Annotated in this window: 56 protein-coding genes and 1 riboswitch (2 of these 57 running past the window's edge); of the genes, 25 read left to right on the top strand and 31 right to left on the bottom strand. The window is 75.1% G+C overall.

The genetic code is table 11. The features are described from left to right. Positions 1–868: the 5' portion of a tyrosine-type recombinase/integrase gene (locus tag PKE99_RS11445; RefSeq protein WP_156066952.1), read on the bottom strand. It extends 200 nt beyond the left edge of the window; only the first 868 of its 1,068 coding nucleotides appear in the window; its start codon is at positions 866–868; its stop codon lies beyond the left edge, outside the window. 227 nt (positions 869–1,095) lie between these two features. Here PKE99_RS11445 and PKE99_RS11440 point away from each other — a divergent pair, with 227 nt between their 5' ends. After that, entirely contained in the window at positions 1,096–1,488 is a 393-nt protein-coding gene (locus PKE99_RS11440) for a hypothetical protein (RefSeq protein ID WP_156066949.1), read from the top strand. Positions 1,489–1,514: 26 nt separating this feature from the next. Here the strand turns inward: PKE99_RS11440 and PKE99_RS11435 are convergent, their stop codons facing one another. The 6 genes from PKE99_RS11435 to PKE99_RS11410 form a co-directional block, all read right to left on the bottom strand. After that, a complete protein-coding gene (locus PKE99_RS11435; RefSeq protein WP_037039001.1) occupies positions 1,515–1,802 on the bottom strand; it encodes a GlsB/YeaQ/YmgE family stress response membrane protein in 288 nt (95 codons plus the stop codon). A gap of 146 nt (positions 1,803–1,948) precedes the next feature. Further along, a complete protein-coding gene (locus tag PKE99_RS11430) occupies positions 1,949–2,911 on the bottom strand; it encodes a PDR/VanB family oxidoreductase (RefSeq protein WP_037038999.1) in 963 nt (320 codons plus the stop codon). Between the two features lie 19 nt (positions 2,912–2,930). Next, on the bottom strand, positions 2,931–3,170 hold the full coding sequence (locus tag PKE99_RS11425) for a hypothetical protein (RefSeq protein ID WP_037038998.1): 240 nt from the start codon (positions 3,168–3,170) through the stop codon (positions 2,931–2,933). Next, complete coding sequence (locus PKE99_RS11420) at positions 3,167–4,231, bottom strand: Rieske 2Fe-2S domain-containing protein (RefSeq protein WP_037038996.1); 1,065 nt, start codon at positions 4,229–4,231, stop codon at positions 3,167–3,169. The genes PKE99_RS11425 and PKE99_RS11420 overlap by 4 nt, the downstream gene beginning before the upstream one ends. Continuing rightward, positions 4,228–5,604, bottom strand: coding sequence for an MFS transporter (locus PKE99_RS11415; protein WP_037038995.1), 1,377 nt, complete (start codon positions 5,602–5,604; stop codon positions 4,228–4,230). The genes PKE99_RS11420 and PKE99_RS11415 overlap by 4 nt, the downstream gene beginning before the upstream one ends. Positions 5,605–5,825: 221 nt before the next feature. Continuing rightward, positions 5,826–6,602: an IclR family transcriptional regulator gene (locus tag PKE99_RS11410; protein WP_081923633.1), complete on the bottom strand. Its 777-nt coding sequence runs from the start codon at positions 6,600–6,602 to the stop codon at positions 5,826–5,828. Between the two features lie 127 nt (positions 6,603–6,729). On the opposite strand from PKE99_RS11410, the gene PKE99_RS11405 reads away from it, so the two are divergent. Together PKE99_RS11405 and PKE99_RS11400 are read left to right on the top strand one after the other, a co-directional pair. After that, a complete protein-coding gene (locus tag PKE99_RS11405) occupies positions 6,730–7,911 on the top strand; it encodes a geranylgeranyl reductase family protein (RefSeq protein ID WP_197040389.1) in 1,182 nt (393 codons plus the stop codon). Positions 7,912–8,048: 137 nt separating this feature from the next. After that, on the top strand, positions 8,049–8,345 hold the full coding sequence (locus PKE99_RS11400; RefSeq protein ID WP_156066946.1) for a hypothetical protein: 297 nt from the start codon (positions 8,049–8,051) through the stop codon (positions 8,343–8,345). A 45-nt stretch (positions 8,346–8,390) separates the two neighbouring features. Here PKE99_RS11400 and PKE99_RS11395 read toward each other — a convergent pair whose 3' ends face one another. Next, the gene (locus PKE99_RS11395) at positions 8,391–9,422 is read right to left on the bottom strand and encodes an NAD(P)H-dependent flavin oxidoreductase (RefSeq protein WP_271214874.1); all 1,032 of its coding nucleotides are present in this window, start codon (positions 9,420–9,422) and stop codon (positions 8,391–8,393) included. Between the two features lie 793 nt (positions 9,423–10,215). Between PKE99_RS11395 and PKE99_RS11390 the strand changes: the two genes are divergently transcribed. Continuing rightward, the gene (locus PKE99_RS11390; protein ID WP_271214873.1) at positions 10,216–11,208 is read left to right on the top strand and encodes a coiled-coil domain-containing protein; all 993 of its coding nucleotides are present in this window, start codon (positions 10,216–10,218) and stop codon (positions 11,206–11,208) included. Between the two features lie 3 nt (positions 11,209–11,211). On the opposite strand, the gene PKE99_RS11385 is transcribed toward PKE99_RS11390, so the two are convergent. The 3 genes from PKE99_RS11385 to recQ all read right to left on the bottom strand — a co-directional run bounded on the left by PKE99_RS11385 (position 11,212) and on the right by recQ (position 15,842). Beyond that, positions 11,212–12,804, bottom strand: coding sequence for an AMP-binding protein (locus tag PKE99_RS11385; RefSeq protein ID WP_081923632.1), 1,593 nt, complete (start codon positions 12,802–12,804; stop codon positions 11,212–11,214). Positions 12,805–12,842: 38 nt separating this feature from the next. Continuing rightward, a complete protein-coding gene (locus PKE99_RS11380; RefSeq protein WP_051736542.1) occupies positions 12,843–13,805 on the bottom strand; it encodes an NAD(P)H-dependent flavin oxidoreductase in 963 nt (320 codons plus the stop codon). A gap of 93 nt (positions 13,806–13,898) precedes the next feature. Beyond that, the gene (gene recQ / locus PKE99_RS11375) at positions 13,899–15,842 is read right to left on the bottom strand and encodes a DNA helicase RecQ (protein ID WP_197040388.1); all 1,944 of its coding nucleotides are present in this window, start codon (positions 15,840–15,842) and stop codon (positions 13,899–13,901) included. A 96-nt stretch (positions 15,843–15,938) separates the two neighbouring features. On the opposite strand from recQ, the gene PKE99_RS11370 reads away from it, so the two are divergent. Next, positions 15,939–17,132 carry an acyl-CoA dehydrogenase family protein gene (locus PKE99_RS11370; protein WP_037038988.1) on the top strand — a complete coding sequence of 398 codons (1,194 nt, stop codon included), beginning with the start codon at positions 15,939–15,941 and terminating at the stop codon, positions 17,130–17,132. A 114-nt stretch (positions 17,133–17,246) separates the two neighbouring features. Here PKE99_RS11370 and PKE99_RS11365 read toward each other — a convergent pair whose 3' ends face one another. Further along, positions 17,247–19,076 carry an ABC transporter ATP-binding protein gene (locus PKE99_RS11365; protein ID WP_037038985.1) on the bottom strand — a complete coding sequence of 610 codons (1,830 nt, stop codon included), beginning with the start codon at positions 19,074–19,076 and terminating at the stop codon, positions 17,247–17,249. Next, positions 19,073–20,896 carry an ABC transporter ATP-binding protein gene (locus tag PKE99_RS11360; RefSeq protein WP_037038983.1) on the bottom strand — a complete coding sequence of 608 codons (1,824 nt, stop codon included), beginning with the start codon at positions 20,894–20,896 and terminating at the stop codon, positions 19,073–19,075. The genes PKE99_RS11365 and PKE99_RS11360 overlap by 4 nt, the downstream gene beginning before the upstream one ends. Before the next feature lie 216 nt (positions 20,897–21,112). Here PKE99_RS11360 and fgd point away from each other — a divergent pair, with 216 nt between their 5' ends. The 3 genes from fgd to PKE99_RS11345 all read left to right on the top strand — a co-directional run bounded on the left by fgd (position 21,113) and on the right by PKE99_RS11345 (position 23,631). Further along, positions 21,113–22,117 (top strand): glucose-6-phosphate dehydrogenase (coenzyme-F420), encoded by a 1,005-nt coding sequence (gene fgd / locus PKE99_RS11355; RefSeq protein ID WP_037038981.1) that lies wholly within the window; start codon positions 21,113–21,115, stop codon positions 22,115–22,117. A gap of 109 nt (positions 22,118–22,226) precedes the next feature. After that, positions 22,227–23,027 (top strand): enoyl-CoA hydratase/isomerase family protein, encoded by an 801-nt coding sequence (locus PKE99_RS11350; protein ID WP_037038979.1) that lies wholly within the window; start codon positions 22,227–22,229, stop codon positions 23,025–23,027. 109 nt (positions 23,028–23,136) lie between these two features. Next, a complete protein-coding gene (locus PKE99_RS11345) occupies positions 23,137–23,631 on the top strand; it encodes an ATP-binding protein (RefSeq protein ID WP_051736541.1) in 495 nt (164 codons plus the stop codon). Positions 23,632–23,701: 70 nt separating this feature from the next. Here the strand turns inward: PKE99_RS11345 and PKE99_RS11340 are convergent, their stop codons facing one another. From PKE99_RS11340 to PKE99_RS11320, 5 genes are all read right to left on the bottom strand, one after another. Beyond that, positions 23,702–24,517 (bottom strand): AfsR/SARP family transcriptional regulator, encoded by an 816-nt coding sequence (locus PKE99_RS11340; RefSeq protein ID WP_051736540.1) that lies wholly within the window; start codon positions 24,515–24,517, stop codon positions 23,702–23,704. Positions 24,518–24,807: 290 nt separating this feature from the next. Continuing rightward, positions 24,808–25,755: an ATP-binding protein gene (locus PKE99_RS11335; protein WP_051736539.1), complete on the bottom strand. Its 948-nt coding sequence runs from the start codon at positions 25,753–25,755 to the stop codon at positions 24,808–24,810. Then, positions 25,752–26,825 (bottom strand): MEDS domain-containing protein, encoded by a 1,074-nt coding sequence (locus PKE99_RS11330; RefSeq protein ID WP_063739602.1) that lies wholly within the window; start codon positions 26,823–26,825, stop codon positions 25,752–25,754. Before PKE99_RS11330 ends, PKE99_RS11335 begins: the two co-directional genes overlap by 4 nt. Positions 26,826–26,956: 131 nt before the next feature. After that, on the bottom strand, positions 26,957–28,570 hold the full coding sequence (locus PKE99_RS11325) for an acetolactate synthase large subunit (protein ID WP_051736538.1): 1,614 nt from the start codon (positions 28,568–28,570) through the stop codon (positions 26,957–26,959). 9 nt (positions 28,571–28,579) lie between these two features. Further along, positions 28,580–29,089 carry an OsmC family protein gene (locus PKE99_RS11320; protein ID WP_037038976.1) on the bottom strand — a complete coding sequence of 170 codons (510 nt, stop codon included), beginning with the start codon at positions 29,087–29,089 and terminating at the stop codon, positions 28,580–28,582. A 53-nt stretch (positions 29,090–29,142) separates the two neighbouring features. Here PKE99_RS11320 and clsA point away from each other — a divergent pair, with 53 nt between their 5' ends. The 5 genes from clsA (at position 29,143) to PKE99_RS11295 (ending at position 32,175) form a co-directional block, all read left to right on the top strand. Continuing rightward, the gene (clsA, locus tag PKE99_RS11315) at positions 29,143–29,748 is read left to right on the top strand and encodes a cardiolipin synthase ClsA (RefSeq protein WP_156066940.1); all 606 of its coding nucleotides are present in this window, start codon (positions 29,143–29,145) and stop codon (positions 29,746–29,748) included. Between the two features lie 10 nt (positions 29,749–29,758). Next, positions 29,759–30,166 (top strand): glycine cleavage system protein GcvH, encoded by a 408-nt coding sequence (gene gcvH, locus PKE99_RS11310; RefSeq protein WP_037038973.1) that lies wholly within the window; start codon positions 29,759–29,761, stop codon positions 30,164–30,166. A 139-nt stretch (positions 30,167–30,305) separates the two neighbouring features. Continuing rightward, positions 30,306–30,755 carry a glycogen accumulation regulator GarA gene (garA, locus tag PKE99_RS11305; RefSeq protein WP_037038971.1) on the top strand — a complete coding sequence of 150 codons (450 nt, stop codon included), beginning with the start codon at positions 30,306–30,308 and terminating at the stop codon, positions 30,753–30,755. A gap of 121 nt (positions 30,756–30,876) precedes the next feature. Beyond that, a complete protein-coding gene (locus PKE99_RS11300; RefSeq protein ID WP_037038968.1) occupies positions 30,877–31,353 on the top strand; it encodes a bifunctional nuclease family protein in 477 nt (158 codons plus the stop codon). Between the two features lie 240 nt (positions 31,354–31,593). Further along, on the top strand, positions 31,594–32,175 hold the full coding sequence (locus tag PKE99_RS11295) for a MerR family transcriptional regulator (protein ID WP_037038967.1): 582 nt from the start codon (positions 31,594–31,596) through the stop codon (positions 32,173–32,175). Between the two features lie 122 nt (positions 32,176–32,297). Here PKE99_RS11295 and PKE99_RS11290 read toward each other — a convergent pair whose 3' ends face one another. Continuing rightward, entirely contained in the window at positions 32,298–32,600 is a 303-nt protein-coding gene (locus PKE99_RS11290) for a YiaA/YiaB family inner membrane protein (protein ID WP_037038966.1), read from the bottom strand. Between the two features lie 79 nt (positions 32,601–32,679). After that, a riboswitch (glycine riboswitch) is annotated at positions 32,680–32,777 on the top strand. 174 nt (positions 32,778–32,951) lie between these two features. Between PKE99_RS11290 and gcvP the strand changes: the two genes are divergently transcribed. Further along, positions 32,952–35,861 carry an aminomethyl-transferring glycine dehydrogenase gene (gene gcvP / locus PKE99_RS11285; RefSeq protein WP_037038964.1) on the top strand — a complete coding sequence of 970 codons (2,910 nt, stop codon included), beginning with the start codon at positions 32,952–32,954 and terminating at the stop codon, positions 35,859–35,861. 43 nt (positions 35,862–35,904) lie between these two features. Here the strand turns inward: gcvP and PKE99_RS11280 are convergent, their stop codons facing one another. The 4 genes from PKE99_RS11280 to PKE99_RS11265 form a co-directional block, all read right to left on the bottom strand. Continuing rightward, positions 35,905–36,720 carry a 3-methyladenine DNA glycosylase gene (locus PKE99_RS11280; RefSeq protein WP_231498006.1) on the bottom strand — a complete coding sequence of 272 codons (816 nt, stop codon included), beginning with the start codon at positions 36,718–36,720 and terminating at the stop codon, positions 35,905–35,907. 152 nt (positions 36,721–36,872) lie between these two features. After that, complete coding sequence (locus PKE99_RS11275) at positions 36,873–37,919, bottom strand: hemolysin family protein (protein ID WP_037038962.1); 1,047 nt, start codon at positions 37,917–37,919, stop codon at positions 36,873–36,875. Next, complete coding sequence (locus PKE99_RS11270) at positions 37,912–39,240, bottom strand: hemolysin family protein (protein WP_037038961.1); 1,329 nt, start codon at positions 39,238–39,240, stop codon at positions 37,912–37,914. The genes PKE99_RS11275 and PKE99_RS11270 overlap by 8 nt, the downstream gene beginning before the upstream one ends. A gap of 250 nt (positions 39,241–39,490) precedes the next feature. Next, the gene (locus tag PKE99_RS11265; protein WP_037038960.1) at positions 39,491–40,618 is read right to left on the bottom strand and encodes a DNA glycosylase AlkZ-like family protein; all 1,128 of its coding nucleotides are present in this window, start codon (positions 40,616–40,618) and stop codon (positions 39,491–39,493) included. Between the two features lie 206 nt (positions 40,619–40,824). Between PKE99_RS11265 and coaA the strand changes: the two genes are divergently transcribed. Next, the gene (gene coaA, locus PKE99_RS11260) at positions 40,825–41,793 is read left to right on the top strand and encodes a type I pantothenate kinase (protein ID WP_037038959.1); all 969 of its coding nucleotides are present in this window, start codon (positions 40,825–40,827) and stop codon (positions 41,791–41,793) included. A gap of 58 nt (positions 41,794–41,851) precedes the next feature. After that, on the top strand, positions 41,852–42,340 hold the full coding sequence (locus tag PKE99_RS11255) for a MarR family winged helix-turn-helix transcriptional regulator (RefSeq protein WP_081923627.1): 489 nt from the start codon (positions 41,852–41,854) through the stop codon (positions 42,338–42,340). Between the two features lie 12 nt (positions 42,341–42,352). Here PKE99_RS11255 and PKE99_RS11250 read toward each other — a convergent pair whose 3' ends face one another. After that, positions 42,353–43,150, bottom strand: a complete 798-nt coding sequence (locus PKE99_RS11250) for a DUF427 domain-containing protein (RefSeq protein WP_037038957.1) — start codon at positions 43,148–43,150, stop codon at positions 42,353–42,355. A 151-nt stretch (positions 43,151–43,301) separates the two neighbouring features. Here PKE99_RS11250 and PKE99_RS11245 point away from each other — a divergent pair, with 151 nt between their 5' ends. The 5 genes from PKE99_RS11245 to pepE all read left to right on the top strand — a co-directional run bounded on the left by PKE99_RS11245 (position 43,302) and on the right by pepE (position 48,629). After that, on the top strand, positions 43,302–43,793 hold the full coding sequence (locus tag PKE99_RS11245; protein WP_051736536.1) for a MarR family winged helix-turn-helix transcriptional regulator: 492 nt from the start codon (positions 43,302–43,304) through the stop codon (positions 43,791–43,793). 203 nt (positions 43,794–43,996) lie between these two features. Then, positions 43,997–45,958, top strand: a complete 1,962-nt coding sequence (locus tag PKE99_RS11240) for a serine/threonine-protein kinase (RefSeq protein ID WP_271214872.1) — start codon at positions 43,997–43,999, stop codon at positions 45,956–45,958. Further along, entirely contained in the window at positions 45,955–47,130 is a 1,176-nt protein-coding gene (locus tag PKE99_RS11235) for a heparan-alpha-glucosaminide N-acetyltransferase domain-containing protein (RefSeq protein ID WP_063739612.1), read from the top strand. Before PKE99_RS11240 ends, PKE99_RS11235 begins: the two co-directional genes overlap by 4 nt. A gap of 156 nt (positions 47,131–47,286) precedes the next feature. Beyond that, the gene (locus PKE99_RS11230; RefSeq protein ID WP_037038955.1) at positions 47,287–47,910 is read left to right on the top strand and encodes a DUF4232 domain-containing protein; all 624 of its coding nucleotides are present in this window, start codon (positions 47,287–47,289) and stop codon (positions 47,908–47,910) included. 44 nt (positions 47,911–47,954) lie between these two features. Further along, positions 47,955–48,629, top strand: coding sequence for a dipeptidase PepE (gene pepE, locus PKE99_RS11225; RefSeq protein WP_037038952.1), 675 nt, complete (start codon positions 47,955–47,957; stop codon positions 48,627–48,629). Here pepE and PKE99_RS11220 read toward each other — a convergent pair. Continuing rightward, on the bottom strand, positions 48,619–48,834 hold the full coding sequence (locus PKE99_RS11220; RefSeq protein ID WP_037038950.1) for a hypothetical protein: 216 nt from the start codon (positions 48,832–48,834) through the stop codon (positions 48,619–48,621). The two genes, pepE and PKE99_RS11220, sit on opposite strands and share 11 nt — an antisense overlap. A gap of 144 nt (positions 48,835–48,978) precedes the next feature. After that, complete coding sequence (locus PKE99_RS11215) at positions 48,979–49,578, bottom strand: malonic semialdehyde reductase (RefSeq protein ID WP_156066986.1); 600 nt, start codon at positions 49,576–49,578, stop codon at positions 48,979–48,981. A gap of 147 nt (positions 49,579–49,725) precedes the next feature. Between PKE99_RS11215 and PKE99_RS11210 the strand changes: the two genes are divergently transcribed. The 4 genes from PKE99_RS11210 to PKE99_RS11195 are packed head-to-tail and all read left to right on the top strand — an operon-like array spanning position 49,726 to position 51,592. Next, positions 49,726–49,932 carry an antitoxin VbhA family protein gene (locus PKE99_RS11210; protein ID WP_156066933.1) on the top strand — a complete coding sequence of 69 codons (207 nt, stop codon included), beginning with the start codon at positions 49,726–49,728 and terminating at the stop codon, positions 49,930–49,932. Then, on the top strand, positions 49,929–50,507 hold the full coding sequence (locus tag PKE99_RS11205; RefSeq protein ID WP_037038945.1) for a Fic/DOC family protein: 579 nt from the start codon (positions 49,929–49,931) through the stop codon (positions 50,505–50,507). The genes PKE99_RS11210 and PKE99_RS11205 overlap by 4 nt, the downstream gene beginning before the upstream one ends. Positions 50,508–50,546: 39 nt before the next feature. Continuing rightward, positions 50,547–51,149: a PASTA domain-containing protein gene (locus tag PKE99_RS11200; protein ID WP_051736533.1), complete on the top strand. Its 603-nt coding sequence runs from the start codon at positions 50,547–50,549 to the stop codon at positions 51,147–51,149. Positions 51,150–51,190: 41 nt separating this feature from the next. Further along, positions 51,191–51,592, top strand: a complete 402-nt coding sequence (locus tag PKE99_RS11195; RefSeq protein ID WP_051736532.1) for an HNH endonuclease — start codon at positions 51,191–51,193, stop codon at positions 51,590–51,592. On the opposite strand, the gene PKE99_RS11190 is transcribed toward PKE99_RS11195, so the two are convergent. The 5 genes from PKE99_RS11190 to PKE99_RS11170 all read right to left on the bottom strand — a co-directional run. Beyond that, on the bottom strand, positions 51,589–52,443 hold the full coding sequence (locus PKE99_RS11190) for an endonuclease/exonuclease/phosphatase family protein (RefSeq protein WP_197040387.1): 855 nt from the start codon (positions 52,441–52,443) through the stop codon (positions 51,589–51,591). The two genes, PKE99_RS11195 and PKE99_RS11190, sit on opposite strands and share 4 nt — an antisense overlap. Before the next feature lie 77 nt (positions 52,444–52,520). After that, complete coding sequence (locus tag PKE99_RS11185; RefSeq protein WP_037038942.1) at positions 52,521–53,159, bottom strand: cadmium resistance transporter; 639 nt, start codon at positions 53,157–53,159, stop codon at positions 52,521–52,523. Between the two features lie 31 nt (positions 53,160–53,190). Further along, positions 53,191–54,219 (bottom strand): sensor domain-containing diguanylate cyclase, encoded by a 1,029-nt coding sequence (locus tag PKE99_RS11180; protein ID WP_081923625.1) that lies wholly within the window; start codon positions 54,217–54,219, stop codon positions 53,191–53,193. A gap of 115 nt (positions 54,220–54,334) precedes the next feature. Further along, on the bottom strand, positions 54,335–54,742 hold the full coding sequence (locus tag PKE99_RS11175) for a VOC family protein (RefSeq protein ID WP_037038939.1): 408 nt from the start codon (positions 54,740–54,742) through the stop codon (positions 54,335–54,337). Positions 54,743–54,771: 29 nt separating this feature from the next. Continuing rightward, on the bottom strand, positions 54,772–54,925 hold the end of the coding sequence (locus PKE99_RS11170; RefSeq protein WP_037038938.1) for an aldo/keto reductase family oxidoreductase. Its footprint extends 734 nt past the window's final position; the window shows 154 of its 888 coding nt (coding positions 735–888); its start codon lies beyond the right edge, outside the window — the gene reads right to left on this strand; the stop codon is at positions 54,772–54,774.

Below are 54,925 nucleotides of genomic sequence, written 5' to 3'. Positions count from 1 at the left end.
CGCGTTCCCCGGCCCGCGCGATCACCGCGGTGACGGCGTCGGGGGACAGCGGTTCGTCGCGGACGGTGTCGTGCCGGTCGATGCGCCGGAAGGCGGGGCCGCCCGTGTGCCCGCTCGCCCGCAGCCACGCCAGCCAGGCCGAGCGGGGACAGAGCAGGGGGTGCCGGCGCCGGGGCAGCGCGCTGCGGCCGGTCGTCTTGCCGACCCGGACGTCGAGGACCACGCCGTTCTGCTCGACGAGCACGTCCGAGGTCAGCAGGTGGGCCTGGTCGCTGGCCCGGGTCGCGCCGTAGAAGCCGATGGTCAGCATGGCGCGGTCGCGCAGGCCGCGGCGGGTGTCGGGGCACGCCTGCGACATCGCGAGCACGGCCCGCAGGTCCACGGCGTGGGCCTGGCCGCGGCCGCGCCGCTCGCCGCCGGCGGCGAGACGGCGCCGGTAGATGGTGAGGGCCTCGCGGGCGGCGGCCGGGCCGCGGGGGTCGACATCGGCCCCGAACCTCCTCAGCCCGTGCAGCGCCCCGGCGAGCTTGCGCCGGATGGTGGCGGGCGCGGCCGGCGCGCCGGGCTCCCGCCCGACCCGGGGCGCACCCTGCTCGAGCCAGAGCACGAACCCGACCAGGGCGCCGCGGCCCCCGGAGAGCAGCGGGATGCCGGCCCACCGGGTGTAGTCCTCCCAGGCGGCCCAGTCCCGCGCGTAGGCCTCACGGGTGCTGGCCACCCGCTCCGCGTCGAGGTAGTGGTCGGCCGCCGCGTCGAGCGCGTCGACCCGCAGCGTCGCGTCGGAGGCGGGGTCCCCGGGCAGCGGCCGGCGCCGCAGCGCGGACGTCGCCCGGGGGGTGAGCGCGGTCTCCCGGCCGGTCACCGGCATGTCGGACGGGTCGTGAGGGCTCGGTCGTGCACGGCACGAGCCTAGGAGCCGCGCGCTCGACGGCGTCGGCGGCGCGCCCGGCCGGGTCCGCCCGTCGGCTCGGCCCGGGCGAGGAGTAGGGGCCACCCCCGCGTACCGGCGGGACCACCCTCTGTGCCCGGTGGCCGCACGGCACGACCCTGATGGGCACACGACCGAGCCGGGGAGGCGGGGCCGTCATGAACCCGATGACGAGGTTCGACAGCCAGATCGACGACATCGCGGAGGACGCCCTCGCCGTGCTCGAGCGGCACCGTCTCGACGGGGCCGCCGACTGCGCGGAACTCCTCGTGCGGCTGGAGCAGGCGAAGGCCGAGGCCCACCGGAAGATCGCCGCGCAGGTGGAGGCGATCTACCGGGCGGGCTGCGACGACGCCGTGCAGGCCGAGCGCCGGATGGAGGCGCGGGTGCGCACGGCCGTCCTGGTGATCGTCGTGGCGGTCGTGGCCGCCCTGTCGGTCCTGGCGCTCGTGCTGCGGCTCGACGCCCAGCAGTTCACCCTCTACCTCGCCCCCGTGACCGGCATGGCCGGCACGGTCCTCGGCTACTGGTTCGGCGCGGCCGGGCGACGCACCCGCTGAGCACGGGCCCGTTGCGCGGGGCCCGCTCAGCGGCGCAGCATGCCGCGGTGCCGCCGGCCGTAGGCCCCCGCGGCGAGGACGACGCCGACCGCCGCGACCGCCACCTGGATGACCAGCAGGAGCCACGGGAACCCGCCGCCGGAGTTCCGGTAGCCGAACAGACCGGCGAGGTACGACCCGACGAAGGCCGCGACGATGCCGATCACGATCGTCAGCCAGATCGGGATGCGCTGCTTCCCGGGCACGACGAGCCGGCCCAGGGCTCCGATGAGCAGGCCGACGAGCAGGGCCGAGATGATCCCGGTGATGGTCATGGCGTTCTCCTCCGCGTGAGGCCGTGACCTCGGTGTACCCCGATCGCAACATCGTTACGGAATCTCTCAGCGGATCCACAGGTGCGAAGGGACGCGGCGGGTCGCCCCTCGTTCGACGGGGCCTCGACGCCGGGGGCGGGTGGTTCTCAGAGGTCGAGCACCAGGCGGGCCGAGCAGGAGCGGGACACGCAGATCATCATCGCGTCGTTCGCCGCCTGCTCCTCGGCGGTGAGCACCGAGTCGCGGTGGTCCGCGACGCCCTCGAGCAGCCCCGTCTCGCAGGTGCCGCAGGTGCCCTCGCGGCACGACGAGAGGATCCCGACGCCGGCCTCCTCCACGACCTCGAGGATCGACCGGTCCGCCGGCACGGTCAGCGTCGTGCCGGTCTGCGCGAGTTCGATTTCGAACGCCTCCCGCGGCCCGTCGTCCGCGCCGGCCTTGGGGGCGAACCGCTCCAGGTGCAGGGTCCCGGCCGGCCAGGCCGCGCACCGCTCCTCGACGGCGGCCAGCAGGGGCTCCGGCCCGCAGCAGTAGACCGCGGTGCCCTCGGCCGGCTCGCCGAGCAGGGCGGCCAGGTCGAGCAGCCCCGTCTCGTCCTGCGGACGGACGTCCACCCGGTCGGGGTGGCGCTCCTCGAGCCGGTCGCGGAAGGCCATCGACGCGCGGGTGCGGCCGCCGTAGACCAGCCGCCAGTCCGCGCCCGCCACCTCGGCCGCCGCGATCATCGGCAGGATCGGCGTGATGCCGATGCCGCCGGCGAGGAACAGGTACCGCGGGGCCGCGACCAGCGCGAAGTGGTTGCGCGGCCCGCGGACCCGCACGGTGTCGCCCTCGGCCAGCACGTCGTGGACGTGGGCCGAGCCGCCCCGGCCCGCGGGCTCGCGCAGGACCGCGACCTGCAGCACCGAGCGCTCCGCCGGGTCGCCGCAGAGCGAGTACTGCCGGGTCAGCCCGTCGGTGAGCACCAGGTCGACGTGCGCCCCGGGCTCCCAGGCGGGCAGGTCCGCACCGGCGGGGTCGCGCAGGGTCAGCTGTACGACGCCGTCGGCCAGGATCTCCTTCTTGTCGAGGACCAGGTCGAGCTCGGGCTCTGGGGTATCGGCCTGCATTCGGGTCTCCTCGGGGTGCTCAGGCCGGCGCGGGCTCGCGGGCCGGTGCGGGCTCGGGCGACGGTGCGGGGACGGCGGCGGGCCCGTGGCCGTCCGGGTGGGCCAGCAGCCACTCCCACAGCTCCACCGGGTCCTCGAAGATCCGCTCGCTGCCGCAGTGGCAGACGGCGCGGAGCCGGTCGGTGCCCAGGACCCAGTGGATGCGGTAGACGCGGTCGCCGCCCAGGACGGGCGGGGCCTCCGGGATGCCGGCGCTCATCGGGCGGGGGCCGCCGGGGCGTTGCGCGGGGCCTGCCCGACCATCCGGGCCAGCATCCGGCGCGCGGCCAGGCCACCGGTGTCGATGTTGATCGAGAGCTCCTGGTAGCCCTCCGGCTCGCCCTGGATCACCTGCTCGAGCACGTCGAGGGCCTCGACGTCCTGCAGCACGACGGTCCGGTTGTTCTCGGCGAGGAAGGCCGAGACCTCCTCGTCGTCGAGCGCGAAGTCGCGGGCCACCATCCAGAAGTCGTGCGTGGAGTGCTCGGTCTCCGGGGTGATCGCGTAGACGACCTCGACGTGGAAGGCGTCGGGGTCGGTGCCGTCGGGGTTCGGGACGGAGCCGACGGGCGCGATCCGGCTGTGCAGCTTGTACAGGCACGGCGGGGTGTACTCGATGTCCTGCCAGCGGGCGATCCGCCCCTGCAGGCCGGTCGACTTCGAGTAGAAGGGCGGGCACTCCGCGTCGTCCATGTGCCGGGAGACGTAGACGATGCCGGCCTCGTCGTCGACCTCGGTCGAGATCGGGGTCGAGGCGACCTCGGGGGTGCCGATGTACCCGCCGTGCAGGTAGGTCTCGTGCGACAGGTCGAGCAGGTTGTCGACCAGCAGCGAGAAGCGGGCCTGCAGCGGCTCCATCCCGCGGACCGTGGTGAAGTCCGGCGAGGCCAGGTAGGGGACGCGCGGGATGCGGGTCGGGTCGGCCAGCGCGGGGTCACCGATCCAGATCCAGATCAGCGAGTCGAGCTCGACGACCGGGTACGGGGTGAGCCGGGCGGTGCGCGGCACGCGGGTCTGGCCGGGCACGGCGACGCACTTGCCGTCCGAGCCGTAGGTGAAGCCGTGGTAGCCGCAGACGACCTTGTCGTCGACGAGCCGGGACGGGGCCCGGGACAGCGGGAAGCGGCGGTGCACGCAGCGGTCGGAGTTCGCGACGACCTCGCCGGACTCGGTGCGCCAGAACAGGATCGGCTCGTCGCAGATGGTCCGGGCGAACAGCTCGTGGCGGATCTCGGAGCCGTACGCGGCGACGTACCACTGGTCGCGGGGGATGGTGCTCATGAGGTGGCTCCCTCGGGTCGGACGGTGGTGCCGGCGGCGCGCGGTGCGGTGCCCGGGGTGGTGTCCGGGGTGGTGCTGCGCAGCCGGAGGAGGAAGAGCAGGGCGGCGGTGGCCACGAAGACCACGCCGAAGGCGATGTAGAGCTGCTCGGGCGTCCAGCCGCCGTCGAGCAGCGTGCCGGCGAGCGTCGGGGCGAGGATCGCCCCGGCGCGGCCGATGGCCAGGCCGGTGCCCACGCCGGTGGTGCGCACGGCCGGGTCGTAGACCGTCGGGGTGAGGGCGTAGAGCCCGGCGACGCAGCCGTTGACGAACACGCCGATCACGGCGGCGATCGCGAAGGCCGCGGCGAGCGAGGACGACGCGCCGATGAAGATCGCCAGCAGCCCGCCGGTGGCCACCAGGTACGTGGCCAGGACGGTGCGCAGGGCGAACTTCGCGGCCAGCAGCCCGAGCAGCGCGGCGCCGAAGATCCCGCCGACGTTGAGCAGGGTGCCGCCGGCGATCCCGGCCGTGGGGGAGAGGCCGGCCTCGACCAGCAGGGTCGGCGTCCAGCTCGTCACGAAGTAGAAGCCCGCCATGATGCAGAAGAAGACGACCCAGAGCACCAGCGTGGTGCGGCGCAGCCGCGGCGTGAGCAGCTCCTTGTAGCCGGCGCCGACGCCCTTGGGCGCGGCCGTCTGCTCGGGCAGGGCGGCCAGCGCCTCGTGGCGCATCCGGGCGAGCAGCGCGTTCACCCGCTCCAGGGCCCCCGCCGGGCGGCGGGCCAGCAGGAAGTCCAGGGACTCGGGCAGGCGCCACCAGACCAGCGGGATCGACGCGGCGGTCGCGAGGCCGCCGACGAGGAACACCGCCCGCCAGCCGAACTGGCCGATCAGCACGGCGGCCAGCAGCCCGCCGAGCGTGGCGCCCAGGGCGTAGCCGGTCGAGTTCAGGCTCACCGCGAGTCCGCGCCAGCGCTTCGAGGCGTACTCGGCGGCGATCACGTTGCTGGTGGCGAGGATGCCGCCGATCCCCAGGCCGGTCACCGCGCGGAGCACGCCGAGCTGGGCGGGGGACTGGCTGGCGGCCGACAGCAGCATCGCGACGGCCGCGACGGCGAGGCATCCGAGCACGATCGGCCGCCGGCCGAACCGGTCCGCCCACGGCGCCACGACCATCGAGCCGACGGCCATGCCGATCAGGCCCGCGGACAGCAGCAGGCCGAGCTGGGCGCCGTTGAGTCCCCAGTCGGCGGAGACGGACTTGCCGGTGAAGGCCATGACCAGCACGTCGAAGCCGTCGAGCATGTTCAGCAGCACGCACACGACGACGGCGCCCCACTGGAAGCGGGACATCGGTCGGTCGTCGATCAGCTCCCGGACCGTGGCGCTCATCGGCGCCGGCCCTCGGGAACGCGAAGGGTGGGAGGACGCATGGCAGCACTCCGTTGTCGACTGCGTCGGGGCCCGCACCGGTCCGTGACGACGGCCGTGGTGGGAGCGGGCGCCGCCCGGGTCGGGTCCCGGTGCGGTGTCCGAGAGCATGCGTTCCGTGCCCGGCGCGGCCGAACAGGCCTTCCGGAAAATGGAAGGGTTTGTGCCGGGCTGGCTCGTGCTCAGCCGGCGCGGTAGCCCTCGGCGAGGGCGCGGGTGATCGCCCGTGCGCTGGTGCGCACCAGCGGCGTGAGGGTGTGCGGCGACGCCGTGCCGTGCCGGACGACGAGCGAGACGGCCGCGACGACCTGGCCGCGCTCGTCCTGGATCGGCGCGCCGACGGAGAGCGCGTCCATCGTGACCTGGCGGTCGCTGATCGAGAAGCCGTTCACGCGGACGTCGGCGAGCATGCGGCGCAGCTCGTCGGCATCGGTGACCGTGCGCTCGGTGAAGCGCTCGATCCGGCCGCCGAGGACGTCCTCCTGCACCTCGGTGGGGGCGTGGGCGAGCAGCACGAGCCCGACGCCGGTGGCGGTCAGCGCGAACCGCCCTCCGACACGGGTGAGGACCGGGACCGCCCCGGAGCCGCCGATCCGCTCGACGAACACGACCTCGGTGCCCTCGCGGACGGCGAGCTGGACGTTCTCCCGTGTGATCTGGGAGAGGTCCTCGAGGAACGGCAGCGCGCGTTCCCGCAGGCCCTGGCCCCGCGGGGCGAGCGCGCCGAGCTCCCAGAGGCGCAGCCCGATCCGGTAGGAGCCGGTGTCGTCGCGCTCGAGGGCGCCCCACTCGACGAGTTCGCCGAGGAGCCGGTGGGCGGTCGAGAGCGGCATCCCGGCGTGCCGCGCGAGCTGGCTCAGGGTCATCGCGGGGCGGGCGGGGCCGAAGGCGCCGAGCAGGGCGAGCCCGCGGGTCAGCACCGGGCCCGTCGGACCCGTCGGTCGGCCTCGACCCGCCATGTCCGCTCCCGCTCGTCCGTCCGCCGTACCCGCGTGGGCGCTAGTGTCCGTACTCGTCTTCGGTCATGGCGTCCCGGGGTATCACCCGGCGACGTCGGTGCTCCGGCCGGCGGCGGGGAGGGTCGCGATGACCGGGATGTACGACGTCGCCGTGGTCGGGGCGGGACCGGCCGGGAGTGCGGCCGCCCTGAGGGTGCTCCAGCTCCGGCCCGACGCCCGGGTGCTGCTGCTCGACGCCGCCCGGTTCCCCCGGGACAAGACCTGCGGCGACGGGATCGCGGCGGGGGTCTTCGACCTCCTCGCCGCCCTGGGCCTGCCCGAGTCGGCCACCCTCGGCGGGGCCGTGCCGCGGCTGTGCGTCCGCTCGCCGCGCGGGGCCGTGGTCGACCGGGACTGCGCCCGTCCCAACCGGGTCGTGCCCCGCGCCGTGCTGGACGACGCGCTCGTGACGGCCTGTGTCACGCGCGGGGCCCGGTTGCGGCGCCAGCGCGTCCGTCGCGTCGAGGCTCACGCCGACCACGTGGTGCTCGACGGCGACACGGCCGCGCGCACGGTGATCGGTACCGACGGCGCCAACTCCGTCGTCCGCCGTGGCCTCGGCATCCCGCCCCGGCCGCGAGGGATGGCCGTGGCGGTGCGCGGCTACAGCCCGCAGGCCCCCGCGACCCCGGGAGCGCTGCACATCGCCTTCGCCGAGGGCCGCCGACCCGCGTACGCCTGGTCCTTCCCGCTCGCCGACGGCGGCGCCAACGTCGGGTACGGGGTCTTCGACGGCACCGCGCCGACCAGCCGCGACGAGCTCCTCGCCGGGCTCGACGCGCAGCTGCCGGGCCAGGAGCCCGACCCGTCGACCGTCCGGGGCCACCGCCTGCCCCTGTCCACCGGCGGCCGCGTCCAGCCGGACGGGCGGGTGCTCCTCGCGGGCGACGCCGCCTCGCTGGTCAACCCGCTCACCGGCGAGGGCATCTTCGACGCCGTGGCCTCGGGGGTGCTCGCCGGCCAGGCCGCGCTCTGCGGGGCGGCGGCGGGCGCGGTCCACCGGGCGAGCCTGCGCCGCTGCTTCGGCCGCCACCACCGGCACACCGCGGCCCTGGCCCGCCTGATGAGGAGCCCCCGGTTCGTGCACGCCGCGGTGCTCGCCGCGGCGCGGGACCGGGCGGTGTTCGACGACGTCGTCGAGGTCGGGCTGGGGCGGGGCGCCGCGCACGCCCGCACCCTGGCCACGATCGGTGCGCTGTTCGTGCGGCCGGGGACCGGTCGTCGCGCGGGCCTGCCCGCAGGGCCCCTCCTCGCCCCGGCGGCACCCTGACGCTGGGCCGGGGCGGACGAGCCGTTCCCGTGGGCGAGGCCCGGCCGGGCGGGCCCTTCGTCCCTAACCACCGGCACCCCGGCCGACCGACCCTGGAGGCGGTTCACGGCCCGACGGCGGCGGAGGTCGATCCCGACATGACCCGCGACGAGATCGATGACGACCTGACCCGCGACGACATCCGCGAGTGGCTGGTCGAGCTGCTCCTCGACAGGGTCCGCGAGAGCCGCTACCCCAGCTACACCCTGCTCGACCTCATCGAGCGGTGGATCCCGCGCCGCATGATCCCGGAGTACCTGGAGGTGCTCCGGGAGAAGGTCGAGCACGACCGCTACCCGAGCATCCCGCTGCTGCGCAGGATCCGGCGCGTCGCCGAGCGCCTGCCGCACGGTCACCACCACCATGATCACGAGGACCGGGAGTCGGCCGGCTGAGCCGCCCTCGGGTCGGGGTCGCCGCGGATCGCGGCCGCCGTACTACTAGGCGAGAAGTGCGCGGGCGGTCTCCCACATCTCCTGCACGATCGTCCCGGCCGGGGCCTGCCGCGCCAGCGCCGCACCCTGGCCGGCCCACTGGTTGACCCGGTCCACGCCCGTCGCGCCCCCGCGCCGCCACTGACCCACGAGCCGGCGCTGGTGGGGGTAGGGCGCGGGCGCGGGTGCCTCCGGCCGGGCCCAGCCGGTGACGAACTCCGTCGGCACGGCCCGGCCGAGCCGCCCGGAGTAGGCGCGGGTGGGCACGGTCCGCTCCGGTGGCAGCTCCGCCAGGGCCGACGCCCAGGTCTCGTCGATGCCGGCCTCGGGCGACCGCAGGAGCGCCGTGCCCACCTGGACGGCGCTGGCGCCCAGCGCCAGCGCCGCGGCCACGCCCCGGCCGTCGGCGATCCCGCCGGCGGCGACGACGGGCACTCGCAGCCGGTCGGCGAGGTGGGGGAGCAGGGCGAAGAGCCCGACGTTCGTGTGCTCGGCCGCGGCCGGATCGAACGTCCCGCGGTGGCCGCCCGCCTCCATGCCCTGCGCGACGATCGCGTCGGCGCCGGCCTCCTGGGCGGCGAGCGCGTCCTCCAGGGTGGTCGCGCAGGCGAACCAGGCGATGCCGCGGGCGTGCATCCGCTCGACGTAGTCGGGCTCGAAGAGTCCCATGATCGAGGAGATCACGGTCGGCGCGGCGTCGAGCATGGCCTCGCACTGCTCGGCGAACACCGGGCCCGCCGGACCCGGTTCGCCCGGCGCGCCGAAGCCCGCGAGGTAGTCCTCGGCGGCGCGCAGGCGGTCGGGGGCGTCGACCGGCGGGTCGGGGATCCAGATGTTGAGCTGGAGGGCTCCGGCCGAGCCCGCGCGGAATCGCTCCACCCACGCCGTGATCTGCTCGGGCGGGTCGAGGACGACCCCGTCGGCGCCCATCCCGCCCGCCTCGGCCACCGCGATCGCCAGCTCCGGCGGGCAGGCCCCGGCCATCGGCGCCTCGAGGATCGGCAGCCGCAGGCCGAACCGTTCGCAGAACTCCGTCACGCGTCGCTGCATGCCCGTCATCCGACCACACGCCGCGGTTCACGCGGAGGTGATCCCCAAGGCCGAGCGAGGGGGAGGTGCGCGCTTACCCGAACCTGGGCACACCGCAGCCGAACCTGTACACGGCGTTCGGCGGCGGGGCGAGGCTGGGAACAGCGAGGGTGCGGGTCCTCAACCCACTTTCGGAACCCGCAGCGGCGCGGCCGCTCCCAGGACCGCAACGGCGCGGTCAATCCACGAGGATCGGGCGGTCGCGCCGCCACCACGCCCGGCCGGCAGTCGAGCCGTCGGGGGTCCGCACACTCGGAAGGGGCGCGGCACACCTGCGCCCGTGCGGTCGCACACCGGAGGGGTCGACGGCACACCCCAGTTGACCGGGTGTGCCACGCGCGGCCGGTGTGCCGTGACAGGAATGCTCCGCGGCGCGATCGCGTGAGCTGCGCCCTCGAGCCGGCCGATGTGGAGCGGGCTCCGCCGGCCCCGGCGACGGGTGGCCGGCACGGTCGGACGTGCGCGCCTTGAGTCGCTCGTTCCTGTCGCGCGGCACCTTCCACTTTTCTGGCACCTCCTCGCCCCCGGGCGGCCTTCTGACCCAGGAGAAGAGGTGTTCTCCCGGGTCCAGTACTCTTCGAACTACAGAGATGTAAGTCTGAGTATCGAATACGAGTTGCGTAATTCTGGGAGATGCACGGTGGAAGATGCGGCGACGGCGATGCGACCTGCGGAAACCGACTCGGGAGCGGTGGCGGAACCCCGCCGGTGCGCCTTCCGGCGCTGCCGGGAGCCGCTGCCCGTGCTTGTGGGCAGGGGCAACCGGCCGCGCTACTGCCAGGACGGGCGGAGCTGGGGGACGAAGGGGCTGAGCTGCAAGGACGCCGAGGCGGCGTTCGTGGCCGTCGAGTCGCTGCGGGAGGAGGGGGACACCGCGGGCGCGGTCACCGCCGTCGACGACCTCGGGGCTCGGCTCGCCGCGGCGGCCGGCCCGCTGGCCGCGGTGCTCGACGGCGTGGCCGTGCTGCGTACCCAGCTCGACGACGAGGTGCGCGAGGCACTGGCCGCGCGGGACGCGGCCCTGGCGCGGTCGGCGGAGGACCACGGTGCGCGGCTGGCGGCGGAGGAGCGCGCGGTGCGGGCCGAGTCGATGGCGGCCGAGGCCGGCGCCCGGGCCGCGGAGGCGGTCGAGCTGCGGACGGAGGCCGAGCGGGCGCGCACGCGGGCGAAGCAGGCCGCGGCCGCCGCGGAGCGCGAGCAGCTGCGGGCCGAGGGCCGGTCCGTCGCGCTCGAGGACCGGGCCGTGCGCGCCGAGGACCTCGCCGAGGCCGCCGCCGCACAGACCGCACAGCTGCGCGACGAGCTCGCCGCGCTGCGCGCCACCCTGACCGCCCGGGACACCGAGCTCGACACCGAACGACGCCGGGCCCGCGAGGCCGCCGAGGCCCACCGGACGGAGCTGGCCGCCCGCCGGACGGAGCTCGACGCGGAGCGGCAGCGGGCACGCGAGGCGGCCGTCACCCATCGCGACGAGCTGGACACCGCGCTGGCCGGCCTCCGGGAGGAGCACGCCTCCCGGCTGGACGCCGTCCGGGCCGCCGCCGCCGAGGAACGGGACCGGACGGCCGCCCGGCACCGCACGGAGCAGGACCGGCTGCGGGAGGAGCACGCGGCCGCGATCGACCGGCGCGCCGCCGAGCACGCGCGGGAGGCGGCCGACCTGCACCGGCGGCTCGGGGCGGCCGAGCACGAGCTGGAGCGGCTGCGTGCGGCGGCCGACCCGGGGGAGGGGTGAGGGCTACCGCTCGAGCCCGCCGGTCCGCAGGCCCGCCCGCAGCGCCTTCTTGTCGATCTTGCCGACGGCCGTGGTCGGCAGGGCGTCGACCAGGTGGACCGACTTCGGCGTCTGCACCGCGCCCTTGAGCGCCCGCACGTGCGCGGTGAGCTCCTCCGCGGTCGCCGTCGCGCCGGGCCGCAGCACGACCGCGGCGGTCACCGCCTCGCCCCACTTCTCGTCGGGGAGCCCGAACACCGCGGCCATCGCGACGGCGTCGTGGCTGGTCAGCGCGTCCTCCACCTCACGGGGGAAGACGTTGAAGCCACCACTGATGATCATGTCCTTGGTGCGGTCGACGATCGTGAGGTAGCCGCGGTCGTCGCGCCGGGCGACGTCGCCGGTGTGCAGCCAGCCGTACGCGAAGGCCTGCGCGGTCAGGTCCGGCTTGCGCCAGTACTCCTCCATGGTTCCGGGACCGCGGACGCAGATCTCGCCGGGTTCGCCGGGCTCGACCGGGTTGCCCTCCGGGTCGAGGAGGGCGACGTCGACGGTGCTGATCGGGACGCCGCACGAGCCCTCGAGCGTCGGGTCGGCGTGCTCGGCCCGGCGCAGCACGCTGATCGGGTAGCACTCGGTCTGGCCGTAGAGCTGGGAGAACACCGGGCCGATCCGCTCCAGCCCCTCCGCCAGCCGGGTCGGCGACATGGGGGAGGCACCGTAGAGCAGCAGCTCCAGCGAGCTCAGGTCGGTGCGGTCGAGGGCGGGATGGTCGAGCAGCGCGTAGATCATCGTCGGCACGGCGAGGGTCATCGTGATCCGCTCCCGCTCGACGGTCGCCAGGAAGCGGCCGGGATCGAAGCCGTCCTGCAGGTGCACGGTCCCGCCGCGCTGCAGGACCGGCACGACCTTGGTGCCCGCGACGTGCGTGATCGGCGCGACGGCGAGGTAGCGGGCGTCGAACGGGATCTCGAAGTCGGTGAGCGTGCCGATCGACATGATGTGGCTGACGGCGGGGTGCCGGCGCATCACGCCCTTCGGCCGGCCGGTGGTGCCGCCGGTGTAGTTGACCAGCGCGATGTCGTCGACGTGGGCGACGTCGTGGGCGGTCGCCGCACCCACCGCTGCGGTCTCCGCGAGCAGGTCGGGTCCGAACTCCGACGGGCCGAGGCCGAGCACCGGGACGTCGCCGGAGCGGGCGGCGAGCTCGGCCCCGCGGCCGGCGTGCCGCTGGGCGTCGACGAGGCAGGCGGCGGCGTCGAGGTCGGCGAGCTGGTAGAGCTGGTCCTCCACCGAACCGAGCGGGTGCAGCCATGACGTCGCCATGCCCGACGCCTGCACCGCGATCCCCGCGCACCAGGCCTCCGGACTGTTGCCGGCGAGCAGCCCGATCCGGTCGCCCCGCCGGAGGCCGCGGTCGGCCAGTACCCGTTGGATCCGCCCGACGAGCTCCGTCACGGCGGCGTAGGTGAGCGTTCCGGTGTCGGTGGCGAAGGCGGTGCGGTCCGGGTACCGGCGCAGCGCGCGGAGCACCAGCGTCCCGACGGTCGTCTCCGCCCAGAGCGGTGCCGGCGCGGAGCCGGTGTGTGCGGCGGTGCTGCGGGTGTCCGTGGTCATGCGTGCTCCCTCGGTGCGGCGACGGACGTCGGGCCGGTTCAGGACGGGGTGACGGCGCGGTCCGGATCGGCGGCGGCCTCGTACTCGCGCGCCAGGCGGTCGACGAGCTCGGCGGCCGTCGGGATCTCGCGGACCCCGGAGACGGAGTGGCCGGCGCTCCAGACCTCGGTCCACCGGCGCGGGCCGAGGCCGCCGTGGCCGTAGAGCGCGTCGGCGTCGGCCGGGGTGACGGTCTCGTCGAGGGCGGCCGGGTCGAGGCCGGCGGCGCGGATGGCGGGGGCGAGCATGCTGCTGGGCAGGCCGGTGAACGCCCTGGTCAGGACGACGTCGTCGAGCGTGCTGTCGACGCACATCCGCTTGTACTCCGGGGCCGCCATGCTCTCCCGCGTGGCGAGGAAGGCGGTGCCCAGGTAGCCGAGGTCGGCGCCGAGCGTGCGGGCGGCGGCGAGTGCGGTGCCGTCGCCGATCCCGCCGGCGAGCACCACCGGCCCGCCGAAGAAGCTGCGTACGGCGCGCACGAACGCGAACGGGTTCATCCAGCCGGTCTGCCCGCCCGCACCCGCGGTGAGCAGGACCAGCCCGTCCGCCCCGGCCGCGACGGCCCGCTCGGCGTGCCGCAGCGTCGCGACGTCGGCCAGGACGAGAGTGCCCGCGTCGTGCAGCGGTCCGAGGACCGGCGCCGGCGACCCGACGCTGGCGATCACCAGCTCCACCCGGTGCCGCACGAGGACCGCGAGGTCGTCGGTGAGCCGCGGCGAGCGCATGATCAGGTTCGGCGCACAGGGCGCGGCGGCGGGGCCCGTCCGGGCACCGATGTCGGCGAGCCAGCGGTCGAGCTCCTCCGCGCTGCGTGCGTTGGCGGTGGGGAACCCACCCACGACGCCCGCCTCGCACGCCGCCACCACCAGGTCCGGGCCGGAGACCCGCAGCATCGGCGCGGCGATCACCGGCAGGCGCAGCCGCTCCGTGATCCGCAGGGGCAGGCCGGTCCGTTCCGGCACATGTCCTCCCGGGCCTCGACGACGGGTCCGCCCGCGATTATCGACGTTCGGCGCGCCCGACCGATGGGCCGACGGGGTGACAGGCGGCTCGGCTCAGGCGCCCCAGGGGTCCTCGTCGGGGTGGTCGGGTTCCGGGGGTTCCTCGACCGGCCAGTCCTCGTCCGCCGCCGGCGGGGGTGCCTCCGCCGCGGTGCCGGCGGCGGCCCCGCCGTTCCCTGCGACGGCCGCCAGCACCCCCGCTCCGTACTTCGCGAGCTTGTTCTCCCCGACCCCGCTGACCGTGCCGAGGGCGGCGGGGGAGCTCGGGGCGAGCGTGGCGATCGCGCGCAGCGTGGCGTCGTGGAAGATCACGTAGGCGGGGACGCCCTGCTCCTTGGCGGTCGCGGCCCGCCAGGCCCGGAGCCGCTCGAACACCGGGGCCGCGTCGGCCGGCAGGTCCGCCGCGGGGGCCGTGGAGCGGGAGGAGCGGCGGGTCCGCGTGTGCTCGGGGTCCTTGCGCAGCATCACCTGGCGCTCGCCCTTGAGCACGGCGGAGCTGCCGTCCGTGAGCTGCAGCGTGTTGTAGGCCCCGCCGACCTCGAGGAGCCCACGCGCCAGCAGCTGCCGGACGACGCCGCGCCACTCCTGCTCGGACAGCTCGGTGCCGATGCCGAAGGTGGAGAGCTGGTCGTGCCGGGACTGCTCGACCTTCGCCGTGCGCTTGCCGACGAGGATGTCGACGACCTGCCCGGCGCCGAAGCTCTGGTTCCGCTCGCGCCTGAGCCGCCACACCGTGGACAGCAGCTTCTGGGCCGGGACGGTGCCGTCCCAGGACTCGGCCGGGGCGAGGCAGGTGTCGCAGTTGCCGCACGGCTCGGTCTTCTCGGAGAAGTACGCGAGCAGCTGCACCCGCCGGCACTCGACGGTCTCGCACAGCGCGAGCATCGCGTCGAGGTGCTGGCCGAGCCTCCGCTTGTGCGCCTGGTCGCCCTCCGAGTCGTCGATCATCTTGCGCTGCTGCACGACGTCGGCCAGCCCGTAGGCCAGCCACGCCGTCGACGGCAGCCCGTCCCGGCCCGCGCGGCCGGTCTCCTGGTAGTAGCCCTCGACGGACTTGGGCAGGTCGAGGTGGGCGACGAACCGGACGTCGGGCTTGTCGATGCCCATCCCGAACGCGATGGTCGCGCACATGACCAGGCCCTCCTCGCGGAGGAAGCGGGCCTGGTGCTCGCGGCGGACCCCGGCGTCGAGCCCCGCGTGGTAGGGGAGGGCCGGCACGCCCTGGCCCTGGAGGAACTCCGCGGTCTGCTCCACGGACTTGCGCGACAGGCAGTAGACGATGCCGGAGTCGCCGGGGTGCTCGGTGCGGATGAGGTCGAGCAGCTGCCGGCGCGGCTCGGCCTTCGGCGCGATCCGGTACTGGATGTTGGGCCGGTCGAAGCTCGCGACGACCTGCTTGGCCCCGGTGAGGTCGAGCCGCTCGGCGATCTCCGCGCGGGTGTGCTCGGTGGCCGTCGCCGTGAGCGCGATGCGCGGCACGGCCGGCCAGCGCCGGTGCAGCTCGGAGAGCATGAGGTAGTCCGGCCGGAAGTCGTGGCCCCACTGCGCCACGCAGTGCGCCTCGTCGATCGCGAACAGTGCGATCCCGCCGCGGGCCTCGAGCCGGTCCAGCAGATCGACGGTCGATCCGACGCGCAGCCGTTCGGGCGCGAGGTAGAGCAGGTCCAGCTCGCCCCCGAGCAGCGCCCGCTCCGTGTCGCGGCGCTCCTCCGGCCCCTGCGTGGAGTTGAGGAACCCGGCCTTCACCCCGAGCGTGCGCAGGGCGTCGACCTGGTCCTGCATGAGCGCGATGAGCGGCGAGATCACCACGCCGGTGCCGGGCCGAACCAGCGCCGGCACCTGGTAGCAGAGCGACTTGCCGCCACCGGTGGGCATGAGGACCAGCGCGTCCCCACCCGCGCACACGTGCTCCACGACCTCCTGCTGCGGCCCCCGGAACGCCTCGTAGCCGAAGACCCGGTGGAGCACCTCGAGCGCGGGGGCGGGGGGAGCGGTCACGGCGCGATCGTAAAGGCCGGCACCGACGGTCCGGGACCGGCACGTGAACCCTCCTGACGACGAGCGGAGGCCCGTGCGTCGTGCAAGAGTCGCCCCATGAGCGACCTGCGCGACGCCGACCTCCTCACCGGCGACTTCTTCGGTTACGGCTCCCTGCTCACCGACGAGGAGCAGAAGATCGTCGGACGCGTCCGGGAGTTCTGCAGGACCGAGATCGCCCCGATCGCGCAGGAGGCGTGGAGCCGCGCCGAGTTCCCGCACGAGATCGTGCCGAAGTTCGCGGAGCTCGACATCGCCGCGCTGCCCTACGACGGGCTCGCGGGCCCGGCCGCGCGCCGGCTGCTGATCGGGTTCGTCTCGCTGGAGCTCGCCCACACCGACGCCTCGCTGAACAGCTTCTTCGGCATCCACAACGGGCTCGCGATGGGCAGCATCGACCTCTGCGGCTCCGACGAACAGCGCGAGCGCTGGCTGCCGGCCATGGCGCGCATGGAGCAGATCGGTGCCTTCGGCCTCACCGAGCCGCACGGCGGGTCCGACGTCGCGCAGGGCCTGGAGACCACCGCCCGCCGCGAGGGCGACACGTGGGTCCTGAACGGGGAGAAGCGCTGGATCGGCAACGCCACCTTCGCCGATCTCGTGGTGATCTGGGCCCGCGACGAGGCCGACGACGCGGTGAAGGGCTTCGTCGTGCACGAGGACAACCCGGGCATGACGGCCACGAAGATCGAGAACAAGATCGCGCTGCGCACCGTGCAGAACGCCGACATCGTGCTCACCGACTGCCGCGTCCTCGAGGAGGACCGGCTGCAGCGGGCGAACTCCTTCAAGGACACCAACGGCGTGCTCCGCCGGACGCGTGGCGGCGTGGCGTGGGGCGCCACCGGCACGATGATCGGCGCCTACGAGGCCGCGCTCGCCTACAGCAAGGAGCGCGAGCAGTTCGGTCGGCCGATCGGCGGGTTCCAGCTGGTCCAGGACCTGCTGGTGCGCATGCTGGGCAACATCACCGCCTCCCTCGGCATGTGCGTCCGGCTGGCCGAGATGCAGGACGCCGGCGAGGCGCGCGACGAGCACGCCGCCCTGGCCAAGGAGTACACGACCACCGCGATGCGCGAGACCGTGGCGCTGGCGCGGCAGGTCGTCGGCGGCAACGGCGTGGTGCTCGACTACGGCGTGGCGAAGTTCTTCGCCGACGCCGAGGCCCTCTACTCCTTCGAGGGCACCCGCGAGATCAACACCCTCGTCGTCGGCCGGGCGATCACCGGCCACTCCGCCTTCGTCCGCTGACCCCCGATTGCACTATGGAACCATAATGCGATTTTCGAGCGATACTGAGCGCGTTATGGAACCATAATGCAAATTCTCGCCGCGAAAGTGTGTATTATGGTTCCATAATGCGCGTCAGCGCAGGGAGTCCTGCCAGGCGGCGTGGAGGTCGGCGAAGTCGCCGCCGGAGGCCAGGAGCTCGGCGGGGGTGCCGTCCTGCACGATCCGGCCGCCGCCCATCACCAGCACCCGGTCGGCGATCGCGACCGTGGACAGGCGGTGGGCGATGATCAGCGCCGTCCGGTCCGCCAGCACCGTCTCCAGCGCGGCCTGCACCGCCCGCTCCGAGGGGATGTCCAGGCTCGACGTCGCCTCGTCGAGCAGCACCACCTCGGGATCGGCCAGCACGACCCGGGCCAGCGATACCAGCTGCCGCTGCCCGGCCGAGAGCCGCCCGCCGCGCTTGCGGACGTCCGTGTCGAGCCCCTCCGGCAGCGCGTGCACGAAGTCCGCCCCGACGGCGTCGACGGCCGCGGCGATCTCCGCGGGCGACGCTCCGGGCCGGCCCATGGCGACGTTGTCCGCCAACGAACCCGAGAACAGGAACGGCTCCTGCGTGACCATGACCAGCGCACGGCGCAGGTCCGCGTCGGCGAGCTCGCGCAGGTCCACGCCGTCGAGCAGCACCGAACCGGTGGCCGGGTCGTGGAACCGGGCGGCCAGCTTGGCGAGCGTGGTCTTGCCCGCCCCCGTCTCGCCGACCAGCGCGATCGTCTGCCCGGCCGGTACGGTCAGCGAGAACTCGGGCAGCACGAGCCGCTCGGGCGCCCGCGGGTAGGCGAAGGTGACCCGGTCGAAGGTCAGCTCGCCGCGCACCGACGCCGGCAGCGCACGCGGGTGCGCCGGCTCGGGCACCCCGATCGGCGTCTCCAGCACCGAGGCCAGCTTCTCCAGCGCCGCGGCGGCCGACTGGTAGGCGTTCATGAACTGGGCGAGCTGGTCGAGCGGGTCGTAGAAGCGCCGCAGGTAGAGCAGGAACGCGGTGAGCGCGCCCAGCTCGAGTGCCCCGGAGGTGACCCGCAGCGCGCCGAGCAGCAGCACCAGCGCGAGCGTCAGGTTGCCGACGGCCCGCACGCAGGCCACGAACCAGGACAGCGTGAGCAGGGCGTCGGCGTTGGCGTCGCGGTACCGGTCGTTGAGCTGCTCCATGATCGACTCGTTGCGCGCCTCGCGGCGGTAGGCCTGCACCGCGCGGATGCCGTTCATGGACTCGACGAACTGGACGATCACCCGCGCCACCCAGGTGCGGGTGAGCCGGTAGCTCGCCCGGGAGCGCCGCTGGAACCAGCGGGTGAGCAGGGCCAGCGGCACGAACCCGGCCAGCACGACGCCGGCGAGCACCGGATCGATCAGCAGGAGCAGGACGGTGATCCCGGCCAGCGAGAGCAGGGCGCCCAGCAGGCCGTCGAGCCCCTGCTGCAGGAGGTCGTCGATCGACTCCAGGTCGCTCGTCAGGCGGCTGATCAGCCGGCCCGAGGTGTACGACTCGTGCCACTCCAGGGCGAGCCGCTGGGCGTGCCGGAACACCCGCCGCCGCAGCTCCAGCAGCACGTCCTGGCCGAGCCGGCCGGACAACAGCAGGAACGCCGCCCGCAGGCCCGCCGACGCCAGCCCGCACGCCGCGTACCCGGCGACGGCCCACGCCAGCGGCGCCGGACGTCCGTCGAGCGCCGCGGGGACGCCGGTGTCCACGGCCAGCGCGACGAGCAGCGGCCCGGTCAGCATCACGGCGTTCTCGACGACCAGGATCAGCAGCGCGAGCGCGACGGCCCCGCGGCGGGGTCGCAGGAGGTCGGCGACGAGCAGGCGGGCGCTGCGGGCCAGCCGCAGCCCGGCCGCCCGGGTGACCTCCTCGCTGTCGTCCCCGACCCCGCGCCAGCCGAGATCGGTGGTGCCGGCGCTCATGCCGCCCCCACCCGGTCGGCGTCGGGGCTGCTGAGCAGGTCCCGGTAGGCCGCGTTCGTGGCCAGCAGCGCGCGGTGCGTGCCGACGGCGGCGACCCCGCCGCCCTGAAGCAGCGCGACCCGGTCGGCCAGCTGCACCGTCGACGGCCGGTGGGCCACCACCAGCGCCGTCACCCCGCCGAGCACGCTGCGCAGGGCCGCCTCCACCTCGGCCTCGGTGTGGACGTCGAGGGCCGAGAGGGGGTCGTCGAGCACGAGGACGGGCGGGCGGCCGAGCACGGCGCGGGCCAGCGCGAGCCGCTGCCGCTGCCCGCCGGACAGGGACAGGCCCTGCTCGCCGATCCGCGTGGCCAGGCCCCACGGCAGCGCCTCGACGAACCCGGCCGCACCGGCGACCCGCAGGGCCTCCCACACCTCCGCGTCGGTCGCGTCGGGCAGGCCGAGGGCCACGTTCTCCCGCACGCTCGCGGAGATCAGCACCGGGTCCTCGAAGGCCGTGGCGACGGCGGTGCGCAGGTCGGCGAGCCGCAGCCGCCGGACGTCGACGCCGTCGAGCAGCACCGCGCCGCCCGTGACGTCGGCGAGCCGGCCGACCAGCGAGGTCAGCACGGTCTTGCCCGAGCCGGTGGCGCCGACCAGGGCCATCGTCTCGCCCGGCTCGACGACGAGATCCACCCCGCGCAGCACGTCGGCGTCGGCGCCGTCGTGGCGGAACCGGACCCCGCGGAACTCGACGCGGCCGCGCACGGCGCCGAGGGCGACGGGGTCCGGCGGGTCGACGATCGCCGGCGCGACGTCGCGGACCTCCCAGTACCGTCGGGTCGCGGCGGCGGCGTTCCCGGCCTCGGTGAGCAGCCACCCGAGCGAGGCGATCGGCCAGTACAGGTAGGTCATGATCGTCACGGCCGCGACCAGGGTGCCGACGGTGAGCGCGCCCGTCGCCACGCCCCACGCACTGATCGCGAGGATGACCGTGATCGCGGCCTCGGGCAGCAGCACGAGCACGCACCACAGCGCCGCCTGCAGCCGCACCTTGCGCAGCTCGGTGCGGCGCAGGCCGCGCGCGCCGGTGACGAACCGGTCGGTGATCTGCCGGCCACGGCCCAGCGCGCGCAGCACCCGGACGCCGAGTGCGGACTCCTCGACGACGGTCGCGAGGTCGCCGTCCTGGTCCTGGGCCAGGCGCGCGACCACCGAGTAGCGGCGCTCGAGCCGCAGTGTCAGCACGACCAGCGGCACCGCGACGACGACCACCGCGACCCCGAGCAGCCAGGACAGGGCGCCGAGGATCGCGACGCCGACCAGCGCGGTGATCGTGTTGACGACGAGGAACACGCCGGCGAAGGCGAGGAAGCGGCGGATCGTGGAGAGGTCCTGCACCGCGCGGGACAGCAGCTGGCCGGAGGGCAAGCGGTCGTGGAAGGAGATCGGCAGCCGCTGCAGGTGCGCGTAGAGGTCCGCACGCATGTCGGCCTCGATGCGGGTGGTCGGGCGCGCGACGATCCGGCGGCGCACCAGCAGCAGGAGGGCCTCGACGAGGCCGAGCGCCAGGACGCCGCCGATCAGCCACGGAAGCGGGGAGAGGTCGCCGCGGGCGATCGGCCCGTCGACGATCCGGCGGGTGACCAGGGGGATCACCAGGGCGGCGAGGGTGGCGGCGAGCGCCGCGGCGCCGGAGCCGAGCAGCGCGCCGCGGTGCGGACGGACGTAGGGGGCGAGGCGGCGCAGCGCGGCCAGGGTCGCCGCGGGCCGGATCACGGCCCCGGACGGCTCGGTCGTGGGAGGGTCCTGCGCCTGCACGGTGTCGGGAGAGGCAGGCATGGTTTCGACCACGCTACGAAGTCGCCGGCGCCGGCGCATCCGAGTTGCGGCGGGTTCGCCGTGGGCTGAGCCGCGCGTGCCTGTGTCGATCACCACCCGACGGTGCGACCTGAACCGCGGTGGAGGTCAAGGGCGGGCCGGGCGGCGCGGGTGTCGACGGCGGTCCGGTGTAGTAGACCTGTGCGCAGGAGGGGTTTCCCCAGCGGAAGGACCAGCGTGGACCTGAAGATCGGTTACAAGGCCTCGGCGGAGCAGTTCGGGCCCCGTGACCTGGTGGAGTACGCGGTGCGGGCCGAGGCGGTGGGCCTGGACAGCGTGTGGGTGTCGGACCACTTCCTGCCGTGGCGGCACGAGGGCGGGCACGCGCCGTCGGCCCTGACGTGGATGGCGGCGGTGGGGGAGCGCACCCGCCGGGTGCAGATCGGCACGAGCGTGACCACGCCGACGTTCCGCTACAACCCCGCGGTGATGGCGCAGACCTTCGCCACCATGGCGCTGCTCTACGACAACCGGATCATCCTCGGCGCGGGCACCGGCGAGGCGCTCAACGAGATCGCGGTGTCGGGCATGGAGTGGCCGGAGTTCAAGGAGCGCTTCGCCCGGCTGCGCGAGGCGGTGCGGCTGATGCGCGCGCTGTGGACCGACACGAACGTCGACTTCGAGGGCGACTACTACACGCTCGTCAACGCGTCGATCTACGACCGGCCGGAGAAGCCGGTGCCGGTCTACATCGCCGCCGGCGGGCCGGTGGTGGCGCGCTACGCGGGCCGCTCCGGCGAGGGCTTCATCTGCACCTCGGGCAAGGGCATGGACCTCTACACCGAGAAGCTGATCCCGGCGGTCAAGGAGGGCGCGGAGAAGGAGTCGCGGTCCTTCGAGGACATCGACCGGACGATCGAGATCAAGCTCTCCTACGACCGGGACGCCGACGCGGCGCTCGAGAACACCCGCTTCTGGGCGCCGCTGTCGCTGACCGCCGAGCAGAAGCACACGGTGGACTCGGCGGAGGAGATGGAGCGGCTGGCCGACGAGCTGCCGATCGAGCAGGTCGCCAAGCGCTGGATCGTGGCGAGCGACCCGGACGAGGCCGTCGCGCAGATCAAGCCGTACCTCGACGCCGGGCTCAACCACCTCGTCGTCCACGGCCCCGGCCACGACCAGGAGCGGTTCCTCACCCAGTTCGCCGAGGACGTCGTGCCGAAGCTGCGTGCCCTGGCCTGACCGGCCGCGGTGTCGGGTGCCTCACCCGAGGCGATCGTTCCGTCCGGTCAGCGCTGACCGTTAGTCTGCCGGGGTCGACGGGGACGCGCCCCGGGTGAGGAGCGGTGGGATGAGCGGTGCGAGCGGGAGCCCGGTGGTGGCGCAGGACGGGCGCGTGCTGCGCTGCCGGGTGACGGCGGGCAAGGCCGGCGCGCTCGACGGCCCGGCGATGGCCGAGGTCGCCGAGGCGCTGCGCGGGCTCGGCACCCTCGAGGAGGCGGCCGAGCGGGGGATCGGCGCGGTCCGGCTCGCGCACGACGGCGGCAACTTCTGCGCGGGCGGGGACGTCCGCTCCTTCGCGGCCGCGGAGGACCGCGGCGCGTTCGTGCGCGAGGTCGCCGACCTGTTCCACGAGATGCTCGAGGCCTACGTCCGGTGCGCCGTCCCGACGGTGGCCGGCGTGCAGGGCTGGGCCGCGGGCGCGGGGATGAGCCTGGTGCTGGCCACGGACGTGGTCGTCGTCGGGACCTCCACGCGGATCCGGCCCGCCTACCCCGCGATCGGCTTCTCGCCCGACGGCGGGATGAGCTGGACGCTGCCGCGGATCGTCGGCCTCGGACGGGCCCGGCACATCCTGCTGTCCGACCAGGTGCTCACCGCCGAGGACATGCTGTCGCTGGGCATCGCGTCGGTGCTGGCCGACGACACCGAGCTGGCCGCCGAGGCCGAGGCGACGGCGTACCGGCTGGCCCAGGGCCCCACGGCGGCGCTCGGCCGGATCAAGCGGCTCCTCGCCGGGACGTTCGACCACGACCTGCGGACCCACCTCGACGCCGAGGCGGCGTCGATCTCCGCCAGCGCCGCCGGGCCGGAGGGGGCCGAGGGGCTCACCGCGTTCGGCGAGAAGCGGGCGCCCCGCTTCCACGGCTGACCGGCGCGGGTCACGCACCGAGCCTGTTTGCCGCGCGCGCGCCCGGGGGATACCAGGCGAGGCGACCGAATCCGGTGCGCCACCGTCGATCCCCGGGGGCACTCCGCTCGTGAACGTGCACGGCCCGCAGCGCGGCGTCCCGGCCGCACCGACCGCTGCACCGACCGCGCAGGGCGCGGCCGACCGGCGGCCGGTGCGAGCGGTTCCGGAGGAGCTGCGCATCGTCCGCACGGCCGTCGCCGACGAGCTCTCCGGCATCCGGACCGCCGTGTCCCGGTGGGGCCGGCGCGCGGGCCTGTCCGCCGACGTGCTCGTCGACCTGCTCCTCGCGGTGGGGGAGGCCGCGGCCAACGCCGTCGACCACGCCTACCGCGGCGGCCCGCCCGGTCCGGTGGAGGTCGACGTGCAGCTGCGCCGGCGCCGCTCCGGGAGCGTCGTCGCCGCGCGGATCTCCGACCAGGGGCGCTGGCGGCCGGCCACGGCGGGCGCGGTCCGCGACCGCGGCCGCGGACTGCCGATGATCCGGGCGCTGGCGGCGCACCTCGACGTCGTCGCGACGGGCCGGGGCACCGAGGTCTGCCTCGAGCTGGCCCTCCCGGACTGACCGGGCCCGGAAACGCCGGAACCCCGGCCGCGGGGCGACCGGGGTTCCGGGAGAAGCGGGACGAGCGGGCTCAGCGGCCGGGCACCGACCCGCCGGAGACCAGGCGACGCGGAGCACCGGGCGTGGCCGGGCGCGCGGCGCGCAGGCCCGGCAGGACCACGGCGGAGCGCTGCACCGGGCGACGGAACCCGCCCATCGAGGGCCGCATCGGCCACGCGCCGGCGAACGGGAACAGGCCCTCCAGGCCCGCGCTCTCCGGTCCGACGCTGGTGCGCAGCAGCTCCTGGAACGCGTCGTACTGGGCGACCGCCTCGACGACGTCGCCCTTCGCCAGCAGGGCCTCGATCAGGGCCCGGCGCGCGCTCTCCCGGCTGGGGGCGGCGGCCACGGCGATCTCCGCGATCTCCGCGGCGTCGGCGAAGAGGCCGGCCGCGGTCAGCTTGAGGGAGACCTCCTCCAGCGCGGCGAGCCGGAGCTGGCGGAAGCGTTCGCGCTCGACGGCGATCCACGGGGAGGTCCACGCGGGCAGGATGTCCTCGGACAGCAGGTCGACCGCGGGACGCTCGGTGAGGCGGCCGCCGCCGTTGAAGGCGCGGACCAGGAGCATCGCGTCGGACAGGTCGACCTCGACCTCGTCCGCCAGGGCGACCGGGTCGGCCTCGACGGCCGGGTCGCCCACGAGCAGGCCCGGTACGTCGATGCCGGTCAGCGCCTCCGCGAGCAGGCGGTGGGCGGCCTCGGCCGGCACGCCCGGCCAGAGGTCGGCGGCGAGGCCGGCGCGCGGCTGCGGCCGGCGGTGCACGGCCAGGTACGCGACGACGCGGCGGGAGTCCACACTCAACGGCACGGTGGTGCCGTCCGAGGTGAGACCGAACGATCCGAGCACCGTGATGCGGTGGCCCGGACACTCAGTGAGGGATCGGCGGTGACCGTCAGACATGGTTATCCCGACTTGTGGTGGTACTCGACTGATGACCCGTGGGCACGCCTCGTGGGTGGGCTCCGTGCCGCCGAACAGTGTTCTCCCGACGACCCGGATTGCCAAGAGGCTGTTTCGTCACAGTTACGATCTGCACGTACCTAATTGACAAACCGCAGGTACAGCCGTAGTGGTGACGTCCGGGGCGATCTTAACGCAGCCCTCGGGACACGGCCGGGGGACCCCCGGCGGGCCGATCACGGGGTCGCGTGCAGCCGGACGTGTGTTCCCCTGCGGTCCTGCCACACGTGCAACAGGTCGCACAGCTGCCGCGCGATCCACACCCCGCGCCCGCGCGGCTCCGCGGGGTGCGGCGCGGTCAGGCCGGGCAGCGGTTCGTCGAGGTCGCCGGTGTCGTGCACCTCGCAGACCAGGCCGCCCGCCGTGGCCCACAACTGGATCTCCGCCTGCGGTGCCCCGTGCTCGACGGCGTTGGTGGCGATCTCGTTCACGGCCAGCACCAGGTCCTCGGACCGGACCGGGTCGAAGCCGAGGGCGGGGGCGAGCCGCGCGACCATGCGGCGGACCTCGTGCAGCTGCCAGGAGTTGTACCGGTAGGTGAGGTCCGGCGGGCCCAGGACCAGCGGCGCGGCGCGCTCCCGCCCGCGCAGCACCTCCAACGGACAGCGGTGCTCGGGGTTGTGCCGCAGCCCGCCGTCGTCGAGCACGTACGGGTGGTTGGCCCGGGCGCCCTCGAGCACCTCGAGGTGCAGCGGCCAGGCCGGGTAGAGGCAGACGAGGTCCACCGGCAGGTCGGCCAGCGAGACGTTGAGCGCGGCGTCGAGCTCGGTCCAGTACCCGCCGTCGACGCCGTCGTGCGCCGGGTCGTGCCCGCACAGCACGGTGACGCCGGGGTCGCTCTGCACGAGCGAGCGCAGCTCCCGCGCCCAGGTCGCGGCCGTGGTCTGCCCCGAGCCGCCGGACGCGCCGAAGGGCGCCGTCAACGCGACGACGCCGGCGTGCCCGACCGCGTCGAACACCGCCTTCTCGACGGTGGGCGGTACGGCCACGGCGAGCTGCTCGCCGCGACGGACGGTGGCCCGGGCGAACGCGACGGCCCGCGTGAGCTGGTCCTCCGGTCCGTCGTGGAACTCCACGGCGTGCCGCAGCCGGGTGTGCGCGGGGACGCGGGACTCGACCTTCATCCCGCCGCCCCCTCGGTGGCGCGCTCGCGCCGGGGGTCCTCGTCGACGGCGTCGGACGCGTCGGTCTCGTCGGTGTCGTCGGGCGCGTCCTGCTCCGGCCGTGACCCGTTCCCCGCCCCCTCGAGCGGCGCCCCGGCGAGCCGCCGCTCGCGCGGACCGTGCGGCCCGTCCGCCGGCTCGGGCAGCCGGGCCGGGGGCCGGCGGGCCTCGCGGACCAGCAGCTGGGTGGCGAACGGCGCCCCGCACCGGTCGAGCACCCGCTGGACGCCGGGGCGGACGTCGCCGAGCACCAGCCGGTGGCTGCTCGGGAACTCCTCGGCCGCGTGCACCAGGGCGACCGCGCCGGCGACGTCGATGAACCGCAACGAGGCCAGGTTGAGCTCGATGTCCGTGGGCGCGTCGGCCGAGCGCAGCGCCCGGTCCAGCGTGTCGGTGATCAGCTTGTGGATCACCGGGCGGTTGCTGTGGTCGGCCTCGCCGGCGAGCCGCACGGCGGTGACGCCGGTCTGGGTGATCCGCAGCAGGCCGTCGTCGTAGGCGGCGGGGGCGGTGAGCTCCTCGCGGTGCGCCACGCGCATCCGCTCGATCTGTTCCTGCGTGTAGTGCCCGTGGTCGTAGAGGCACAGCGCGGCGAGCCGCCGCTCGCGGACGACGTCGTCCAGCGCCGCGTCGTAGGCCGTCATCGGGATGCCCGCGGGGGCGTCGGCGCCGTAGCTCATCTGCCCGGTCATGCGGAAGCCGGACCAGCCCTGGGCGACGGAGCCGTCGACATAGGAGTGCAGCAGGGCGCGCACGTCGGCGACGGGGGAGCGGAAGGCGCCGCGGGTGACGTCGGCGGGCACGACCTGCAGCTGGCCGCTCCGGAGCGTGGCGGCGACCGGCATCCGGTCCTCGGTCAGCCGGTCGAGGACCCGCTCGGAGGTGCCGTCGTCGAAGTAGACGACCTTCTCGTTGCGGCGGAGGCCGCCGGACAGGAAACGGGCCGTGAGCTCCCAGAGCTGCTCGTCGCTGACCGGAACGGCGCAGGCGTGGTCGCCGGACGCCAGATCCTCTGCCGCTCGCACGCTCATGTCTCTCGCTCGCTGCTCGTGACCAGATCACCACCCTACGGGCGCCACAGGGGGTCACCCGTCACACGGCCGGGGGTACCCGCGCCGAAGCGACACGACACCGCGACGAGCGGTGGGTCCGACGGTCGTGATCAGGGGACCAGCGGCGGGACCTGCGCGGCGACCAGGTGGGGGCCGGGTTCGGCCGCTGCCCGGCGGAGCGCGTCGGCCAGCTCCTCGGCCGTCGTCGCCCGCACCGCGGGCACCCCCATCCCGGTGGCGAGGGCGACGAAGTCCAGCCGGGGCGAGCCGAGGTCGAGCAGCGAGCGCGCGGGGGAGTCCGCGGGCAGGGACGCGCCGACCCCGAGCAGCTCGCCGCGCAGGATCGCGTAGGCGCCGTTGTCGTAGACGACGGTGGTGACGTCGAGGTTCTCCCGCGCGTGGGTCCAGAGTGCCGAGATCGTGTACATCGCGCTCCCGTCGGCCTGCAGGCACCAGACGGGCCGGTCGGGGCAGGCGACCGCCGCGCCCGTGGCCGCGGGGAGGCCGAACCCGATCGCCCCGCCGGTGAGGGTGAGCCAGTCGTGCCGGGCCGACCCGGCGGTGGCCTGCGGCAGGCTCGCGCCGGAGGTGACCGACTCGTCGACCACGATCGCGCCCTCGGGCAGCAGGGCACCGACGACCTCGGCCGCGGTCTGCACCGTCAGCGGGCCGGTCGGCAGCGCGGGCGGGGCGAACCCGGCACGCGCCACGTCGGTGACGCCGGCGGCGACCAGGTCGGCCAGCGCCTCGAGGGCGACGGAGCCGGCGGCCCCGATCTCGGTGACGCGGTGCACGGTGGCGCCCTCCGGCACCAGATCGCCCTGCTTGCCCGGGTAGCCGAAGAAGGTGACGGGGGAGGCGGCGCCGGCGAGCACGAGGTGCGTCGTGCCCTCGAGCTGCTTCCGCGCGACGTCGCCGGGGTAGGCGAGCCGGGAGATCGGCGGGACGCCCGCGCCGCGCTCCAGCCGCGTCGGGAAGCACTCGGCGAGCACCCGGGCCCCGGTCGCGACCGCGATCCGGTGCGCCGCCACGAGCCCGCGCTCCCGCAGGCCCGTGCCGCCGACGAGCAGGGTGCAGGGCTCGCCGGACCAGAGCGCCTTGGCGGCGGACTCCAGGCCGTCGGCGTCGAGGGCCCCGCGGCCCGGGGCGGCCGGCGGCGCGAGGGTTCCGGGCTCGAGCCCCGCGGCCGAGGTCCAGGCCACGTCGGCGGGGACGAGGAGGGTGGAGATGGCGGGCGGCGGCCCGCAGGCCGCGGCCACGGCGTCGGCCGTGTCCCGGCCCAGGTCCGCGGTCGACAGGCTGCGGTGCACCCGCGCCGAGACCGTGCCGGCCAGCGCGTCGACGTCCGACTCGAGCGGGGCGTCGAGCGGCTTGTGGTCCAGCGCGTGGTCGCCGACGACGTTGACCACCGGCGTGCCGGCCCGCCGCGCGTTGTGCAGGTTGGCGGTGCCGTTGGCCAGGCCGGGCCCGAGGTGCAGCAGGGTGGCCGCCGGCTTGTCCGCCATCCGGGCGTAGCCGTCCGCGGCGCCGGTCGCCACGCCCTCGAACAGGGTCAGGACCGCGCGCATGCGGGGCTCGGCATCGAGCGCCGCGACCAGGTGCATCTCGGACGTGCCGGGGTTGGCGAAGCAGACGTCGACGCCGGCGTCGACCAGGGTGCGCAGCAGCACCTGCGCGCCGGTGGTCTCGGCTGCGGGCTCGGGTCCTGTCTCGGGTCCTGCCATGCCGCGACGCTACCCGGCGGTGGTCACCGCCACCTCGGTGTGCGGGTTCCCCTTGATCGTCTGCAGCACCACGCAGTACCGCTCGGTGAGCTTGACCAGGCTCGCGACCTGCTCCTCGTCGGCCGTGGTGTCCAGCGCGAAGGACAGCCGGACGTCCCGGAACCCGACCGGGGCCTCCTTGTCCACGCCGAGCGTGCCGCGGAAGTCCAGGTCGCCCTCCGCGCGCACGGTGCCGGACACCTCCAGGCCCATCGACGTCGCCACGGCCCGCAGGGTCACCCCGGCGCAGGCGACCAGGGCCTCGAGGAGCATGTCGCCGGAGCAGAGCTGGGTGCCGTCGCCGCCGGTCGCGGGGTGCAGGCCGGCCTCGGCCAGCGCGGTCGCGGTGCGCACGCGGCAGGCCACGCCCGTGCCGTCGAGCTCCCCGTCCGCGTGCAACGTGACCACGGCGGACCCCGGGTCCTCCCGGTACTGCTTCTTCAGCGGGCCCTGCACGTCCCGCAGCTGGGTGGCGTCCATGGGAGCCATCGTCGCCCGGGGACGGGCCGATCTCCACCGGTACCCTCCCCGTCGTGACAGGGGTGATCCGGCAGGAGCGGGTGCTCACCGTCCCCAACCTGCTCAGCGTGCTGCGGCTGGCCGGGGTCCCGCTGTTCCTGTGGCTGCTGCTCGGCCCGCGGGCGGACGGCTGGGCGATCCTCGTGCTCGCCGTCGGCGGGATCACCGACTGGGCCGACGGGAAGCTCGCCCGGCTGCTGGACCAGTACTCGCGGCTCGGCGAGCTCCTCGACCCCGCCGTGGATCGGCTCTACATCCTCTCGGCGTTGGTCGCGCTGGGTGTCCGGGACATCGTGCCGTGGTGGGTCGTCGCCGTGCTCGTGGCCCGCGACCTCGTCCTGGGGCTGTGCGTGTCCGTGCTGCGGCGCAACGGCTACGGCCCGTTCCCGGTGATCTACCTGGGCAAGGCGGCGACGTTCCTGCTGCTCTATGCCTTCCCGATCCTGCTGCTGGGCACCCGGGCGGGGTTCTGGGGCGAGCTCGCGCGGCCGTTCGGGTACGCCTTCGCGGCCTGGGGCGTGGCGCTCTACCTGTGGTCCGGCCTGCTGTACTTCGCCCAGTTCGTCCTGGCGATGCGCGCGGGACCGGTCCGCTCAGAGGACCCGCGGCCCGAGGTCTAGGCTGCGCAGCGTGACTGCCGAGCAGACCGCCACGCCGGACGACCTGCGGTACACCGAGGCCCACGAGTGGGTCCGGGTCCTCGACGGGAACCGGGTGCGGGTCGGGGTCACCGACCACGCGCAGGAGCAGCTCGGCGACGTCGTGTTCGTGCAGCTCCCCGCGGTGGGGGACAGCTTCGCCCAGGGCGACGCGCTCGGCGAGGTCGAGTCGACCAAGTCCGTCTCGGACATCTACGCCCCGCTCGCGGGCGAGGTCGTCGCCGTCAACCAGGCCCTGGAGGACAGCCCGGAGCTGATCAACTCCGCGGCCTACGGGGACGGCTGGATCGTCGAGCTGGAGCTCGGCGAGGGCGCCGCTGACGCCGTCGCGGAGCTGCTCGACGCGGCCGCCTACCGGCAGCTCGTCGAGGGCGCCTAGCGCCGTCCCCCGGCCCCCGCGCACGGCCCCGGCACGATAGGTTCGGCGGGTCGTGCCGAGGCGGCCCGCACGACAGCAAGCCCCTGCGGCGCCCTCAGCGGCGCGGCCGGGACCGCACCACGCAGGAGGAGACCCCGAGGTGACCACGAACGACGGGCCCGGCGTTCCGCCGGAGCGTTCCCCGGAGACCACGTCGGTCTTCCGGGCGGACTTCCTGGCCGACGTCGAGCCGCCCGCCCAGGAGCAGCCGGTCTCGGGCGTCGACGCGCTGCCCCCCGGCTCCGCCCTGCTGGTGGTGCGCCGCGGCCCGAACGCCGGGTCGCGCTTCCTGCTGGACCGGCCGACCACGAGCGCGGGCCGGCACCCGGACAGCGACATCTTCCTCGACGACGTCACGGTCTCCCGGCGGCACGCGGAGTTCCGGCGCGACTCGGGCGAGTTCGTCGTCGTCGACGTCGGCAGCCTCAACGGGACCTACGTCAACCGGGAGCCGGTCGACACGGCCGTCCTCGCCAACGGCGACGAGGTCCAGATCGGCAAGTTCCGGCTCGTCTTCCTCACCGGGCCGGAGCCCGGGGCGGAGGGCTGACCGGGCGCGGGGGCGTTGCGGGGCGGAAAAGTCCGCGCCGACGCCCGTCCGGAGGCGCGCGAAGCACGGGTCGCGCGTGTAGCGTCGAGGATGTCGGACCCCAGGGTGAGGAGGCGGGCGCATGAGCGAGATGCGCGTCGTGGGAGTCAGGGTCGAACTGCCCGCCAACCAGCCCATCCTCCTGTTGCGGGAGACGCAGGGCGACCGCTACCTGCCGATCTGGATCGGCTCGGTGGAGGCCACCGCGATCGCGCTGGAGCAGCAGGGGGTCAAGCCCGCCCGTCCGCTGACCCACGACCTGCTCAAGGACGTGATCGGCGCGCTCGGGCGGCGGCTGGAACAGGTGCGGATCACCGATCTCCAGGAGGGCACGTTCTACGCCGAGCTGATCTTCGACGGCGGGATCACCGTGTCCGCGCGGCCGAGTGACTCGGTGGCGCTCGCGCTCCGCATCGGGGTGCCGATCCACGCCGACGAGAGCGTGCTCTCCGAGGCCGGGCTGGTCATCCCGGACGAGCAGGAGGACGAGGTCGAGAAGTTCCGCGAGTTCCTCGACTCCGTCTCCCCGGAGGACTTCCGGGGCGCCCAGCCGGGCTGATCCCGAAACCGTGCGAAGGTCGATCGGGAGGCCGGCGTGATCGTCGCTCCCGGTCGTCGGAAGGGCCCCGGTGGGGCGTCCACCCCGTCCGGGGATGCGGCCGATCGCCGACACGCCCGGGTGAGCAGGGCGTGCGGCGGCGTGGCGCGTTGACCGTCGGCGTCCGCGCGCTTACCGTCGGCTCCGTCAACAGGTGAGTGGTCGTCGGGACAGGAGGTCCCGACCGGCGGAGGGAGTGCCGTGGACGGGTCGTCGTCGTCCGACGGGCCCGAGCAGGGCGAGCTCTTCCCGGACCCGCTGGTCGGAGAAGGCCTCGACGGCCTGCCGGACCAGCTCGTCGGGTTCCGTGGCCCCACCGCCTGCCAGGTCGTGGGCATCACCTACCGGCAGCTGGACTACTGGGCCCGCACCGGGCTCGTCGTCCCGTCGATCCGCGGGGCCGCCGGCTCCGGGTCGCAGCGCCTCTACTCGTTCAAGGACGTCCTGGTCCTCAAGGTCGTCAAGCGGCTGCTCGACGCCGGGGTGTCCCTCCAGAACATCCGGGTCGCCGTCGAGCACCTGCGCCGGCGGGGGATAAGAGATCTGGCGCAGATCACCCTCTTCTCGGACGGCACCACGGTGTACGAGTGCACCTCGCCCGAGGAGGTCGTCGATCTGCTGCAGGGCGGCCAGGGCGTGTTCGGGATCGCGGTCTCCGGCGCGATGCGCGAGATCAGCGGCTCGATCAAGGACTTCCCGGTCGAGCGTGCGGACGGCGGTTCGGTCGACGAGGCCCCGGAGGACGAGCTCTCCCGACGCCGCGCCCGCCGCGCCATCAGCTGAGGCCTCGGGCGCGGCTCCCTGAGCCACCCCACCCGCCCTTCTCCTCCGCCGAGATGAACATCAGGTTGTTCTGAGGTCGTGAACCGCCCTGAGGTTCATCTCGACCGGCGGGAGCTGCACCCTCAGGCGGCGGGGCGGAAGGGGTCGTGTTCGGCGAGGAGCTTCTCCAGCCGCGCCTGGTCCACCCGGTTGACGACGGTGAGGCGCTCCTGCTTGTCCCGCACCGTCTTGGCGAGGGTGAAGGCCGAGGTCGTCACGTAGAGGACGGACACGGCGAGGAAGGCGCGCACCCAGGGGTCGGCGGGCAGGTAGAGCACGCCGACCGTCACGGCGGCGAGCGAGACGACGAACGACGCCACCGCCTGCAGGTGGAACGCCGCGGTGGTCGAGGGGACGGGGTCGGGGCTGCGGTCCGAGCTGCTCATGCGGCGAGTCTGGCGGTGATCCCGGCCCGGTTCCTCGGTGGAACTACGGCATCCGGCGCTAGGCTGGTCGGGCAGTCGCCGATCCCGCGCGGGAGAGACCCGGTCGCACGTGGACCGGGCGCCGAAGGAGCAACTCCTCCCCGGAACCTCTCAGGCACCCGAGACCGCGAGGGTGAGACGCCTCTGGAAAGCGACGCCGGTGCGGGGACCACCGGGCCGGCGTCCGCCGACGGGGAAAGCCCGGCTCCGGCCGGGTGAATCTCTCAGGCACCCGGGTACCCGGGTGGGGACAGAGGGGGAGGGCAGCACGTCCCGCATGCCGTCCTGCCCACCGCCCGAAAGGTCGTCCTCGTGACCGACGCGCCGCCTGCTCCGTCGAGCACCACGTCCGCCCCGCCGCAGCTCTCGCTCGCCGAGCTCGAGGCGGGGGTCCCGTTCGCCGACCGGCACGTCGGGCCCCGGCCGGCCGAGCTCGAGCGCATGCTCGCCGCGATCGGCGTCGGCTCGCTGGAGGAGCTGGCCGACCGGGCGCTGCCGCCGAGCATCCGCGACACCGGCGAGGTGCCGACGAGCATCCCGGCGCCCGCGTCGGAGACCGAGATGTTGGCCGAGCTGCGTGGGCTCGCCGACCGCAACACCGTGACCGTCCCGATGATCGGGCTGGGTTACGCGGGCACGGTCACCCCGCCGGTGATCCGCCGGCACGTGCTGGAGAACCCGGCCTGGTACACGGCCTATACGCCGTACCAGCCGGAGATCAGCCAGGGCCGGCTCGAGGCGCTGCTCGCCTTCCAGACCATGGTCGCCGACCTGACCGGGCTGCCGGTGGCCGGCGCGTCGCTGCTCGACGAGGCCACCGCGGCCGCCGAGGCGATGACGCTGCTCCGGCGGGCGGGCAAGGCGAAGAGCCCGCGGTTCGTGGTCGACGCCGACACCCTCCCGCAGACGGTCGACGTGCTGCGGACCCGCGCCGAGCCGCTCGGCATCGAGCTGGTGGTCGCGGACCTGGCCGACGGCCTGCCCGAGGGCGACCTGTTCGGCCTGCTCCTCTCGTACCCCGGCGCGTCCGGCCGCGTCGCCGACCCCCGGAGGCTGATCGAGGAGGCCCACGCCCGCGGGGGCCTGGTGGCGGTGGCCGCGGACCTGCTCGGGCTCACCCTGCTCACCCCGCCCGGCGAGCTCGGGGCCGACGCCGCGGTGGGCACGACCCAGCGCTTCGGCGTCCCGCTCGGGTTCGGCGGCCCCCACGCCGGCTACCTGTCGGTGCGCCAGCAGTTCGCCCGTCAGCTGCCGGGCCGCCTGGTCGGCGTGTCCCGGGACGCCGACGGCAACCCCGCCCTGCGGCTCGCCCTGCAGACCCGTGAGCAGCACATCCGGCGGGAGAAGGCGACGTCGAACATCTGCACGGCGCAGGTGCTGCTCGCCGTCGTCGCGGCCTGCTACGCGATCTACCACGGGCCCGAGGGGCTCACCCGGATCGCCCGGCGCACCCACCGGATGGCCGCCGTCCTGGCGGCCGGGCTCCGGGCGGGCGGCCTCGAGGTTGCCCACGAGAACTTCTTCGACACCGTGGTCGCACGGGTGCCGGGCCGGGCGGACGCGATCGCCGACGCCCTCCACACGGCCGGGATCTCCGTGCGCCGCATCTCCGCCGACGAGCTGGGCCTGGCCTGCTCGGAGCTGACCACCGTCGCACACCTCCGCGCGTTGTGGGGGGCCTTCGGCGTGGAGGCGGACGTCGCCGACCTGGACGCCGCCACCCCCGACGCGCTGCCCGCGGACCTGCGGCGGGAGTCGGAGTTCCTCACCCACCCGACCTTCCACGAGCACCGCTCGGAGACCGCGCTCATGCGCTGGCTGCGCCGGCTCGCCGACGCCGACCTGGCCCTCGACCGCACGATGATCCCGCTGGGCTCCTGCACCATGAAGCTCAACGCGACCGCGGAGATGGAGCCGATCACCTGGCCGGAGTTCGCGGAGCTGCACCCGTTCGCCCCCGCGGCGGACACCGAGGGAACGCGGGAGATGATCACGCAGCTCGAGCGCTGGCTCGCCGAGCTGACGGGGTACGCCGCCGTCTCCGTGCAGCCCAACGCGGGCAGCCAGGGTGAGCTCGCCGGGCTGCTGGCCATCGCCGCCTACCACCGCTCGCGCGGCGAGGCCGAGCGGAACGTCTGCCTGATCCCGTCGAGCGCCCACGGCACCAACGCGGCGTCGGCCGTCATGGCCGGGATGCGGGTCGTCGTGGTGGCCACCGATTCGGCGGGCAACGTCGATCTCGCCGACCTGCGCGCCAAGATCGGCGAGCACGGGTCGGCGCTCGCCGCGCTGATGATCACCTACCCGTCGACCCACGGCGTGTACGAGGCCGAGGTGCGCGAGGTCTGCGCCGCGGTGCACGAGGCGGGCGGCCAGGTCTACGTCGACGGGGCCAACCTGAACGCGCTGCTCGGGCTCGCCCGGCCCGGCGCGTTCGGCGGCGACGTCAGCCACCTCAACCTGCACAAGACCTTCTGCATCCCGCACGGCGGGGGCGGCCCGGGCGTCGGGCCGGTGGCCGTGGCCGAGCACCTCGCGCCGTTCCTGCCCGGCCGCGGCTCCGGTGACCACGCCGTCGGGGCGGTCTCGGCGGCGCCGTACGGCAGCCCGGGCGTGCTGCCGATCTCCTGGGCCTACATCCGGATGATGGGCGTCGAGGGGCTACGGCGGGCGACGCTCACCGCGGTCGCGGCGGCCAACTACGTCGCCGCCCGGCTCGACGAGCACTACCCGGTGCTCTACGCGGGCCGCGACGGTGCGGTTGCGCACGAGTGCATCCTCGACCTGCGCGGGATCACCAAGGAGTCCGGCGTGACGGTCGACGACGTCGCGAAGCGGCTCGCCGACTACGGCCTGCACGCCCCGACCATGTCCTTCCCGGTCGCCGGCACGCTGATGGTCGAGCCGACCGAGAGCGAGGACCTCGCCGAGATCGACCGGTTCGTCGCGGCCATGATCGGGATCCGGGACGAGATCCGCCGGGTGCAGGCGGGGGAGTGGCCGGTCGACGACAACCCGCTGCGCGGCGCGCCGCACACCGCGGCCTGCCTGGTGGACAAGTGGGACCACCCGTACCCCCGCGACCTCGCCGCCTACCCGACGGGCGCCGTGCCCGGGGTGCACGACCGCAAGGTCTGGCCGCCGGTCCGCCGCATCGACCAGGCGCACGGCGACCGCAACCTGGTCTGCTCCTGCCCGCCCATCGAGGCCTACAGCTCCTGACCACCCTGTGAGTGGCGATAGTCGCCATAGCGACTATCGCCACTCACAGGGGCTGAGCTGCGGGTTCGATGAGGGCGGTGCAGAGGGCCAGGAGGCGGGTGCGGAGCGGGGCGGCCCGCTCGGCGAAGCCCTGCTGTGCCCGGGCGTACTCGGCGCGGCCCTCGGGCGTCTCGATCCGGACCGGCGCGTACCCGCGGTCGGCGAGGTCGTAGGGGCTGGCCCGCATGTCGAGCTCGCGGACCTCGGCGGCCAGCGCGAAGCAGTCCCCGAGCAGCTCGGCAGGGGTGGCCGGGAGCAGCTTGTACGCCCACTTGTAGAGGTCCATCGTCGCGTGCAGGCATCCCGGCTGCTCCAGCGCGACCTGGTCCGCGCGCGTCGGCTGGAGCCGGTTCAGCGGGCGCGCGGCCGCCGTGAAGAAGCGGAACGCGTCGTGGTGTGTGCAGGTCACCGGCATCGACTCGACGACGGCGTCGGTGCCGGCCGTGCCGAGCCGCAGCGGGACGGCCCCGTGGCGCGGCCGGTCGGCGCGGTAGACCATCGCCCACTCGTGCAGCCCGAAGCAGCCGTAGCGGGCGGGGCGGACGGCCGTCGCGGAGACCAGCCCGTGCACGAAGCCCGCGGTGCGGTGCAGCCGTTCGGGCAGGAGCGCCGGATCGAGGACGACGCCGGCGCCGTCCGGCCGGTAGCCCGGGCGATCGGCGAACTCGCCGACCGCGCCGAGCAGCCGGACACCCGGGCCGGGCTGCCACTGCTCGAGCTGCGCGGGCCGCAGCGAGTAGTACGTGAACAGGAAATCCTGCACCGGGTGCGGCTCGCGGCGGCGCCGGCGCTCCCGGTGCGGCCCGGTCCAGCGCTCCATCCGGGTGCGGTGGGCGGCCGCCCGGGCCCGCCACGCGGGCTCGTCGAGTTCCTCGGTCACCACGTCCCGCAACGCTACGCGGCGGGGTCTGCGCAGGTCACCGGGGGTCGTGAGTGCCGAGTGCCGCTAGAGGGGCAGTCGGCACTCACGGGTCAGGACTCGCTGGTGTGGGTGGCGTCGCGGACCGTGCCGACGTAGTGCTCGATCAGGTCCTCCATGGCCACCATGCCGACGGTGGCGCCGAACCGGTCGACGGCGCGGGCGAGGTGCGCGCGGGTGGTGCGCAGGGCGGCGACGGCCTCGTCGAGCCGGGCGTCGGCGGGCACCTCGGGCAGGCCGCGGACCCGGGTGAGCGGGATGACGGCGTCGGGATCGTCGATCACGTCGAGCACGTCCTTGACGTGCAGGTACCCGGTGAAGCGGCCGTCCGGGGCGCGCAGCGGGAAGCGGGAGAACCCGGTCTGCTCCACCGCGCGCTGGACGTCCCCGACCCGCGGCCGCACGGGCAGCGAGACGAGCTCCCCGGCCGGCACGAGCACGTCGCCGACGGTCGCCTCGGCGGACCGCAGGGTGCGGGAGATCCGGGTGGACTCCTCGTCGTCGAGCAGGCCCTCGCGGCGGGAGTCCGCGATCATCTCCGACAGCTCGCCCGAGGTGAACGCCGTCTCCAGCTCGTCCTTCGGCTCGATCCGCAGCAGCCGCAGGGTGAGGTTCGCGAGGTGGTTGAACAGGTCGATGAAGGGCCGCATCACCGTCGTGAAGAGCAGGAACGGCGGCACCAGCAGGATCGCCGCACGCTCCGGGCCCGCGATCGAGATGTTCTTCGGCACCATCTCGCCGAGGAGGATGTGCGCCACCGACACCAGCGCGAGCGACAGCGCGAAGGCGATCGGGTGCAGCGCGGCCTCGGGCAGCCCCGCCCACTCCAGCGGCGCCTCGATGAAGTGCGCGACGGCGGGCTCGCCGAGCCGGCCCAGCAGCAGCGAGGCGATCGTGATGCCGAGCTGCGACGCCGCGAGCATCCGGGCCAGGTCGGCGCTCGCACGCAGCACGGTCCGGGCCCCGGCGACGCCGTTGTCGGCCATCGCCTCCAGCCGGTCCTTGCGCGCGCTGATCAGGGCGAACTCCGCCATCACGAAGAACGCGTTGGCGCCCAGCAGCAGGATCGCCGCCAGGACGGCGAGGACGTCGCTACCCACGGGCCACCGCCTCGGGCGCCAGCCGCGCGAGCCGCAGCTCGGCGACGCGGTTGCGGTCGCGGCGCATCACGGTGACCCGCCAGCCGTCGACCGCGACGTCGTCGCCCACGTCCGGGATCCGGCCCAGCCTCTCCAGCACCATCCCCGCCAGGGTCTCGTAGTCGCCCTCGGGCATCCGGAAGCCGGTGGCCTCGTCGACCTCGTCGGCGCGCATCAGCCCGGAGACGAGCCAGCTGTCCCGGCCGAGCGGGCGCACCCGGGCCTGTTCGGCGCGGTCGTGCTCGTCCCGGACGTCGCCGACGATCTCCTCGATCAGGTCCTCGAGGGTCACCAGCCCCGCCGTGCCGCCGTACTCGTCGACGACGACGGCGGTCTGCAGGCCGGACTCGCGCAGCCGGGAGAGCAGTTCGTCGCCGTCGAGGGACGCGGGCACGATCTCGGCGGGCTGCACGAGGTCGCGGACCGGGGTGCCCGCCCGCGCGCTCGGCTCGACGCCGAAGGCCTGCTTGACGTGCACCAGCCCGAGGACGGCGTCGGGGTCGCCGTCGTGCACCGGGAAGCGGGAGTGGCCGCTGCGCCGGGCGAGGGCGACGAGGTCGGCGACCGAGTCCGCGGCGTCGAGGGTGTCGACGCGCACCCGCGGGGTCATGAGGTCCTCGGCGACCCGGTCGGTGAACCGCAGCGACCGGTCGAGCAGCGCGGCGGTGCCCTCGTCGATCGTGCCGTGCTCGGCGCTGGACCGGACGAGCGAGCTGAGCTCGTGCGGCGACCGGGCCGAACGCAGCTCCTCGGCGGGCTCCACGCCCAGCCGGCGAACGATCGCGTTGGCCGAGCTGTTGAGCAGGTCGATCAGCCAGCGGAAGGCGTGGGCGAACGCGCTCTGCAGCCAGACGACCGCGCGTGCGGTCTCCAGCGGCTTGGCGATCGCGATGTTCTTGGGCACCAGCTCGCCGAACACCATGGACAGGGTCGTGGCGATCACCAGGGAGGCGATCGTGGCCGCGCCGGCCGACACCCCCTCGGACAGGCCGAGGGCCGTCAGCCCCGGCCGGATCAGCTCGGCGATGGCGGGCTCGGCGATGTAACCGGTGGCCAGGGTGGTGACCGTGATGCCCAGCTGGCTGCCGGACAGTTGGAAGGACAGCGTGCGGTGCGCCCGCTGCACGGCCCGCGCCCGCCGGTCGCCGACGGCGGCGACGTGCGAGTCGACCTGGCTGCGCTCCAGCGCGGTCAGCGAGAACTCCGAGGCCACCGAGATCGCGGTGCCCAGGGTGAGGGCGACCACGGCCAGCAGGCCGAGGAGGGAGAGGAGCACGGTCACCGGGGCCGCCGGAGGGGCCGGGCCGGGTGACGCTCCCGGGATCGGTGCGGCCGGGCCGAGCCCGGCGCGCTACTGCCTGACGGTCCTGCGGACGCGGACGGCAACGGGACTCCTGTCGGACTCGGGGTGCACGCGCCCCGGCCAGCGGTACCGGGGGCGCTCGGCCGAGTCTAGGGCGCCCGGTGCCGTCCCGCGCCCGACGGTCGCCGCACCGGCGGCGGGTTCCTCCGGACGGACGCGGCCGGCCGCCTCAGCCCGTCCGGACGACGACCTCCCGCGTGCCCCGGACCTGGCGTACCCGCTCCGCCTCCGCCTCGGCAGCCCGGGTCTCGGCCGCGCTGAGGGGGCGGAACTCGTCGACGGTGATGTCCAGCACCCGCCCCCGCGCCCGGGTGCGCCACACCCCGGCGACCTCGCCGTCGACGGCCACCACACCGGGTGCTCCGACCGCCCGCCAGATCACCGACCGGTGCTCCTTGGCCGGGACCAGCAGCTCCCGGTCCCGCCCCTGGAGGTACGGGTCGGAGGGCGGCAGCAGCCGGACGACGCCGGCCGGGTCCGGGGCGGGTCCGGTCAGCTCGTCGAGCAGCGCGGGCGGGCAGAGCACCGACCGGCCGTCGACGGTCACGGGCACGAGGCCGTCGGGCAGGGCCGGCCGGGCGGCTGTCGTGGACGTGCCGAGGAACCCGGCGACGTCCGAGGGCGAGGCGGGTGCGAAGAGGTCGAGGTAGGCGGCGACGACGGGGCCGGCGCCGGCGGCGTCGTCGGCGGGCGGCCCCGGCCAGTCCGGGACCGCCTCCAGGACAACGGGTTTCGTGCCCGGCCGCAGCCGCGCCCCGGCCGGCAGCCCCGCCAGCCGGAGCAGCTGCTCGGCCACGTGGTGCACCCCGCACGGGCCGCACCACGGCGAGAGCGCCGCCGGGACGATCCGGGTGACCTCGGTGCTGAGCTCGCCCTTGACCAGCGGCCCGCCGGACAGCACGGTCGCCACCGCCTCCGCCACGGCCCGGATCGCGCCGCGGGCGGCCGCACCCTCCGCCGCGAGCCGGGCCCGCTGCCAGCCGAGCCGGGCGGCCGCGTCGGCGGCGGAGACCGGCCAGCAGGCCGCCGCCAACGCGACGAGGTCCGCGTCCGGGTGCAGGTGCGGGGCGCCGCGGTGCGACCACACCACGCTCGCGCCCGGCGGGGTGTCCGCGGGGACCTCCCGCAGGCGCGCGGCCAGGGCCAGCGGCAACGACCCCGGCGGGGTGTCCTGCACGCCGAGGCGGAGCACCCGCAGCTCCGCCGGGTCGGCGGCGGTGCGCGCCGCGAGCCCGTGCGCCGCGAACCGGTGGGCGAGGACGCGGCGGCGGTCCAGCGCGGGGGTCGTCCCGGACATACCGTGCATCCTCCCGGGTATCCCGTGGGGGCGTCCGGTCGATCACGATCGGCGGAGGAGTGGTTCACCCCACGTCGCGGGGTCGGCCGGCCGATCGACGTCTAGGTTGGACCTCCATCGCACCCGAAGAACCCGACAGGACCGAGGTCCCGATGCCCGCGACGGTGCAGGCCACAGAGCAGACAGACCGCCGTGCCCCACGGCACGTGCTCCCGCCCGGCGTCCCGGGCGCCTCCCTCGGCCATCGCGACGGGGGCTCCTCGCCCTTCGTCGACTTCGACCGCGCCTCGTGGGCCCGGCTGGGGGAGACGAGCCCGCTGCCGCTCACCGCGGCGGAGCTGGAGCGGGTGCGCTCCCTGGGCGACGCGGTCGACCTCGCCGAGGTGCGCGAGGTCTACCTGCCGCTGTCCCGCCTGCTGAACCTGCACGTGCAGGAGGGCGGGCGGCTGTACCGGGCCTACCGGACCTTCCTGGGCGGCACGGCCGCGCGGACGCCCTTCGTGATCGGGGTCGCGGGTTCGGTCTCGGCGGGCAAGTCCACGACCGCGCGCCTGCTGCGGCTGCTGCTCGCCCGCTGGCCCCAGCACCCCCGGGTGGAGCTGGTCACCACGGACGGCTTCCTGTACCCGAACGCCGAGCTGGAGCGGCGCGGGCTCATGCAGCGCAAGGGGTTCCCGGAGTCCTACGACCGGCGGGCGCTGCTGCGGTTCGTCACCGAGGTCAAGGCGGGCCGCGCCGAGGTGACCGCGCCGGTCTACTCCCACCTGGTCTACGACATCGTCCCCGACGAGCGGCTGGTCGTCCGGCGCCCGGACATCCTGCTGATCGAGGGGCTCAACGTCCTGCAGCCGGCCTCGGGCAACACGGCCCTGACGGTCAGCGACTTCATCGACTTCTCGGTGTACGTCGACGCCGCCACGCAGGACCTGCGCCGCTGGTACGTCGACCGCTTCCTCAAGCTGCGCGAGACCGCCTTCCGCGACCCGGCCTCGTACTTCCGCCGCTACGCCGAGCTGGACCACGACGAGGCCGTGGCGCACGCCGAGAACATCTGGGCCACGATCAACGGGCCGAACCTGGAGGAGAACATCCTCCCGACCCGCGGCCGCGCCAGCCTCGTCCTCACCAAGGGCCCGCGGCACGACGTCACGCGGATCCGGCTCCGGAAGGTCTGACGGCGCAGGCCAGGGGGACCGGGCACTGTCCGAACTGTCCGGCTGGCAGGATGGGTGGATGACCGCGGAGCACGTCCCGCCGCCCGATCACCCGGTCGAGACCCCCGTCGCACCCGACGTGGAGGACCCGGAGCTCACCGAGGAGGCCACCCGGCTGCGGCTCGCCGTCGGCCGGCTGCATCGGCGGATCCGGATCGACGGCGGGGACTCGCTGCCCCCGCTGCAGCTCTCCGCGCTCGTGACGATCGCGATGCACGGCCCGCTGCGGCTCTCCGAGCTCGCGAAACGCGAGGCCGTCACGGCCCCGACCATGTCCCGGGTGCTCGGCGCGCTCGACGACCAGGGCCTGGTCGTACGCACGCCGGACCCGCAGGACGCCCGCGGCGTGCTGATCACGCTGTCGGACACCGGCCGGGTCCGGCTGGACGAGATCCGCACCCACCGGACCGCGCTCGTCGCCCGCCGGCTGCAGCGCCTCGACGCCGAGCAGCGCGCCGTCATCCGGGCGGCGCTGCCCGCCATCGAGGCCCTGCTCGAGGACGAGTAGCCCCGGGAAGGCTCAGGCCGGCTCGCTGTCGACCAGCACCTCGACGCCGTCGCCCCAGAAGCTGAGCAGGCCCGCGACCCGGCTCGACTCCGGCAGCGGGGTCTCGTACTCCCAGGCCGCGTCGGCGATCTCGGTGCCGTCGGGCAGCACCGCGGTCCAGTAGCGCGCCTCGCCCTTGTAGGGGCAGCGGGTGCGGGTGTCCGACGGGCGCAGCTCCACCCGGACCGCGTCCCTCGGCAGGTACCAGCGGTTCGGCAGCCCGGTCTCGGAGAGCACGGCCGGCGCGTCGGACTCCGCGAGGACCGTGTCGCCGTGCCGGACCTGGACGTGCCGGCGGGTCGGCCGGACGTCGACGCGGGTGTACGGGTCGGTGAGGTGGGCGAAGACCTGCTCCTCCTCGTCGTACCAGGCGTCGAGGGCGTTCCAGTAGAAGGCGGCGTAGCCCTTCAGCCACGGGGCCTCGGGCTTCGGTTCGGGGTAGGACCAGACGGCGTTCTCCGCGGTCCGGTCGTCCACGACCAGCGAGTGGTAGCTCGCGTCGCCCTTGAACGGGCAGTGCGTCGAGTGGTCGGTGGGGACGAGCGCGTCCGCGTCGACGTCGTCGAACGGCACGTAGAGCACCGGGAGCAGGGCGGTCTCGTGGACCAGCACGCCCCGGGTGGTGTCGACGACCGTCCGGCCGGCGAACTCCGCGCGGATGCGGCGCGGGAAGGGCTGGGCGAACAGCTTGTGGGCCGGGCCGTCGATCGCGTAGTTGACGGTGGTGGGTGAGTCGGGGGCCAGGGGTCCCTCGCGTCGGGTGAGTCCCATGTCACGGCCAACCCGCCGTCCCGGTGCGGCATTCCGCTCTGCGCGGTGAGTGGTCGAGCGTGATCGGATTGCGCGACGAAACATTGCGGGCCGCAATACGGGTACGATCGATTCATGCCCGAACGACCGATTTCCGCGGAGGGGTGACCCCGTGACGTCGACCACTGGTGCGGTCGCGCCCGAGAATCCGGCCCAGGACTCGCTGCACCGCCTCGAACACGAGATCACCGTGCTGATCCGGCGCACGTTGGAGCCCGTCTGGTCCGGCGGCTACGGCGCGCACGAGGCCGTGGACCGTTACACCTATCCCGTGCTCGCCGCGCTCGACGAGAACGGGGCGCAGTCGCTCACGCTGCTCACCGCGCGGCTGGGCGTGAGCAAGCCGACGGCGAGCCGGCAGGTCTCCCGGCTCTCCCGCGCCGGGCTCGTCGACGTCCGGCCGGACGAGCGCGACTCGCGGTCCGTCGTCGTGTCGCTGACCGCCGAGGGCCTGGCCCAGCGGGAGCTCGTCCGCGAGGCCCGGCTCCGCCCGCTGCAGGCCGTGCTGGAGTCCTGGCCGCAGGAGGACCGGGAGTCGCTCGGCATGCTGCTCGAGCGGTTCAACGAGGACCTGGACACGTACCGGGAGCAGGGCGGACGCTGAGCGGCACGGGCCGCACGGCGGGCGGCCCGACCGGTACCCCCGGACGGCCGCGGGGCGGGGCGACGAACGGGCGACACGCTGTGCCCGGCACGGCCCGGCACGGGGGACCCCGGTGATGCCATAGTGGGGGTGCCGGCCACGTCCCGGTCGCGTCACGTATCGCGCCCGGCGTCCGGGCGCTCCGACAGGGGGAGGGGGAGCCGGTGGACACGCTCGTCGCGCTGGTCGGGCAGCTGCTGTCCGTGCTGCGCGAGACCGTGGCCCCGCAGGCCTGCCCGGGTGTCTGGGCCTGGGCGACGTCGGCGCTCGGCCTCGGCGTCGGGCTCCTGCCCGCCGCGGGCGCCCTGGTCGTAGCGCTGCTGCGGCGGCGCTTCGGTGCCGCCTACGGCGGCGGGCGCGGGGTGCTCCTGGCCGGGATCGGCCTGCTGACCGCCGGACTGCTCCCGCTGCTCGTGTTCGTGGCCGCGGGGCGGGTGTTCGCCGCCTCCGCCGTCCGCGGTGCCGACGTACCCGGCCTGACCGGTGCCGCGGCGCGCTCGCTGCGCTCCACCGAGTGCTTCGTCGGGGCGCAGAGCACCTACTTGGGGTCCGGCACCGTCGGCGACGCGTTCGACCCGTCCGACCCGGTCCGGCTCGGCGTCGCCGTCCTGCTGCTCGGCATCGTGCCCCTGATCACCGCGGTGTTCGTCGGGATCCAGGCCCGGCTGGCGCTGCGCCGCGGACCCGCCTGGCCCGCCCGGTTCTTCTGGGGCCCCACCCTGGCGCTGGCCGTGCTCACCGCCGGCGTGCCCGCGGGCGCGTCCGAGCACCTCTGGGTCGGGGCCTGCCTGGGCGCCTTCGCCGGCATGCTGCTGGTCAGCGCCGTGCCGCCGCCGTCACGCGAGACGGTCCGGCGCTCGCTGCAGCCCGCGGGCCCGGCCCGCGAGAAGCGGCCGGCCGAGACCGGCGAGCAGCGGCTCGCCCGCCTCAAGGAGCGGATGCAGCCGATCGTGCAGCTCCCCTCCGCGGAGGAGCGCCGGGCCGACCGCTCCGCGCAGGAACCCCGCCCGCCGTACGCTGACTTCGACAGCAGCCGGCGGCCCGCCGCCCCGTCGCCGACCGCCGTTCCGCAGCCCCGCGCCGGCGGTCCCGCGCCGCTCGCGGCCGCGCCGGGCGCGCTGCCGCCGATCCCCGGCCGCGGGCCCGGCGGCTTCGGTCCGCCTCCCGGGCGCCCCACCGGCCCGGGCGGCACCCTCGCGGCCCCCGGACCGTTCCCCGGCCCGCCCGCCCCGATGGGTGCCGTCCCGGTGGGCGCCGCCCCGCTGAACGGCAGGGCGCCGCGCTTCCGGGTGCTGCAGCGCATCGGCGCCGGCGGGTTCGGCCGGGTCTGGCTGGCCCACGACGCCAAGCTCGGGCGCACCGTCGCGCTCAAGTCGGCCCACGCACCCGACGGCGAGACCGAGGAGCGGATCCGTCGCGAGGCGGCCGCGCTGGCCGCCGTCCGGCACCCGCAGTGCGTCCAGATCCACGACCTGGTGCACGCCAAGTCCGATCCCGGCCTGTCCCAGCTCGAGGGCCTGGTCATCGTGATGGAGTACGTCGAGGGCGTGCCGCTCTCGCGGCTGGTGCAGGAGCGCGGGCCGGTCGACGACGTGTCCGCCGCCCGGATCTGGAGCGGCGTCGCCGGCGCCCTCGACGCGGCCCACCGCCGCGGCGTGCTGCACCGGGACCTCAAGCCGGGCAACGTGATCGTCGACGCCGCCGGGCACCCGCACCTGATCGACTTCGGCATCGCCCGCCGGACCGGGGACTCCACGCTGACCATGACGGGCTTCGTGCTGGGCACCCCGGACTACCTCGCGCCCGAGGTCGCGGCGGGGCAGAAGGCGACCACGCGCTCGGACATCTGGCAGCTGGCGGCCACGGTGTCGTTCGCGCTGACCGGTTATCCGCCGCGCGGCGGGCACGCCGACGCGATCTCCGGGCTGCGCGCCGCCGCCGTCGGGGCCAAGCTCACCCACCTGCCCCGGCGCACCGCGCACCTCTCGCTGCTCAAGCAGGCCCTGCGCACCGACCCGGACCGCCGGCCGGACCTCGTCACCACCCAGCGGTCGCTCGACGAGTGGCTGCGCCGGGCGGGCGTGCCGGTCGCCGGCCCGGTGGGGGCGGGCACCGCCCGGCCGTGACGGCCGCCGTGCCCGCCGGGCCGGGCACCCGCCCGGTCCGGGACCGGATCGCGGGCGTCGACGCGGCGCGCGGGATCGCGCTGCTCGGCATGATGGTCACGCACGTCCTGCCGCTGCACACCGCGACCGGGGAGACGATCACCGGTGCGGTCGCCGCCGGCCGGGCCTCGGCGCTGTTCGCGCTGCTCCTCGGGGTGGGGATCGCGCTCGGAACGGGCGGCCACCTCGGTCTGCGGCCGCCGGATCCCCCGGGACCGTCGCTCGGCCGGCTGCATCTCGCCGCGGCGGCGGGCCTGGTCGTGCGGGCGGTGCTGGTGGCGCTGCTCGGGCTCGTGCTCGTGGAGCTCCGGCCACCGGTCGCGGTCATCCTCGCCTACTACGGCCTGCTCATCGTCCTGGCGATCCCGCTGCTGCGGCTGCGGGCCGGGGTGCTCGCGGCCGGCGCGGTCGTCGCGTGCGGCATCACGCCCGTCCTGAGCGCGTTGCTGCGCGAGGGGCTGTCGCCCGGCCCCGGGGCTCAGGTCGGGCTGTCGTCGCTGGGCGAGCCCGGCAGCGCGCTCGGCATTCTGCTGGTCACCGGCTACTACCCGGTGCTGACCTGGTCGACGTACCTGCTCGCCGGGCTGGCCGTGGGGCGGCTCGACCTGCGCCGCGCCCGGACGGCGTGGTGGCTGCTGGGCGGGGGTGCCGCGCTCGCGGTCGCGGCGACGGTCGTGTCGACGGTCCTGCTGGCGGCCGGCGGGGCCGAGGCGATCACCACTGCCTCGGGCGCCGACGCCCTGCGGGTGCAGCGCTACGGCACCGTCCCCGTCGACACCTGGTGGTGGCTCGCCGCCGGGGTGCCGCACTCCGGCACCCCGCTGGACCTCGCCCGGACCACCGGCAGCGCGCTGGCCGTGCTGGGCGCGATGTTGCTGGTCGCGGGGCGGGTCTCGACGCTCGTCGTGCCGCTCGCGGCGATCGGGGCGGTGCCGCTCACGCTGTACGCCCTGCACGTCGCCTCGCTCGCGATCCTCGGGAACACCGGGCTCGCGACGCTGCTCTGGCACGTCGGCTGGTGCCTGGCGATCGGGCTGGTCGCCCGCGCGCTGCGGATCCGTGGCCCGGCCGAGGCGGTGGTGTCCGCGGCCTCCCGTGCCGCCCGCCGGGCCGTGCTCCGGTCCGCGGGCTGATCGGCCACCCGGGCGAGTCCGGAAGGGCCCTTCGGCGCAGAAAGATCGTTCCGCGACGCAACCTCTCGGCCGTCCCGCCCGTCCCCCTGACAGGAGTCGACCCCTCCCGGTCGGCTCCCGCCGGACCGGGGGCCCGGCGTCGGGGAAGGGGAGCACATGTCGATCACGATCACCCGTCGGCTCGCCGCGGCCGGTGTGGCCGCCGCCGCGCTCCTGCTGGCCGGCTGTTCCGGCGGGACGGACGAGGTCAACGGCGGCACACCGGCCGGGAGCGGTGCACCGACGACCGCGCCGGCCACACCGCCCGCGAGCACCACCGCTGCGGCGCCCACGAGCGGCGGCGACCCGCTCAGCCCGCCCAACTGCCCCACCGCCTCGCTGCGGATCACCCTGGGGGACGGCGACGCCGGCGCGGGCTCCAGCTACCGCCCGCTGATCTTCACCAACACCGGCGGGAGCACCTGTCAGCTGCGCGGGTTCCCGGGTGTCTCGTACGTGTCCGGCGACGACGGGCACCAGGTCGGACCCGCCGCGGCCATGTCCGGGGAGCGGGGCGGCGAGGTGCGGCTGGCTCCCGGCGGCTCCGCGGCGGCCCAGCTGCAGCTCGTCGACGTGCAGAACTTCGATGCCGCCACCTGCCGGCCGACGCCGGTGCGCGGTCTGCGGGTCTACCCGCCGGGGAACACGCAGTCCGCCTTCGTGCCGTTCGAGACGACGGGGTGTGCGGCGGAGCAGCTGCCGGGGAACCAGCTGAGCGTGCAGACGATGACGGCTCGATAGATCGGCGCAGGAGGACGCGCGGCGGCCGTGCTGGGATCATCGGCGTGAGCGAACTCCTGCTGCTGTCGAACTCCACCAACCACGGCGCGCCGACTCTCGCGCACGCCCCGCTCGCGGAGTTCTACGAGGGCCGCGAGGTGCGCTTCGTGCCGTACGCCCTCGCCGACCAGGCGGGCTACGCCGAGGCGATCGGCGCCGCCTTCGCCCGGGCCGGGCTGCGGCTGCGCAGCGTGCACACCGAGCCGGACCCGGCCTCGGCGCTGCACACCGCCGAGGCGGTGTGGGTGGGCGGCGGGAACACGTTCCGGCTGCTCCGGGCCCTGCAGCGGCTCGACGGTCTCGCCGCGATCCGCGAGGCGGTCGCCGGCGGAGCCCGGTACGGCGGCGCGAGCGCCGGTAGCAATCTCGCCTGCCCGACGATCCGCACCACCAACGACATGCCGATCGTCGAGCCCGCCGGGTTCGCCGCGCTCGGTCTCGTCGGCTTCCAGGTGAACCCGCACTACCTCGACCCGGTACCCGGGTCGGCCCACATGGGCGAGACCCGGGAGGAGCGGATCCGGGAGTTCCTCGAGGAGAACGCCGTGCCCGTCGTCGGGCTCCGCGAGGGCGGGTGGCTGCGGGTGTCCGGCCGGGCGGTGACGCTGCACGGGTCGGCGCGGGTGTTCCGCCGCGGCGCGGAGCCGCAGGAGTGCCGGACGGGGCCGCTCAGCCCCTGACCCGGGACGGGGCCCGGCCGACCGCGAGCCGCAGCCCGATCTCCACCAGGGCCCAGCCGACCCGTCGACGCAGGGGGGACGGTTCGACCGGGAGCCGGCGCGCGAGGCGGCGCAGCCGCGCGACCTCGGCGGCGCGGAGCAGGTCCGCGTGCCGTTCCCGGACGAGTCCCTCGGCGACGATCGGGTGCAGGACGGGGCCGGTCATACCGGGAGTTGGTACCCGCCGGGCGGCGGCGGGGCGATCGGTTTTCGCCAGGGGCGAGCGCCGTTCGCCCAGGGCGTGCGGACGCACGACGCCCGGTCCGCGGCGGGGCGGACCGGGCGTCGGGGCCGGGGGAGCGGCGGGTTCTCAGGCCCAGCGGACGACGTCGGAGTGCTCGAGGCGCGGCAGGCGCGGGAACCAGGCGTCGGGGCCGGGGTGGCCCAGGTTGACGACCAGCAGGACCTTCTCGCGGCCGCCCGGGTAGAACTCGGCGGTCACGGCATCGTGGTCGAAGCCGGCCATCGGGCCGGTGGCCAGCCCGTGGGCGCGGGCGGCGAGCAGGAAGTAGCCGATCTGCAGGGTCGAGTTGAAGCGGGCCATGTCCTCGCGGCCCTCGCGGCCGGAGGCCTCGAAGGCGTCCTTCATCTCGGCGCGCGCGGGGAAGGTCTGCGGCACGAACTCGTGGAAGTCCAGGTCCGCGGCCAGGATGGCCACGACCGGGGCCTTCTCGGACTTCGCCCGGTTGCCCTCGGCGAGCAGCGGGAGCAGCCGCTGCTTGCCCTCCTCGCCGCGTACGAAGGTCACGCGCAGGGGCTGGGTGTTGGCGGCGGTCGGCGGCCACTTGGCCAGCTCCCACACCGCACGGAGGGTCTCGTCGGAGACGGGCTCCGGGGAGAACGTGTTGGCCGTCCGGGCCTCGGTGAAGAGCGCTGCGCGGCCCGCGTCGTCGAGGACGGGGAGGGTCACGGGGCTGTCAGTCACTGTCGTCACGAGATAGTCAAACGCTCAACACTCCGGGGTGTTCCGATGTTGCCGGTGGTCTCGGTCACGCATGATCACGAGGAGCCGGGACGGGAGCGGCCCGGGGCCTCGTGCTCCGGTAGTCTCCTCGGCGTGCACGTGACCCGGGAGCCCGCGCCGCCTGCGGCCGTGCGCTGCCGCGACGCGGTCGACGAGGCGCTCGGCTCCGTCCGCGCCGAGGGCCTGGAGCCCAGCAGCACGGGGCTGTCGCTGTGCGAGGCCATCGCCCGCGGGGAGCTCGACCCCGAGCAGGCCGTCGCGCGGCTGACCGCGCACTACCGCCCGCACCGCCCGGCTTGAGCTGGGATCCCTACCTCGATCTCCGCACGGGCGTCCTCCGCAACCGGCTCGGCCTGACCGATCCCGTCGCGCTCGCCGCCGCAGAGGCCGACTTCAGCGCGGCCCGGCTCGCCGGCCTCGAGCTGCGGCCGGTGCCCGGCGGCTACGACCTGGCCCACCTGCAGGCCTTCCACTGGCACGTCTTCGGCGACGTCTACCCGTGGGCCGGGCAGCTGCGCACCGTCGCGCTCGGCAAGGGCCGGTTGTTCTGCCCGCCCGCGGAGCTCGAGGACCGCGCGGCCGTCCTCTTCGCCGACCTCGCCCGCGACTCGCACCTGCGCGGCCGCGCCCGAGCGGACTTCGTCGCCGGGCTGGCCGGGCTCCTCGCCGGGATCAACGAGCTGCACCCCTTCCGGGAGGGCAACGGGCGCGCTCAGCGCGCCTTCCTCGCCCAGCTCGCCCGCGACGCCGGCCACCGGATCCGGTGGGCCGCCCTCGACCGCGGGGAGAACGTCCAGGCGTCGGTCGCCGCGCACGCCGGGGACCTGGAGCCGCTGCGCCGGATGCTCGACCGGCTGGTGGTGGGCCGGGACTGACCCGTTGGCGGACGGCCCGTGTCAGGCTAGCCTGACACCGTGGACCCGTGGCGCGAGGCCCGGGAGGCGCTCGGACGCCTCGCCGGCAGGCGGACCCGTGAGGGGGCGCTCGACGCCCTCACCGACATCGGCTCCCTGCGCCGCCTGCTCGACCGGGCGGAGCTGGAGGCGGTGCGGGACGCCCGGGCCGGGCGGCGGTCGTGGGCCGAGATCGCGACGCGGCTCGGCATCACCCGGCAGTCCGCCTGGGAGCGCTGGCGGGAGCTCGACGAGGAGGACCCCGACCCGCTGCGGCGCGCCGCCGAGGAGGCCGCCCGGGACCTCGCCGCCCGCCCCGTGACCGTGCCCGACGTCGTCGGGATGACCTGGGCCGCCGCCCGGCTGCGGCTGCAGGAGGAGCGGCTGGACATCGTGAGCGCCGATCCCGACCTGCCGCCCTTCCTCGGCCCCGAGGCCGCGGACTTCCGGGTCGTGGACCAGAAGCCGGCGGCCGGCGAGCGGGTGGCGGCACACACGGCCGTGACGGTGTGGCTGCGCCGCGGACCCGGCTCGGCCGGGGTGACCGCGCCGCTGCGGCCGCCCCCGGACCCGCGGGCCCGCCGCGGCGCCGTCGACGAGGCGACGGGCGAGAGCGTGCCCTGACCGCAGGCGCTCCGGCGGTATCCGGAGGACACTGGTCCACGATGTCGTCCCCACACCCGCAGCCCGGCCGCGCCGAACGGCTGCGCGCCGCCGCGGCCCGGGACGGCGCCGCGTGCGTGTGGTGCGGGCGGCCGTGCGTCGGCCTCGTCGCGCCGACGACCGACCACCTGGTGCCCAAGGTCAAGGGCGGCCCGAGCTGGGTGGAGAACGAGGTCGTGGCGTGCCGGCGCTGCAACGCCGCGCGTGGACACCGCAGCCCGGCCGAGTGGTTCGCCGAGTGCGAGCGGCGTGGCTGGGAGCCGAACCTCACGGCGGTGCTGGGCGCGCTGCGCGCCCTGGACGCCGCGATCGCGGCCCGTGGCGGGCAGCGGCGGGCCCGGCCGTATCTCGCCGCGCAGTTGCGTCGGTTGGCCCGCGCCGAACAGGAGCGCCGGGCGTCCTAGTCGCCGGCGAACCCCGCGCCGAAGGTCCCGGGCGGCCGGTCGGGCAGCGCGAGGTCGGCCACGAGGCCGAGATGGTCGCTCGGCGGGGTGCCACCGGGCCCGCCGGTGAAGGCGAGCTCGCAGGCGGCCACGCGGAGGGTGGGGCCGTGGCTCGTGCCGCGCACCAGGACGTAGTCGATGCGTCGCGGCCGGACCAGCGGCATGTCCCCGGCCGCGACCAGCGGGTTCGCCGGCGTGAAGGTGTGCCCGGGCTCGCCGGGGTGCGCGGTCTCCCAGGCGTCGTGGTAGCTCACGCTCACGCCCTCCAGGGACTGGCGCCCGGTGAGGAACCGGATGCTCGCCGCGTCGGGCGTCGCGTCGAGGTCCCCGAGCAGCACGACGTGGGCCGGCCGTTCCGCCACCACCCGCTCGACGAGCTCCGCGGTCGCCACCGCCTGCAGCTCGCGCTCCCGTTCGAGGTCCAGCTGGTAGCAGGGTTTGTGATGGGCGACGACGAGCGGCCCGAGCCCGGGCGCGTCGAGCTCGGCGACCACCGCGCCGCCCCACGGGAACTCCCGGGCGCGCCGGGTGACGTCGAGATCCAACCGGTGCACCCGCGCGAAGGGCCACCGGCTCGCGAGCACGGCGGTGCTGCCGTCGTCGGCGACCGCGGGGTGCGGGGCGAGGCGGTGGCCGGGAACGAGATCCGGCACTTCGTCGCACACGACCTCCTGCAGCGCCACCACATCCGGGTCGAGCCGCCGCAGCTCCGCACGGATCGCCTCGCGGCGCCGCGGCCCGTCGGCGTACTGCGGGGACAGGGCGTTGAGGGTGACGACCCGGATCCGGGCCGCGGGACGGGTCGGGCTCACCGGCCCCATGCTGCCCGGTCGCCCTGCCGGACCCAGCCCGGCCCGGTTCAGCCCGGCCCGGTTCAGCCCGGCCCGGTTCAGCCGGGCCCCGTTCGGCCCAGCCCGAACGCCCCGCCCTCGACCAGGACGAGCACACCGATCGCGATCAGCACCACCGGCAGCAGGACGTGTCCCCACCGCGAGATCGCGCGGGCGACGAAGGGACGGGTCGCGAGGAAGCGGCCCGCGGCGCACCACACGCCCACGAGCAGCAGGAACACCACGGCGTAGATCACCAGGCCGACGCTGTCCGTGCTCGCGAACACCGGGACGTAGACGCCGATGTTGTCGCCGCCGTTGGCCAGCGTCACCGCGGCGACCGCGAGCAGGCCCGTCCCGCCGCCGGGCTCGTCGCCCTCGTCGTCCTCGTCGTCGTCCTCGTCGCCGCCCTCGCCGTCCCGCCGGGCCCGCCACGCCCCCCGCGCCGCGCGCAGCCCGAGCAGGATCGGCAGCAGTCCGAGGTAGGGGACGACGCCCGAGGGCAGGAACCCGGCCCCGACCGCGCCGAGCAGCGACGCGGCCAGGATCGCGCCGAAGCCGAGGTACTGCCCGGCAACGACCTTTCCCGCGGCGCGGCGGTCCGGGGCCCGCCCGAACCAGAGTGCGAGCAGCAGGAGGTCGTCGACGTTCGTCACCGCGAAAATCCCGGCCGCCTGGCCGACCACCCCGAGCTGCACGCCCCCAGCCTGCCGCGGGGCCCGCGTGCGTTCAGGAGGGGGTGCGCGAGAGCCCGGCCCGCCGGCGGCGCTTCTGCTCGTACATGGCGTCGTCGGCCGCCTTCCAGGCGCCCGGGAAGCCCGTCACGATGCTGTACGGGGCGTGCCCGAAGGAGCCCGAGACCCCCGCCCCGGCCAGCGCCTTCTCCGCGCGCCCGACGAGCTCGGCCGCCTCCTCCGGGGCGGCACCCACGGCGATGATCCCGAATTCGTCGCCGCCCAGCCGGGCCAGCACGTCGTCCCGCCGGACGGTCGCCGCGAGCGCGGTGGCCGCGCGTCGGATGTACTCGTCCCCGGCGTCGTGCCCCTGCACGTCGTTGACGGTCTTGAGGTTGTCCAGGTCGAGTACGACCACGCCGGCCGTGTCGCCGAACCGGCGGAACCGGTCCTCCTCCTGCTCGACGAACCGGTCCCAGCCCCGGCGGTTGAGCAGGCCGGTCAGGGCGTCCGTCTCGGCCTCCCGGCGGGCCCGCTCGAGTTCGCGGGAGGCGGCCGTGGCGGACAGGTCCGCGTCGAGGACGGCCGACAGCAGCCCCGAGAGCAGGTCGAGCAACGGCAGCTGGTCGCGCAGGGCCGCGGGCTGCGGCGACGGGTCGTAGCCGCAGACCGTGCCGAACAGCCGGCCGTCCCCGCTCACGATCGGGGTGCCGACGTAGGCGCTGATGTCGATGGGCGCCGCGGCCGCCATCTCGGCGTACTGGGGGACCTCGCGGACATCGGGCGCGATGCGCGGCGTGGTGCCCTCGATCATCGTGTGGCACATCGACTCGGTGAACGGGAGGCTCGTGCCGGGCGGGAGGTCGTAGCCGGTGCCCACGGCGGTCAACAGGATCTGCCGGTCGTCGACCACCCGGGTCACGGCCCAGCCACCCAGGGGCACGGTCTGCTGCAGGTACTCGAGCACGCGCCGGCATGCGACGTCGAAGCTGCGGGTCGGCAGCAGGGCGTCGGCCACCGCCGGGGCCACCCGGGGTCCCGGAACGGTGAGGGCTCTGACGACGCCATCCGTTGGAGCGGACATCGGCGGCAGGGTAGCCCACACGGGGCGGGCCACACCTGCCGATGGCACCAACGGGCTACCCGGGGACCGCGGTACACCCGACCGTGTACCGCCGACCCCGTGACCGCGGCCCGGCTCAGCCGGCCGGCACCTCGACGACGGCGATGTTGTTGCCGTCCGGGTCGCGCATCATGAACAGCTTCGGCGCCCCGGGAGTGCTGTCGTCCGGCGCGGCGTCGAGGTCGACCCCGCCGATGGCGCTCAGCCGGGCGTGCTCCGCCGCCACGTCGGCCGTCTCGACGCCGATCGAGCCGCCCCCGGGCTGGTCGAACATCGGCGGGTTGAGGGCGAGCCGGGCCGCCGAGCCGGGCGGGGCGACCTCGAGCCAGCGGTACTCGTCGTTCGGGCCGAAGCGGCTGTCGCTGCGGACCTCGAAGCCGAGGACGGTCGTGTACCACTCCTTCGCGGCGTCCTGGTCGGCGACGGTGAACATGACCACCCCGATGTTGGAGATGCCGCTGCGTGCCTTGGTGTCGTTGCTCATGCCCCTACGACCGCGGGCCGCCGCGGAACTCATCGGCCGCCGGCGGATTCCTTCCGCCCGATCGCGTCGAGCTCGGCCAGGGCGTCGGCCGGCAGCTCGAGCCCGGGGGCCGCGACGTTCTCCCGCAGGTGCGCGACTGCCGACGTCCCGGGGATGAGCAGCATGTTCGGCGATCGCTGCAGC

It is taken from the genome of Pseudonocardia halophobica, from assembly GCF_027922425.1.
Lineage (GTDB): Bacteria > Actinomycetota > Actinomycetes > Mycobacteriales > Pseudonocardiaceae > Pseudonocardia > Pseudonocardia halophobica.
This window is presented reverse-complemented; position numbering and strand designations above follow the sequence as displayed.

Bases quoted from the DNA above. Each gene is read 5' to 3' on its own strand.
- PKE99_RS11440 (WP_156066949.1), top strand. From the start codon at position 1,096: ATGACGAGGTTCGACAGCCAGATCGACGACATCGCGGAGGACGCCCTC.
- PKE99_RS11435 (WP_037039001.1), bottom strand. From the start codon at position 1,802: ATGACCATCACCGGGATCATCTCGGCCCTGCTCGTCGGCCTGCTCATC.
- PKE99_RS11430 (WP_037038999.1), bottom strand. From the start codon at position 2,911: ATGCAGGCCGATACCCCAGAGCCCGAGCTCGACCTGGTCCTCGACAAG.
- PKE99_RS11425 (WP_037038998.1), bottom strand. From the start codon at position 3,170: ATGAGCGCCGGCATCCCGGAGGCCCCGCCCGTCCTGGGCGGCGACCGC.
- PKE99_RS11420 (WP_037038996.1), bottom strand. From the start codon at position 4,231: ATGAGCACCATCCCCCGCGACCAGTGGTACGTCGCCGCGTACGGCTCC.
- PKE99_RS11415 (WP_037038995.1), bottom strand. From the start codon at position 5,604: ATGAGCGCCACGGTCCGGGAGCTGATCGACGACCGACCGATGTCCCGC.
- PKE99_RS11410 (WP_081923633.1), bottom strand. From the start codon at position 6,602: ATGGCGGGTCGAGGCCGACCGACGGGTCCGACGGGCCCGGTGCTGACC.
- PKE99_RS11405 (WP_197040389.1), top strand. From the start codon at position 6,730: ATGACCGGGATGTACGACGTCGCCGTGGTCGGGGCGGGACCGGCCGGG.
- PKE99_RS11400 (WP_156066946.1), top strand. From the start codon at position 8,049: ATGACCCGCGACGAGATCGATGACGACCTGACCCGCGACGACATCCGC.
- PKE99_RS11385 (WP_081923632.1), bottom strand. From the start codon at position 12,804: ATGACCACGGACACCCGCAGCACCGCCGCACACACCGGCTCCGCGCCG.
- PKE99_RS11370 (WP_037038988.1), top strand. From the start codon at position 15,939: ATGAGCGACCTGCGCGACGCCGACCTCCTCACCGGCGACTTCTTCGGT.
- PKE99_RS11365 (WP_037038985.1), bottom strand. From the start codon at position 19,076: ATGAGCGCCGGCACCACCGATCTCGGCTGGCGCGGGGTCGGGGACGAC.
- PKE99_RS11360 (WP_037038983.1), bottom strand. From the start codon at position 20,896: ATGCCTGCCTCTCCCGACACCGTGCAGGCGCAGGACCCTCCCACGACC.
- PKE99_RS11350 (WP_037038979.1), top strand. From the start codon at position 22,227: ATGAGCGGTGCGAGCGGGAGCCCGGTGGTGGCGCAGGACGGGCGCGTG.
- PKE99_RS11335 (WP_051736539.1), bottom strand. From the start codon at position 25,755: ATGAAGGTCGAGTCCCGCGTCCCCGCGCACACCCGGCTGCGGCACGCC.
- PKE99_RS11330 (WP_063739602.1), bottom strand. From the start codon at position 26,825: ATGAGCGTGCGAGCGGCAGAGGATCTGGCGTCCGGCGACCACGCCTGC.
- PKE99_RS11325 (WP_051736538.1), bottom strand. From the start codon at position 28,570: ATGGCAGGACCCGAGACAGGACCCGAGCCCGCAGCCGAGACCACCGGC.
- PKE99_RS11320 (WP_037038976.1), bottom strand. From the start codon at position 29,089: ATGGACGCCACCCAGCTGCGGGACGTGCAGGGCCCGCTGAAGAAGCAG.
- PKE99_RS11300 (WP_037038968.1), top strand. From the start codon at position 30,877: ATGAGCGAGATGCGCGTCGTGGGAGTCAGGGTCGAACTGCCCGCCAAC.
- PKE99_RS11290 (WP_037038966.1), bottom strand. From the start codon at position 32,600: ATGAGCAGCTCGGACCGCAGCCCCGACCCCGTCCCCTCGACCACCGCG.
- PKE99_RS11280 (WP_231498006.1), bottom strand. From the start codon at position 36,720: ATGGAGCGCTGGACCGGGCCGCACCGGGAGCGCCGGCGCCGCCGCGAG.
- PKE99_RS11265 (WP_037038960.1), bottom strand. From the start codon at position 40,618: ATGTCCGGGACGACCCCCGCGCTGGACCGCCGCCGCGTCCTCGCCCAC.
- PKE99_RS11255 (WP_081923627.1), top strand. From the start codon at position 41,852: ATGACCGCGGAGCACGTCCCGCCGCCCGATCACCCGGTCGAGACCCCC.
- PKE99_RS11250 (WP_037038957.1), bottom strand. From the start codon at position 43,150: ATGGGACTCACCCGACGCGAGGGACCCCTGGCCCCCGACTCACCCACC.
- PKE99_RS11230 (WP_037038955.1), top strand. From the start codon at position 47,287: ATGTCGATCACGATCACCCGTCGGCTCGCCGCGGCCGGTGTGGCCGCC.
- PKE99_RS11220 (WP_037038950.1), bottom strand. From the start codon at position 48,834: ATGACCGGCCCCGTCCTGCACCCGATCGTCGCCGAGGGACTCGTCCGG.
- PKE99_RS11195 (WP_051736532.1), top strand. From the start codon at position 51,191: ATGTCGTCCCCACACCCGCAGCCCGGCCGCGCCGAACGGCTGCGCGCC.
- PKE99_RS11180 (WP_081923625.1), bottom strand. From the start codon at position 54,219: ATGTCCGCTCCAACGGATGGCGTCGTCAGAGCCCTCACCGTTCCGGGA.
- PKE99_RS11175 (WP_037038939.1), bottom strand. From the start codon at position 54,742: ATGAGCAACGACACCAAGGCACGCAGCGGCATCTCCAACATCGGGGTG.